A 45,734-nucleotide genomic window follows, 5' to 3' on the forward strand; every position below is an offset into this window, starting at 1 on the left:
CAGCACGCGAACCAGCCAGCGACAGACCGATATCCAACGGATCACCCGCCACCACGGACAACCGGCCCGCCTGCGCACGCAGCGCACCAGCCGACCTACCCGACAACACCCACGGAACAACCGGCAGCCCACCACCCCCGGACCGGACGGACTCCGATCCCACACCCCCCTCGACGGGCGCCTCCTCGATGACGACATGAGCATTCGTACCGCTGATCCCGAACGACGACACACCCGCCCGCCGCGGACGCACACCACGCGGCCACTCCCGCTCCTCCGTCAGCAGCCGCACCCCGCCCGCCGACCAGTCCACGTGCGACGACGGCTCGTCCACATGCAAGGTCCGCGGCAGCCGCTCCTCCCGCAGGGCCATCACCATCTTCATCACGCCCGCGGCACCGGCCGCCGCCTGCGTATGACCGATGTTCGACTTCACCGACCCCAGCCACACCGGATCGTCATCCGTACGCCCCTGCCCATAGGTGGCGAGCAGCGCCTGTGCCTCGATCGGGTCGCCCAACCGCGTGCCGGTGCCGTGTGCCTCCACCACATCGACATCGCCCGCGCTCACCCCGGCATTGGCCAACGCCTGCCGGATCACGCGCTGCTGGGAGGGGCCGTTCGGCGCGGTCAGCCCGTTCGACGCCCCGTCCTGATTCACCGCGCTGCCCCGCACCAGGGCGAGGACGCGATGCCCGCGGCGTTCGGCTTCGGAGAGACGCATGAGGACGAGGACGGCCGCGCCTTCGGCCCAGCCGGTGCCGTCGGCGGCCTCGGCGAAGGGCTTGCAGCGGCCGTCGGGGGCGAGGCCGCGCTGGCGGGAGAACTCCACGAAGACGGTGGGGTTGGCCAGCACGGTGGCCCCGCCCGCGAGGGCGGTGGTGCATTCGCCGGAGCGCAGGGCCTGGCAGGCGAGATGGAGGGCGACCAGAGACGACGAGCAGGCGGTGTCGACGGTGACGGCGGGGCCCTCGAGGCCGAGGGCGTAGGAGAGACGGCCGGAGGCCACGCTGGTGCTGGTGCCGGTGAGCAGGTAGTCGGTGGCGTCGCCGTCCGATTCGTGGCCGGTGCTTCCGTAGTTGTTGGCGGCGACGCCCGCGTAGACGCCGGTGGCGGTGCCGCGCAGGGAGTGCGGGTCGATCTCGGCGCGTTCCAGGGCCTCCCAGGCGGCTTCGAGCAGCAGGCGTTGCTGGGGGTCCATGGCGAGGGCCTCGCGGGGGCTGATGCCGAAGAGTTCGGCATCGAAGGCGGCGGCGTCCGGCACGAAGCCGCCCAGTCCGGCGAAGGGGGTGCCGAGGCCGGCGGTGGTGGACTCCAGCAGGGCGGGGATGTCCCAGCCGCGGTCGTCGGGGAACGGGGACATGCGGTCCTCGCCCGCGGTGACGACGTCCCAGAGGTGCTCGGGTGACGTGATGCCGCCGGGGAGACGGCAGCCCATGCCGACGATCGCGATGGGTTCGTCGACGGCGCCCACGACGGGTGGGGGGACGGCGGTGTCCTGTTCGGTGGTGCCGAGGAGGCGTGCGCGCAGGTGGCGGGTGAGCGCGGCGGGGCTGGGATGGTCGAAGACGAGGGTGGCGGGCAGAGGCAGCGCGGTGGCCGAGGTGAGCCGGTGGCGCAGGGCGACACCGGTCAGCGAGTCGAAGCCGAGGTCCTTGAAGGCGCGGGACGGGTCGATCGCGGCGGGGGTGCGGTGGCCGAGGACGGTGGCGACCTGTTCGAGGACGAGGTCGAGGAGAAGCTGGTCCTGTTCGGCGGCGGGCCTGTCGCGCAGCCGGGCGGCGAGTCCGGTGCCGTCCGCCGGGGCGGGTGCGGTGTCCGGGTGCGTGGGCAGGGCCGCTTCGGGGAGGGCTTCGAGCAGGGGGCGGCGCACCGGGGTGTGGGCGGCGTGGGCGGGCCAGTCGATGTCGGCGACGGTGGTGCAGGTGCTGTCCTCGTCGAGGGCGCGGCGCAGGGCGGCGAGTGCCCGGTCGGGGTCGAGGAGGCGGATGCCCTGGCGGCGGAAGTGTTCGGTGACGGTCTCGTCGTCCGCCATGCCGCCGCCGCCCCAGGGGCCCCAGGCGATGGAGGTGGCGGGCAGGCCCTGAGCGCGTCGGGACTGGGCGAGGGCGTCCAGCACGGTGTTGGCGGCGGCGTAGGCCGCCTGCCCGGCGTTGCCGAGAACGGCGGTGACGGAGGAGAACAGGACGAAGGCGTCCAGGTCGTGGTCGCGGGTGAGGTCGTGCAGATGCCGGGCGGCATCGGCCTTCACCGCGAGGACCCGGGCGAGTCGTTCGGGGGTGAGGTGGGCGGCGAGTCCGTCGTCGAGGATGCCGGCGGCGTGCACGACGGCGGTGGGCTCGTATGCCTGCACGACGGCCGCCAGGGCTTCGCGGTCGGCGATGTCGCACGCGATGAAGGTCACCTCGGTGCCGGACTCCGCGAGGTCGGCGGCGAGGTCGGACATGCCGGGGGCGTCGGCGCCGCGGCGGGACAGGAGGACCAGCCGGTCGGCTCCGTCCGCGCCGAGGTTCCGGGCGAGCCGGCCGCCGAGGGCGCCGGTGGCACCGGTGAGCAGGACGGTGCCACGCGGGTGCCAGGACCGTACGGACGGTGTGTCGCCGTCGCGTACGAGACGGGCGGCGTGGACGCCGGTCGGTCTGATCGCCAACTGGTCCTCGTCGGTGCCGCCGGTGGCGAGGACGGCGGCGAGCCGCTGCCAGTGCCGGGGTTCGGGTGCCTGCGGCAGGTCGACGAGACCGCCCCAGCGCTCGGGCTGCTCCAGTGCGACCGCCCGGCCGAGCCCCCACACGGCGGCCTGTTCGGGATGCGGAAGCGTCTCGTCGTCGGCCACGGCGACCGCCGCCCGGGTCACGCACCAGACGCGCGCCTTGGGCCATCCCTGGAGGACACGGAGGACGGCGACGGGGTCGGTGAGCAGACAGAGGACGGCGTCGGGTGCCGCGGCCGCGCCGTCCGGCGGTGTGTCCTCGCCGGCGACGGTGACCGTGACGTCCGCGCCCATGGCTCGCATCGCGTCGGCCGCGTCGGTGCCGGTGCGTTCGTCCGGGGCGGCGACGAGCCAGTGGCCGGTGAGCGAGCTGCCGGCGGGCACCCGGACCGGACGCCAGGCGATCCGGTACCGCAGGGCATCCAGCGCGGCCCGCTCATGCTGCTTGCGGCGCCAGTCGGCGAGCGCTGGAAGGACGGTGTCCAGCGAGGCCCGGCTGTCCACGCCCAGTTCTCCGGCGAGCGAGGTGGCGTCGCCCCGGTTCACGAGGCTCCAGAAGCCGCCGTCGGCGGGCGCGTCCGCCGGGGCCGGCGCCCTGCGGGCGTGGTCGGGCAGCCAGTGGCGCTGCCGCTGGAAGGCATACGTGGGCAGGCTGACCCGGCGGGCGCCGGTGCCTTGGAACAGGGCGGCCCAGTCGACGTCCGCTCCGTCCACGAAGAGGTCGGCGAGCGCGCCGAGCAGGGTGTCGGGCTCGGGCCGGTTCTTGCGCAGGGTCGCGGCGGCGGTCAGCCCGGCGTTCTGGGCCGACGCGGTGAGTACGGGATCGGGGCCGATCTCCAGGAAGCGGGTCGGCACGTGTGCGGCGGCGGTCAGCGCGTCGTGGAAGCGGACCGGACGCACGATCTGCTCCGCCCAGTACTCCGGCGTGGTCCAGTCGCCGTCGCCGAGCGGCGCTCCGGTGACGCTGCTGACAGCGGCGACGACGGGCCTGCGGTACGTCACCCGCGCGGCCGTTTCCGTGAATTCCGCGAGGACGGGTTGCATCAAGGGCGAGTGGAAGGCGTGCGAGACCCTCAGCCGCGTGGTGCGCCGGCCCTCACCACGGGCGCGTTCCCGTACCGCTTCGACGGCGTCCTCGGTGCCCGACACCACCACGGCGGCGGGCCCGTTGACGGCGGCGAGCACCGCTCCGCGCACCAGCCACCCCGCGGTCTCGTCCTCGGCGGCCTCGATCGCGGCCATCGCTCCGCCCTCGGGCAGAGCCTGCATCAGCCGGGCGCGTGCGGCCACCAGGCGTACCGCGTCAGGAAGATCGAACACGCCGGCCGCGTACGCCGCAGCGAACTCGCCCACCGAGTGGCCGAGGAGCACGTCCGGGGTCGTCCCCCAGGAGCGCAGCAGCGCGATCAGCGCCGACTGGAGGGCGAACAGGGCGCACTGGGCGTGTCCGGTGCCGTCCTGCGGGTCCTCGGCGAACAGGGCCTCCTTGAGCGGACGGGGGTGGGCGAGTTCGGCGTCGAACAGCGCGCATGCCTCGTCCAGTGCCGCCGCGAACACCGGGAACGCGGCGTACAGTTCGCGCCCCATCGCGGGGCGCTGGCTGCCCTGGCCGGTGAACATCCAGGCGGTACGGCGCTCGGTTGCGATGCCGGTGATCGTCGCGCCGGGCCGCAGGGCCACGGCACGGTGTTCCAGCAGTGCCCGTGTCGTCGCGAGCGCGTGGCCCACGTCGAGCGGGTCGGCGTCCAGGGTGGGCAGCCGGTCGAGCTGGGCGCGCAGGGCGTCGGCGGAGCGGGCGGACACCACCCACGGCACCACGGGCAGGACGGTGGTGCCGTGCCGTTCCTCGGCGGAAGGTGCGGGCGGGGCCTCTTCGAGGACGAGGTGGGCGTTGGTGCCACTGATGCCGAAGGAGGACACGGCGGCCCGGCGGGGGCGTTCGCCGCGCGGCCAGGGGCGGGCTTCGGTGAGCAGCCGCAGGGGACCGCCGGACCAGTCGATGTGCGGGGAGGGCTGGTCGGCGTGCAGGGTGCGCGGCAGGTGTTCGGCGCGCAGCGCCATGACCATCTTGACGACGCCCGCGACACCGGCGGCGGCCTGGGTGTGGCCGATGTTCGACTTCACCGAGCCCAGCCACAGCGGGGTGTGGCGGTCGGCGCCGTAGGCGGCGGCGAGCGCGTGGGCCTCGATGGGGTCGCCGAGGCGGGTGCCGGTGCCGTGCGCCTCGACGGCGTCCACGTCGGCCGGGTCGAGACCGGCGGCTGCCAGGGCCTGGCGGATGACGCGCTGCTGGGCGGGGCCGCTGGGTGCGGTCAGTCCGTTGGAGGCGCCGTCCTGGTTGATGGCGCTGCCGCGCATCACGGCGAGCACGTCGAGGCCCCGGCGGCGGGCCTCGGACAGCCGGGTCAGGACGAGCATCCCGGCGCCCTCGCTGAGCGAGAATCCGTCGGCGTCGGCGGCGAACGCCTTGCAGCGGCCGTCGGCGGCAAGGGCCCGCTGCCGGGAGAACTCGGCGAACATGCCGAGGCTCGGCAGGACGGTCGCGCCGCCGGCGAGGGCGGTGGTGGCGGCGCCGGAGCGCAGGGCCTCGCAGGCGAGGTGGAGGGCGACGAGGGAGGAGGAGCAGGCGGTGTCGACGGTGACGGCGGGGCCTTCGAGGCCGAGGGTGTAGGAGATGCGGCCGGCGGCGACGCTGACGGCGTTGCCGGTGAGGACGTGTCCGGCGACGTCGGTGGCGGAGGTCTCGGCGGAGCGGTCGTAGTCGGTGGTCATCAGGCCGAGGTAGACGCCGGTCGGGGTGGCGTGCAGGGAGTGCGGATCGATTCCGGCGCGTTCCAGGGCTTCCCAGGCGGTCTCCAGGAGCAGCCGTTGCTGGGGGTCCATGGCGAGGGCCTCGCGCGGGCTGATGCCGAAGAACTCGGCGTCGAAGGCGGCGGGGTCGCTCAGGAAGCCGCCTTCGCGCTGGTAGAAGCTGTCGGGGCGGTCGCCGTTGGGGTCGTAGCGTCCGGTGAGGTCCCAGCCCCGGTCGTCGGGGAGCGCGGTGACGGCGTCGGTGCCGTCGCGCAGAAGTCGCCAGAGGGCTTCGGGGGTGTCGGCGCCCCCCGCGAAGCGGCAGGCCATGCCGACGATGGCGATGGGTTCGCCGCTGCGGTCGGCGGTGTCGATCGGGGCGGGGGTTCCGGCGGGGGTGCCGTAGAGCTGTTCGTAGAGGTGCCGGCCGAGGGCGGCGGGTGTGGGGTGGTCGAAGGCGACGGTGGGGGCGAGGGGCAGTGCGGTGGCGGAGCGCAGCCGGTCCCGGACCGCGAGGGCGGTGGCGGATTCGACGCCCTGGTCGCGGAAGGAGATGTGGGCGGGTACAGCGCCGTGCAGGCCGAGGAGATCGGCGACCTGGGTGCGGACGAGGTCGACGAGGGCGGCGCGGCGGTCGCGTTCGGACAGCGCGTCCAGGCGGGCGCGCAGGGCGGTGGCCAGTACGCCGGTGTCGGGGCCGTCCGTCGCCGGGTCCTCGGTGGTGGCGGCGTCCGCGAGGGCGGCGGGCAGTTCGGCCGCTGGGGTGTCCGGGTCGGTGAGGGCGGCCCAGTCGGGGGTGCCGCCCGAGGTCCAGTGCTCGGCGACGGCGCGCAGGAACCGGTCCGCTCCCGCGTCGTCGCGGCGCAGGGTGCCCTGGACGGTGACGGCGGTGCCGGTGCGGGCGGCGGTGGTCTCGATGCCTGCGGTGAGCATCGGGTGGGGGCCGACCTCGATGAAGCGGTGGTGGCCGGCGTCGAGCGCGGCGCGTACGGCGTCGGTGAACGCGACGGTGTCGCGCAGGCAGGCGGCCCAGTGGCGGCCGTCGAGGGCGGTGCCGTCGACGGGGCCGCCGGTGGAGGCGGCGTAGAGGGGGACACGGGCGGGGCGGGGGGTGAGTCCGGCGAGTTCGGTGCGGATCCGGTCGGTGATCCGGTCGATGTGCCGCGAGTGAGCGGCCACGCCGTAGTCGACGGTGCGGGCGCGGATGCCGTCAGCGGTGAGGGCGGCGGCCAGTTCGGCGACGGCGTCGGCGTCGCCCGCGACCACGCCGTTGTCCGGCGCGTTGACGGCGGCCAGCTCCAGCCGGTCCGCCCAGGGGGCGAGGCGTTCTTGGAGCCGGTCGACCGGCAGGAGGACGGACACCATGTCGCCGTGGCCGTGCAGCGGGCGCTGGGCCAGGCCCCAGCAGGCGGCGGCGTGTGCGGCGTCGTCGAGGGTCAGGGCGCCCGCGACGCAGGCGGCGCCGATCTCGCCGAGGCTGTGTCCGACGACGGCCGCGGGCCGTACCCCGGCCGCCTCCCAGAGGGCGGCCAGCGACACCATGACGGCGAACAGCGCGGGCTGGGTGACGTCGGGGGTGGTGAGCGCGGTGTCGTCGCGGAGGAGGTCGAGGAGGTCGCGGCCCAGGTGTGGGGCGAGGGCGTCGGCGCACTCGGTCATGCGGCGGGCGAACACCGGTGAGTTGTCGAGGAGTTCGCGGGCCATGCCGGGCCACTGGGAGCCGTGGCCGGGGAAGACGAAGACGGGTCCGTCGCCGTCGCCGCCGGGGCGGCCTTCGGTGACGTGGTGCGCGGGTGTCCCTTCGATCAGGGCGTCCAGGCCCGCGATGAGCGTGGCCGTGCTGTCGGCGGTGATCGCGGTGCGGTGGGGGTGGGCGGGGTCCGCGGCATGCAGCAGGGCGGCGGGGAGGCCGTCCGGCACGCCGTCGCGCACCAACTCGCGCAGGATGCGCGCCTGTTCGCGTACGGCCGTCGTACTGCGCCCGGTGAGCAGCCAGGGGCGAGGGACGCCGAGGCCCGGGAACGGGTGGGCGGGCGAGGTGGAGCGAGCTTGATCGGACACGTTGTCTCCCGCGGGTGACTCAATCACCACGTCGTCGGAAACCGGCCGAGCCGGTGAGGGCAGGCGAGCGCGCGTGAGCCCGGGGATGCGGCGGCCTGATCCGTTCGCGCTGCACTCCGATTATTCGGGCGGGCGACTGGGGGAAACACAAGGAGATCAGGCGGGTGGGTGCGCGCGGCGCGGGGGCCGGGTGGGTGCCCGGCGGGGGCGGGGCGGGCGGTGCGCGTGCGCCGCTGGGGGGCGACGCGTGGGCATGGGAGCGCCGACGGGCCGGTGAGACCGCGTCGGCGCAGTGGGGAGGGGATCGGTGGGACGGGTGCGGCTCATCCGCGCGAGCGGGATGCCGCCGGGCCGCCGCGTGCCGCCCTTCGGCACGGCTGCCCGCGGCGGCGGCAGGCCGGGAGCGCGGGCCGGCCGCTACCGGGTGGCGAGTTGTTCCAGGTGGCCGATCGCGGCCTCGGTGCCCGGCAGGGCGAGCATCTCCTGCTGGGCCCGGCGGGCGGCGGCGGTGACGGTGCCGTCGGCGAGGAGCGTGCGGCAGGTCTCGGTCATCGGTTCCGGGCCGCGGGTGGCGACGTGGTCGCCGAGTCCGAGTTCGGCGACCCGCAGCGCGTTGTACTGCTGGTCGCCGAACATCGGACGGACGGCCATGGGCACCCCGGCGCGGACCGCCTCGCGGATGCTGTTGTAGCCGCCGTGGGTGACGAGCAGGTCGGCGTGTTCCAGCAGGAGTTGCTGGGGGAAGCGGTCGACGACGCGGACGTGGGGTGCGGCGCGCGTGGTGTCGACGGGCAGGCCGAGGGTGGAGACGACGGCGGTGCAGTCCAGCGCGGACAGCGCCTCGACCACGGTGTCGAGGGGTTCGGCCGGGTCGTAGGCGGGGATGGGCGCGCCGAACTCGCGGGCCTTGTCGAGGAAATCGTGGACGGCGCCGGGCAGGGCGGTGCCCAGGGAGGCCAGTACCAGGGGCCGGTCGGCGGGCAGTTCGGTGAACCAGTCGGGGAGGGTTTCGCCTCGGACGACGGTGCGGGGCTGGCGGTAGGCGACGGCGGTGGGGGCGAGGGCGCGGGCGAAGGACCAGGCGGCCGGCATGCAGTCGAGGCGGCCGTGCCGGTACACGGCGGCAGGGTCGTCGCTCTCGGGCAGGCCGAGTGCACGGCGCCGTTCGTTGAGCATGGGCAGGATCAGCTCGGGGTCGAGGAACTGGCCGGAGCCGGAGGGGGCGGGCACCTGGGGCACGTCGAGGGTCTCGGCGACCAGCAGGGCGGCGAACTCGTAGCCGTCGCGCAGGATGACGTCGGGCCGGAAGTCACGGGCGAGGGGCAGCAACTGGCCGTAGGAGGCGATGAGTTGGGGGCCGCTGGCGAGGGTGGCCCACAGGTCGTGAGCGAAGCGGCTGAACTCCTTGGGGATGGGCAGTTTGCCTTCCAGGATCAGGTGCAGGCCCTGTCGGAGGATGTCGGGGTACACACCCAGCACGCGGGCGTTCTCGCCGTCGAGGACGGTGCCCAGGGCGCGGGCGGTGACCACGAGGACGTCGTGTCCGGCCTCACCCAGCGCGCGGATCAGCGGCAGGGAGGCGCGCGCGTGGGAGGGCGAGCCGGTGATGCTGCACAGCACCCGCATGCGGGGTCCTTACGTTGTGGGCGGGCTGGATTCGGTCACTCGGAGGCCTGGAAGACCGGGGATGCCGGGTATGACGGCTGTGGCTTCTGAGCGTCCTGCGGGGCGGTCACCCCTTTTCTGGTTTGCTAGGCACTGGTGAGGGCGGGCTCCACGGGGCGGACGCCGGTGCCGTGGCAGGCGAGACCCGCCGCGACCAGTGCGGCCGGGTCCAGATGGTTGCGGGTGTCGACGACGACCGGTCGGTCGAGTCCGGCGGCCATCCGGTTCCAGTCCAGTGCGCGGTAGTGCGGCCACTCGGTGGCCAGGACCAGCGCGCGGGCGCCCGTGGCCGTGTCGTAGGGGTCGTCGACGACGGTGACACCGGCGGGCAGCGCGACGGGCCGGCCGGGGGGTACGGCGGGGTCGTGGGCGACGATGTGGGCGCCGAGCGCGGTGAGTTCGGCGGCGAGGGCGAGGGCGGGCGAGTCGCGCAGGTCGTCGGTGCCGGCCTTGAAGGTGAGGCCGAGCAGTCCGATGCGGACCCCGTGGAGGGAGGTGGTGGTGCCGGTGCCGCACAAGGCGGCGATCTTGCCGGTGATCCGGCGGCGCTGGTGGGTGTTGGTGTCGATGGCGGCCCGGACGAGAGGGAAGCCGGTGCCGAGGGCGTCGGCGGTGCCGAGCATGGCCTGGGTGTCCTTGGGCAGGCAGGAGCCGCCCCAGCCCGGTCCGGGCCGCAGGAAGGCGGAGCCGATGCGGTGGTCGGCGCCGAGGGCGGCGGTGACACGGCCGATGTCGGCGCCGGCCTGTTCGCACAGTTCGGCGAGGCTGTTGACGTAGGACAGCTTGACGGCGAGGAAGCAGTTCGCGGCGTACTTGACGAGTTCGGCGCTGACCGCGTCGGCGATCATCACCGGGGCGTCGACGGCCGCGTACAGTTCGGCGACCTGGGCGGCGGCCCAGGGGCTGTCGGAGCCGACGACGACCCGGTCAGGCTCCAGGAAGTCCCGTACGGAGGTGCCCTCGCGCAGGAACTCGGGGTTGCTGGCGACGCCGACGTCGGGGCGGCCGAGGGCGGCGGTGATGCGGGAGGCGGTGCCCACCGGCACGGTCGACTTGGTGACCAGCACGCTGTCGGGCTCCAGCAGGCCGCGCAGCTCCTCGACGACGGCGTCCACGGCGGCCAGGTCGGCGCGGCCGTCGGCGCCTGTGGGAGTGCCGACGCAGATGAACACGGTGCGGGCGCCGCGGACCGCCTCGGCGGCGCCCACGACGAACCTGAGGCGGCCCGTGTCCAGTCCGGCGGCCACGAGTTCGGGCAGGCCCTCCTCCAGGATGCGGACCTCGCCGCGGTTCAGTTCGGCGACCTTGTCCGGGTCCAGGTCGGCGCAGACCACCCGGTGGCCGAGCGAGGCCAGACAGGCCCCGGCGGTGAGCCCGACATAGCCGGTGCCGATGATGGCGATGTTGTGCCGGTGCACGGCAACACCTCGATTCCAGGTTCTCGGTGACTCGCCTGGGTCACAGGGCGATCAGTGACGCGCTGACGGAGGCGGCGGCGCGCACGGCCAGGGCCACGCTGAAGAGTGTGGGATTGACGGCGGTCGCGGTCGGGATGACCCCGTTGCCGCCGACGTACAGATTGTCGAAGCCCCAGACGCGGCAGTCGGTGTCGCACACCGAGGTGCCGTCGTCGACGGGTCCCATACGGACGGTGCCCTGGTAATGCTTGGAGCTTCCGGCGGGGAACAGTTCGGGCTCGGCGAGGAACGCGCCGCCGAGTGCCTCGGCGATGCGATGCTGGTCGTCGGCGGCCTGCCGGGCGCCCTCGAGATCGCGGTCGGTCAGTCCGTAGTGGAGGGTCATCCGGGGCATGCCGTAGGCGTCGGCCTCGCTGGTGGAGAACTCGATGCGGTCCTCGGCTCGGATCTCCTTGGCCCCGTACCAGACCAGGCCGGCGAACAGCGCCGGGTCGACGCCCTCCAGGGGGGAGGTGTCGATGGTCATGACCTGGCCGTGGTTGCGGCGGCCGGGATCGGCGAACGGCACCCAGAAGCGGCCGGTCTCCAGGTCGCGGATGTCGCCGTCGAACTCGACCGTGCCGCGTGCCCCCGTTCCGGCGGTGGGGCCGTCCTTGACGTGCACGGAACTGACGGTCTTGGGCTGGTCGTTGAGGTGGCGGCCGAGGGCCTCGGGGCGGATGCCGGAGGCCCACAGCAGTTGCGGGGTGCGCAGGGCGTCGGCGGTGACCACGACGGCGGACGCCTCGACGGCGTACTCGGTGCCGGTCGGCAGGTGTTCGAGGAGGGCGCCGGTGACCGTGCGTCCGTTGAACAGCAGGCGGCGGCACATGGTGTCGTCGGCGATGCGGAACCGGCCGGCGGGGCTCTCAGCGGCGGCCAGCGGTCCGAGGACGGTGTCGGATCCGGCCCACAGCGGGCGGCGGCCGGGGCGCGGGGTGCAGGCGAGCGGCATGGCGCCCACGCGCCGTCCGGCGGGGTAGCCGCCGTCGAAGAGCCCGGAGAGGGTCTTGAGGACGAGGTCGCCGCCCCCGGTGGCCGGGTAGGCGTCACGGGTGACGCTCAGGAGGTCCTCGGCCACGGCGAGGGAGGCGTCCAGGTCGGCGTCCGGCAGGAAGGGCACGCGTTCGCTGTCCAGCGGGCGGGGGGCGGTACACGCCCAGTGCACGCCCATCCCGCCGACATTGCTCGACATGACCGCGGCGGGCATGCCCTCCTGCTCGGGGTCGCCGTCCCGGTGCGGTCGCAGGAGGTGGGTGCCGCGGTCGGCGTACTTCTTCACCAGGGCGCCGTCCTCGCCCGGCGCGGTCCCCGGGTCGCGGCCCTGGGAACGCACCTGGGCCTCGGCCCGTTCCGTCGGGGACACATTGCCGAGATGCGTACCGGCCTGCCGGGTCAGACGCGGTCCCAGGTCGGCGATCAGGATCCGGGCCCGCGGTACGGACTGGTACACCCGGCGGGCGACGGCCGACCCCACGGGGCCGCTTCCGATGACGAACAGGTCGACCGTCACCGGAAGTTCGGAACGGCTCATGGTGGTGCGACACTCCTTCCAGTGGTGCGGGGTGCTGGAGCGGGCGTCAGAGCGCGGCGCGGCTCGCGGCGTAGTACTCGCGGACCTGCTTGGCGAACTGCGGGCTCATCTGGGCCTTGACGAGGATCTCGGCGGGCGGGGTGTACTCGTCGTCCAGGTCGTCCGCGAACTTGGTCAGCCCGGCGCGCAGTTGGGTCTCGATGGCGGCGGGCCAGGTGTTGGGGATGCGCCACTCGTCCTCGTAGCCGGTGGCCATCAGATGCGTGACGGCCGTCTCGACGACCTCGGCGCGGGTCTGCGCCTGGACGGGCGGACGCAGCGGGTGGAACACGGACAGGTCATGGCGGCCGTCCTCGCCGAGCAGGCGGCGGGCCATCTCGTCGGCGAGCAGCGGCGACAGGTGCAGGCCGTCACGGTAGGTGCCGGTCATCATCCACAGGCCGTCCAGGCCGGTGGCGCCGACCAGGGGGAAGCCGTCGAAGGCGACGGGCCGGTTGCCGACCTGGATCCGCTCGATGCCGGAGGTGTCGAGGTCGCGGCGCAGCTGGCGGAGGGCGCAGCCGAGCAGGAAGGTGGCGTCGCGGATGGAGGGCACGTCGGCGGGCTCGGGCTCGATGGTGTTGGTGGCGCCGAGGTAGACGTGGCTCTTTCCGCGGGGGACGAGGTGCAGGCCGCAGGCGAAGGCACGGTTGGGGGTGCGCAGCACGCTGGTGGGACCGGGAACTTCGGCGTCGACACGGGCGAGGACGGAGACGCCGACGCCGGCGCACAGCCGCGGGATGGCGGCGGCGATGGCGGGCACGGTGTCCAGGAGGGACTGGGAGGCGGCACCGGCGGCGAGCACGACCTGCCCGGCGAGGAGGGTGTCACCGTTGGTGAGGCGGACGCCGTCGATCCGGTCGCCGCCGGTGACCAGGCGTTCGCCGAAGCCGTCGATCAGGGTGCCGCCGGCCTTCTCGAACGCGGCTTGGAGCCGGACCAGCAGACGCCCGGCGTCGACGGCGTGCTCGCCGGGGATGAACATGCCCATCAGAGGGCGGGCGAGCGGGTCGGGGTCGAGCCAGTCGAGGCCGACCGGGTCGATGTCCTCGTACGGCTCCTGGTACTCCTCGAGGGTCTGCCGGATGGCGGCGTAGTTGGCGGAGTCGATGCCGGGGACGCCGATGGTGTTGAGCAGCATCACGGTGCCGCGGGCGCAGCGCAGGTCGCTGGTGTCGCCGGTGTCCTCGGTGAGGGAGGCGAGCCAGTCGTCCCACAGGCGGGTGGCCCGCACACCGAGATCGAGTTTGGCGCGGCCCTGCTCGCTGGCCACGAGGGTGGAGGTGACCTCGCCGAACGTGCCGAGCATGGCACCGGCGGCGGTGGTCGCGGCCCAGGGCCGGTCGGTGCGGCCGAGGACGGCGACACGGGTGCCGCGGCGGGCGAGGGTGAGGCCCAGTGACAGGCCGAGGACACCGTTCCCGACGACGAGGACCTCGAAGGTTCGGCCGGACTGGTTGTCGCTGGTCATCGCGTTAGTTCCCATCCTGTGAACCGCCACACGCGGAGCGCGGCGCGGTGTTCGGGTCGTGGTCTTCGGCCCTGGGCCGGGTCGGGCCCGTCGAGCCGGGTACTGGTCGGGGCCCGGCCGGGTGGCGGGGCCGGTGCGGGGCGGGTACTGGTCGGGGCTTGGCGGGGTGGCGGGGCCGGCGCGGGTCAGGGCCAGTCGTGCGAGCCGCGCCGGGTCGGTGGGCCGGGCACGCGGGCCGCGTCAGGCCGGGGGCCGGTTCGTGGGCCGGACGCACCGTCCCGGCAGGGCTTGGCAGGCGGCCCGGCGCGGCGGACGGGCCGGGCGGGTCAGGTCGTGGGGGCGTCGGTGCGGGGCAGTTCGGTGAGGACCTTGGTGATGGCCACGCAGATGTCGCTGATCTCCTCGCTGCCGCCGAGGAGCGCTTGATGGGGAATCATCACGGCGTCGCGGCCGACGCGTTCGGCGTTCGGGCAGCGGTCGGCGAGGGCCTCGGGGGTGATGTCGCCGGTGGTGCCGGTCCAGAAGGCATCGGTGCGGTGCACGGCGGGGTAGCCGCCGAAGGCGGGGATGCCCTCCATCAGCAGGGCGAGGGCGACGGTGTCGCGGTCGACTCCGCCCAGGACGTCCTGGTCGAGGACGAAGGTGGTCATGTAGTGCGAGTGGGCCGTACAGCGCTCGTCGCGCCCCTGGAGCCGGATGCCGGGGATGGTGCCGAGGGCGGCGGCCAGTTCGGTGTAGCGGGCGGCGCGGCGGGCGTTCTGCTCCGTGAGCCGGGCCAGTTGGGCACGGAGCACGGCCGCGGTGAACTCGGAGATCCGGAAGTTGGAGGAGGCGGTGGTCAGGCGCAGTTCGCGGCTGCGGCCGCAGTTGTGCCGCAGCCACGCCTGCTCGTAGGCGTCCTGGTCGGGCAGCAACAGCGCGCCGCCCTCCCCCGCGGTGAGCACCTTGGAGCTCTGGAAGGAGAAGGTGGCGACGGAACCGAGCGCGCCCAGTCCCTTGCCGCGCCAGGTGGCTCCGTGAGCCTGGGCGGCGTCCTGGATCACCGCGATGCCGTGGGCCCGCGCCCAGGCGGTGATGGCGTCCATGTCGGCGACATGTCCGCCGAGGTGGACGGGGATCACGGCGCGGGTCCGTTCACCGACCACGTCGTCGAGGGCCGCCGGGTCCAGACACAGGGTGTCGGGGTCGATGTCGGCGAGCACCGGGATGCCGCCGCGGCGTTGAACGGCCGTGGCGGTGGCGATGAAGGTGTACGCGGGGACGATCACCTCGTCGCCGGGTTCCAGCCCGATGAGTTCGAGGGCCAGTTCCAGGGCGTGGGAGCCGTTGGTGACGGCCAGCGCGGCGGGCGCCTGGTGGGCGTCGGCGAACTCCTGCTCGAAGGACTGGACCTCCTTGCCGCCGTGCCGGGACCAGTTGCCCTGGTCCAGGGCGCGGATGAGGGCGAGCCGTTCGGTGTCGTCGTACTCGGGCCAGTGCGGGAAGGGCCGTTCGCGCACCTTGGGGCCACCGTTCAGGGCCAGCATGATCCTGCCTCTCCTTCTCCTGGGACGTCCGGTGCGGGGGCAGCGCGGGGCACGGCGTCGGCTGTGATGGGCATCGAAGGCGGTACGGGTACGGAACGCTCCAGGAGCACAGAGCACACTGGCGCCGGGGCGAGAAGATCGTTGAGGTCGGGCGGGGCGGGGGTGGTCAGCGTCCGGCCAGGGCGACCAAGTGCTCGACGGCGGCGGTGACGGGGGGCAGCGCGAGCATGTGCCGCTGCGCGGTGCGCGCCGCGTGGGTGTGGGCGGGGTCGGTGAGAATCCGGGTGACCGTGGCGGCGACGTCGTCGGCGCCGGCGCTGGGCACGCGCAGTCCGAGGCCGTACTCCTCCACGCGGGCCGCGTTGTGGGCCTGGTCGCTGAGTTCGGGCAGGATGGCCATGGGCACCCCGGCCCGGACGGCCTCGCGGACGCTGTTGTAGCCGCCGTGGGTGAACAGCAGTTGCGCGGTCTCCAGCAGCAGCGGCTGCGGGATGGTGTCGAATACATGCACGTTCTCGCCGATCGCGGCGGGGTCGACGGGCATGCCGCGGGTGGCCACGACGGCCGTGCAGTCCACCTGGGACAGCCCCTTGACGACGGTGGTCAGCGGGTTGGCGTCGCCGGGCACCAGGGCGTCCACCACCAGAGAGGGGTCCGCCCGTACGTCGAGGCCCAGCTGGTCGGCGACTGCCCCGTCGAAGAGCAGGTCGAGGATGCGCGGGAAGGCGGCGCTGTGCATGAGGGAGGGGAACACATGGGTGCTGGACACGACGACCAGGGGTTTGTCCCCGGGCAGGTCGCGCAGCCACTCTGAGCCGGTCTCGGTCGCCACGACGGAGGACGGCTGCTGGTAGGCGAACGTGCCGCCGATCTCGTGGGCGGTGAACGCGTAGCGCGGCGGCATGCAGTCGAAGCGGCCGTGGGCGTGGATCGCGCCGGCCATGTCGCTCTCGGGCAGCCCGAGTTCGGCGCGGCGCAGGTTCAGCTCGCCCAGCGACAGCTCCGGGTCGAGGTACTGGCCGCCACCGGAGGGGGCCGTCACATGCGGGATGCCGAGCGTCTCGGCGACCAGGTACCCGGCGAACTCGACACCGCTGCGCAGGATCACATCCGGCTTGAACTCCTCAGCGACGGCGAGGAGTTGCCGGTAGGCGTCGGTGACGTGCGGGCCGCAGGAGGTGGCCAGCAGGGTCCGCATGGAGAACAGGTCGGCCGAGACGAAGTCGATGCGCTTCTGCTGGAGCAGGCTGAACACGATCTCGGCCATGTCGGTGAACAGTGGCAGGACCTGGATACCCGTGCCCTCGAAGACGCCCGCCATCTCCGGGGGCGAGACCACGGTGACCTCGTGCCCGGCCTCGGCCGCCGCCCGTGCCAGCGGCAGCAGGGCGCGGGCGTTGGACGGCGACAGGGCGAGACTGCAGAGAATGCGCACAACCATTCCTTTCCGTACGGAAGCCACGTTCCGTTGGCTGAGGTTCCGTTGCTTCGACGGAACAGGGCGGGTGCAGGTCGGTCGTCACGCGCCACCCGGAGCCGTCGGCCACGTCATCATGTGCCGTCCCGCTCGGTGTTTTCCCGAGTGTTCGGCGCGCTTTCCGGGCTGCTGCGCACTGAATCTAGGGGATGACCACGCACGGCCCCAGTTGGGTGTTTCCATTGGCGGGTAACCGGGGCTCGGAATGGATGTTCTCCGGGCAACGGGAATTTCCCCGGGAAGGGAATGCGTGAAAGTCGGGGGTGCGCCGGAATACGCGAAAGCCCGGGAGGGACCGGGCGCGGCAGTGCGCCGTGGTGTCAGACGGGGGTGTGGGCGGCGCGGCCGGTCCAGGCGGCGGCGCGGCGCCGGCGGTCCTCGCGCACGGTGCGCGTCATCATCCAGTCCACGACCTCGCGTGTGGCGGGGTGCCGGAAGGCGTAGCGAGGGGCGCCGGTGGGCGAGCCGTGCCGGGAGCGGCGCAGGAAGTCCCGGCGCTCCAGGTACGCGAGCCAGTCGGCGGCCTCGGCCCGGTCGCCGTCGCCGACGGCCGCGGCACTGTCGGCGCAGCACACGCCGCCGAGCGCGGAGGCGCTGAGGAGGACGGACTTGGCGCCGGGCGGCAGGGTGTCGAGCCGGGCGGCGACGAGCTGCCGCAGATGCCGGGGCAGGTCCGGGGGCGCGGTGGCGGGCCGCCGGGCGGCGGTGATCTCGCGGGCGTACTCGACGGCGTACAGCGGGTTACCGCCGATGCGAGCGAGCAGCTCGCGGCGCTGTCCGGCGGGCAGATCCCGGCCGTGCGCGGCGAGCAGCGCGTCGAGCAGTGCGCCGGTGGCGGGCTCGTCCAGCGGGTCGAGGCCGAGGGTGAGGGCGTCCCGGCTGCCACCGCCCCAGGCGGGCCTGCGGTCCAGCAGTTCGGTCCGGGCGGTGACCGCGACGAGCAGCGGGACCGGGCCCACGGTGGCGATCAGCTCGTCCACCAGGTCGAGGACCGCATCGGGGGCGGAGTGCAGGTCTTCCAGGACGAGCAGGACGGGGCGTTCGGTGGCGAGGCCGGTGAGCAGGTCCCGCCACGCCGCGGCCACGCCGGGCCAGTCGGCGGGCGAGATCGGGTCTGGGCGCAGCAGCGAGTGGAGCCGGTCCAGCAGCCAGTTGCCGTGGTCGCCGGTGCCGAAGTGGGCGTGCACGACACGGGCCAGGCCGTCCGCCGGGTCCGCCGGGCCGGTCACGGGGTCGCCGTCGGGGCGTGCGGAGGCGGCAACGGTGCGGGCCAGCAGGGCGAGCGGCCGGTCGTGGTCGTTCCAGGAGGCGCGGCCGGTCAGGACGGTGAAGGCGGCGGAGCGGCGGGCCAGCCGGACCAGTTCGCGGGCGAGGCGGCTCTTGCCGGAACCCGGCTCGCCCAGCACGGTCAGCAGATACGGCCGCTGCTTGCGGACCACGTCGCCGAGCGCGCCCGCCATCTGTTCGCTCTCCCGGTCCCGGCCCACGAGCGCGAGGTCCGGCCCGGACACGGAGTGCTCGGGACGCGGCATGAGCGGCGAGCAGGCTCCGCCGGGACCGGTGGCGGGACCGTACTCGATGACGCGCTCGCTGTCCGCGCGGGTGGTTTCGCACACCCGGATCCCGCCGGGTGGCACGGTCTCCAGCAGCTCCACGCACTTCTTGGGCACGGTGCCGCGCACGACGGGGATGGCGCTGGTGCCGTCGGCGGCGCAGGTGACGACGACGTCGCCGGTGACGACGGCCACGCGCGGCGCCGAGCTGCCCCGGACCGGGACGGGGCCGCCGGCACCGTACTGCCGGAGCCGGTCAAGGATGGCCAGCCCGGCGCGCACCGCGCGGGCCGCGTCGTCCTCACCGGTGCGGACGGCGCCGAACAGGGCGTAGGTGACGGGACCGAGGACGCCCGACACGGTGCCGCCGTGTCGTTCGACCTCCTCCCGGATGGCGACGGCCAGTTCCCCGGACAGCCGCGCCGCGTCCTCCGGGTCGCCGCCGAGCCCTTTACCGAGGGTGGTGCGCACCAGCAGCACCGAGAGCTGTTTGCGCTGCTCGGTGAGGGCACCGGCGGGGGCGCACGGGATGCCGGCCGACTGCCACTCCGGCGGGTGCGGCGGTCGCGGTCGTACGAAGGGGCCGGCGGCCGGCGGCAGAGGGGTGACCGGCGGAACGAAGGCGCGCGGGGGCGCCGACGGGGCGAGGGAGTCGGTGCCCCCGCGGTGCGGAGAGCCGGGGTCGGGGGCAGGGGGCCACGGAGGGGACGGCGGCGCCGGGAGGAACGACGCGCGGGACTGCGAGGGTACGCTCGCCGCTGCCGCCAGGGCGGACGGGGCGGCGCGGCGGGCGTCCGACTCGCCGGCCAGGATGGCGAGCGCGTCGCGCTGGTCGAGTACCGGGTCGTGATCGAGGATGGCGCGCTCCACCGAGCGCAGGGTGCGGCCGGGTTCGAGGCCCAGGTCCGTCCGCAGCGCGGCGCCGGTGCGCCGGCAGGCCGCCAGCGCGTCAGCCTGCCGACCGCACCGGTACAGGGCGAGCATCAACGCGCCGCACAGCCGTTCACGGGCGGGCTCGCGGGCGACGAGAGTCTCCAGGTCCTGGCGGACATCGTGGTGACGCCCGCAGGCCAGCTCGGCCTCGAACAGGTCCTCCGTGGTGGCGGACCGGGCACGGGCGAGCGCGCCGAGTTCCGGCCAGTGCGCCCCGGCCTCGGCGAGGTCCGCGAGGGCCATGCCGCGCCACAGGTCGAGCGCCGCACGCAGGTTCCGGGCGGCGGACGTCCAGCCCCCGGCGGCCAGTTCGGAGCGGCCCCGGTCGGCGAGGGCGCGGTAGGCGGTGAGGTCGAGGTCGTCGCCGTCGACCCGCAGGAGATAGCCGGGGGCGTGGGTCAGCAGCATCGTCCCGGCCCCGGCACCCTCGGTCATCAGCAGGCCGCGCAGGGCGGAGACGGCGTTCTGGAGCATCTTGCGGGCGGTCGGCGGGGGCGCGCCGGCCCACAGCGCCCGCAGCAGGTCGCTGGTGGCGACGACCTCGTCGGTGTGCAGCAGCAGATGGCCGAGGACGGCCCGCTGTTTCACCCCGCCGAGCGTCACGGGTCCGTTGTAGCCGAGGACCGTCAGCGGGCCCAGTACCCGGAATTTCATACCGGCATATCGCCCCCGATCTTATGCGACTGCGTTTCCGCGTGAGGAGCGGAATTCGGCGCGAGGAGTGGAATTCGACGACCTCCCCCGCCAGAATCCGCCGGCCGTTCAACGGGCTTCGCACCACGCCCGCCGAACGGCCGACGGCCATTCACCGTCTGGATACAGGACCGCTCTTTTCCCTGATTCCAGGAAGGAGATTACCGTCCGCTCAAGACGGGGTCACTGGGGAAATCACGGGACTTGCGGGTCAGGAGACGCGCCAGCGCATGGCCCGGTCGGCGGTCCACAGCGCCGCGACGGAGGCCACCACGAGGACGGCCACGTCGAAGGCGAAGGTGCCGTCGATGTTCCCGGTGATGCTGTGCCGGATCGCGTCGGCGCCGTAACTGGTGGGCATGGCGTAGCTGATGACGCGCAGCGCCAACGGCAGCGAGTTGAGCGGGATGAGCAGCGGGGCGCCCAGCAGCAGCAGGAAGTTGATCATGTAGGTGACGATGGCGATCAGCTCGATCTTGTCGATCAGACTGCCGATCACCAGCCCGAGCGCGGCGAGCGGCAGCGCGGTCAGCGGGTAGACGAACAGCAGCGTCGGGGAGAACGTGAGCCGGATGTCGTAGAGCAGTTCGACCGCGAGCAGCGAGGTGACCAGTCCGGGCGCGAGCAGCAGCATCCGGGCGGCGACGAACGCCGTCACGAACGACACCTTGCTGATGGGCAACGAGGCGTAGTACATCATCGAGCCCTCGGCCTTGATGGCGCCGATGCGTTGCGCGATGGCCGACGTGCCGAGCGCCGCGATGGCGAACACCCCGGAGCCGCTGGCGATGTAGAGCAGGCTGGTGTGGTCGGTGAGTCCGCTGCCGATCCGGGAGAAGCCGAACACCATGGTCAGCGGCATGAAGATACCGAAGACGACATGCACGTACCACGTTGTGCGGAGGATCAGCATGTGCTCGAGCCACAGGTATTTGAAGGACGTCCCGAAGGTGGTGAGCCGCTCGCGCAGACCTCGCCGGGGCCGTGCGGCCCGGCTCGGGCGCGCGGGAGCGGCCGTGGGGGCAGGAGTCACGGCCCGGGGCGCGGGCACGGGCGCGGGCGCGACGGCTGTACGGGCGCCCGATGGGGCCGGGGCGGTCGAGGCGGAGACCGCTGAGATGGTCGCGGCTGCCGGGGCTGCCGCCGGGTCGAGTGCGCGCTCGGGCACCGGCCGGTCGCCGTCCGGCCCGTGCGGCGGGGCCGGTTCGGCCGGCGGGGAACTGTCGGTCGTCGGGGCGCTGCCGGTCGTCGGCTTGAGGCTGAGGTAGACGTCCTCCAGGGTGGGACGGGCGAACCGGAAGTCGTCGACGCGGGTCACGCCGACATCGGTGACCAGTGCTTCCAGCAGGGGCTGGATCCTCTCGGGCGGTGCGGACACGAGGTAGCTGCCTTTGCGGTCGCCGGAGACGACCTGGCCGATCCGCCCGAGTCGTGCGCTCTCCTCGTCGGTGAGCAACCCGCCGTCCCGGACGAACAGTTCGAGTCGCGCCTGCGCTCCGGTCTGCTCCTTCAGCTCACCCGGGGTGCCCATGGCGGTGATCCGGCCGCCGTGCATGACCGCGACCCGGTGCACCGCCTTCTCAGCCTCAAGGACGTTGTGGGTGACCAGGACGACGGTCGTGCCGTCGTCGGCAGCCAGGCGCTGCACCTTGTCCCAGATCAACCGCCGGTTGTGCGGGTCGAGTTCGTTGGTCGGCTCGTCGAGGACGATCAGTTCGGGCCGGCCCATCAGGGTCATGCCGAAGTTCACCAGCCGCATCAGCCCGCCGCTCAGTCGCTCGATCTGGCGGTTCGCATAGGGGCCGAGGCCCAGCTCGTCGATCAGCTCATCGGTCTGGCGGCGCGCGTCCGCCTCGCTCTGGCCGCGCAGCCGCCCCGTGTAGTGCAACGCGTGGCGCGCGTCGATGAGTCGCATCGACAGCCCGCGCTGCGGCAGGAAACCGACCGTGGACTTCACCAGCTCCGGATTGCGCACCACGTCGATGCCGTTGACGGTGATGGAGCCCGAGCTGGGCCGGACCAGCCCCAGCAGTTGCAGGACCAGTGTCGTCTTGCCGGCGCCGTTCGCGCCGAACAGTCCGAAGACCTGCCCCTGCGGCACGCTGAAGGTCAGTCCGTCATTGGCCCTGACCAGCTCCCCGCCGCGCCCGCGATAGGCGCGTACGAGTTCTCGCACCTCGACGGCCGGACCGTAGTCCGTCTTGACCATGCCCACGTGTCATCGCCTCTTCGGGTCGAGGATCCGGCAACCGCCGCTGATCCGCCGTTCATGTACCGGCCGGCCCGTCCGTGCGGTGGCACTCCCTGTGCCGCGCGTCGCAGGCTCACCACAGCCGCGCTCCCACGCTAGGCAGGGCACGGCCGGGACATCAGTGGAAGCTCTCCACCCCGCAGTCACCCGCCACCGAGTTCTCTTCGACGAAGGCGGACATCTCGCCTGAGGTTCCCCTCCTGCTGCGAGCGGCCGTGCGCCGTACCGCCGGCTCGTCGCCGGGTTTCGGGGCCGGGTTTCGGGGCCACATGGCCGGGAACCTCGCCGGGGAGGAGAATCGGCAAAAAGGCCGTTTCATGTCGGAAGCATCCGATGCCGCGTCCGCGTCACGTGCGCACCGCGCCCGTGTCGCGTCCGCGCCGGTCCGTGAGCGGCCGTCCCCGGGCCAGGGGTCGGCGGGTGCGGCCGGTCCGGCATGAGCGGGTCCCGAATGCGGAGCGTATCGGGGCCACCGCCGCACGTCGCGGACGGCGGGGATTCCGTACGGGCCTGCCCTTTCGGCGGCGGGCCACCGCGGGCGCCGTCGCGCGGTGCCGCGCCGAGAGCTCCTTGATCGTGGCCGGGGACGGTATGCGGGTTCCCCCAGAGGGCTCGGCCCCTCCACGAGCGGGACGTGGCGCAAGGAGGTCGAGATGCGAACCCGGGTGCGCGGCTGGCGCTGGCGGCGCAATCCGCTGCGCCGGCGATCGGATGTCGTCGAGGCGTGGACGTCGCTCCTCCTCGCCGTGCTGCTGTGCGTCGGGGCGCCGCTCGTCGGCTCGACCGTGGGCTGGTGGGCGTACGGCACCGCGCGCGCGACGCAGGCCGCCCAGCGCGCCGACCGCCATCAGGTGCCCGCGGTGCTCGTCGAGGACGCCCCGGCCGCCGCGCCCTCCGCCCAGGGCGTCCGGCAGCCCCTGTACCGGGTGCAGGTGCGCTGGACCGAGCCCGGCAAGGGCACCGGGACGACGCTCGCGCAGGTCCCGGCGGGCTCGCTGCGCGGCGACCGGGTACGGGTGTGGCTGGACGCGAGGAATCACGGTGCGGCCCCGCCGCCCAGCGACGCCGCGGTGTGGCAGCACGGCGTGTCGGCCGGCGTGTGGGCCGCGGGCGGTATGGCCGGGGCGGTCTTCCTGGGCCGCGCGGTGATCGGCCGGATCGCCGAGCGGCACCGCATGGCGGAATGGGAGGCCGAGTGGGCCCGCACGGGTCCGGACTGGCGGCGGCGCACCGCGTGACGGGCCTCGTGTGCGGACGTCACGGGCGGTCTGGCAGCTCCCCCGACGTCACCGTACGGTGTGATCATCCACATCGGTGATGTCAAAGGCGGACCGTCATGGCCCTGTTCGACCTGCCCATCGACCGGCTCCGGGAGTACCGCAGCGCCTCGGTCGAGCCCTCCGACTTCGACGCCTTCTGGACGAAGACACTGCAGGAGACCCGCGAACACGATCTGGACGCCCGCTTCGAACCCGTCGAGACGGGCCTGCGGACGGTCCAGGTGTACGACGTGACGTTCGCCGGCTTCGGCGGCCACCCGGTCAAGGGCTGGCTGACGGTGCCGGCCTCCGCGGACGGACCGCTCCCCACGATCGTGGAGTTCATCGGCTACGGCGGCGGGCGCGCGCTTGCGCACATGCATCTGCTGTGGGCGTCGGCGGGCTTCGCGCACTTCGTGATGGACACGCGCGGGCAGGGCAGCGTCTGGGGCGGCGGCGACACCCCTGACCCGGTGGGCAGTGCGCCGGCCGTCCCCGGGTTCATGACGCGCGGCGTCGAGGACCCGGAGACGTACTACTACCGGCGGCTGTTCACGGACGGGGTGCGGGCCGTCGAGACGGCCCGTGCGCACCCGCTGACCGACGCCTCCCGCACCGCGGCCCTCGGCACCAGTCAGGGCGGCGGGATCACGATCGCGGTCGGCGGTCTCGTACCGGACCTGGTGGCGATCGCGCCGGACGTGCCGTTCCTGTGCGACTTCCCGCGCGCGGTCACCCTCACGGACCGCCAGCCGTACCGGGAGATCGGCAGCTACCTCAAGACCCACCGCGGCCGCACCGAGCGGGTGATGCGGACTTTGTCGTACTTCGACGGTGTGCACTTCGCCGCGCGCGGCCGGGCGCCCGCGCTCTTCTCGGCGGCGCTGGAGGACCAGACGTGCCCGCCCTCCACGGTCTTCGCCGCGTTCAACGCGTGGGCGCACGAGGACAAGACGATCGAGGTCTACGACTTCAACGACCACGAGGGCGGCGGGCCGCACCAGCAGGCGGTCCAGCTGCGCTGGCTGCCCGCCCGCTTCTGAGGACGCCGGGGGAACACGGCCGAGGGGCCCGGGCCGCACATCGCCGACGATCCGGGGAAGACGCACGCGCCGACGCCGTGGAGAGCGCGCTCCGGGCGACGCGGGCACGGGCCGGATTCGGCCCGCTCCCCGAGTTCACCCTGCCGACGGCCGGCCGACCCCCGTGGGCGCCCCGCCGCCCGTCCGCGTGGCCACGAGCAGCCGGCAGCGCGGGCTGCCGTCCGGGCGGCGGCCGAAGTCCGGCAGCGCCTGATGCTCCACCGTGAACCCGGCGCGGTTCAGCTCGCGCCGGACGTCGCCGAAGCGGAACGCCCGGTAGTACATCACGAACGGCGGCCGCCAGAGGGCGTTGCGGACGTGCATCACGGCGTCGAAGCCGAGCAGCGCCCAGTACCAGGGTGAGGCCGGACGCGGCGGGGCCCCGATCGGGAACACGAACCGTCCGCCCGGCCGGAGCACCGAGCGGACCTGCGTGAACAGGCCGGGCAGTTCACCCGGCAGGAAGTGCCCGAAGGCGCCGAAGCTCACGACCAGGTCGAAGACGGGACCGAAGGGCAGGGCGCGGGCGTCGCCCCGTACCCAGGCGACCCGAGGCCGCCTGTCGGATCGCACCCGCCGCCGCCCGACGGCCAGCATGCCCGCACTGAAGTCGACCCCGGTGACGCTCTCCCGGCACACCGCGCGCAGGACGTCCGCCCCCGCCCCCGTACCGCAGCACAGATCGAGGCCGTGGTCGAAGGGCCCCATCGCCTCCAGCGCGCGCTCGACGGCGTCCAGTACCGCGTCCGGCGTCCGGAAGGGGGTGTGATCGAACGTGGGCGCCAGCAGGTCGTACCCGCGCTCGACCGAGGACAGCGCCTGAACGGCCAGCTCGCGGGCGCTGGGACCGTGCGGGGAGAACATCACGTCAGTTTAGAACGGCCGCACACCACCCGGACCGGTTGCCGGGAAGAGGGCGGACCCGAGGGGGCGGCCCCCCTGATCCGGTGGGGCACCCAGACGCTTCGGCTTCTGAGCGCTTGGCCCCGGCGACCACGTCGCTCCGCTTCACCTCTTGACGCACATGGTTCAGACCTTTAGCTTTCGGGCCGTCATGTTCCCTGTTCGGAACCGGAGTTCACGCCCACGGCCGGCCAACCCCCACGAGGTGTCGACGACGATGACCATGGCCCCGCTCCCCTTCAGACGATTCCCGCTCATCCGCGCGGTCCTCGGCCGGTTCACGGCCGGCGCCGCCGTTGCGGTCCTGATGGCCGCCCTGTTCTCCGCCACGCCCGCACACGCCGCCGACGGCCGGATCACCGGACTGGCCGGGAAGTGCGTCGACGTGGCGGGAGCCAACAGCGCCAACGGCACCGCCGTACAGCTCTACGACTGCAACGGGACCGGTGCCCAGCTCTGGTCCAACCCCGGCGACGGCACCCTGCGGGCGCTCGGCAAGTGCCTGGACGTCGTCGACCGAAGCACGGCCGACGGGGCGGCGGTCCAGCTGTGGGACTGCTCGGGCGGCGCCAACCAGCAGTGGGTGGTCACCGCGGCCCACGACATCGTCAACCCGGCCGCGAACAAGTGCCTGGACGTCCGCGACAACAACTCGGCCAACGGCACCCGTCTGCAGATCTGGAGCTGCTCGGGCGGCGCCAACCAGAAGTGGGACGCTCCCGTCGGCGGCGGCGCCCCGGCTCCGTCCGGATTCGTCGTCAGCGAAGCCCAGTTCAACCAGATGTTCCCGAACCGGAATGCGTTCTACACCTACGGTGGTCTCGTCCAGGCCCTCAGCTCCTACCCCGCGTTCGCCACCGCCGGCAGCGACACCGTGAAGAAGCAGGAGGCCGCGGCCTTCCTGGCCAACGTCAACCACGAGACCGGCGGTCTGGTCTACGTGGTGGAACAGAACACCGCGAACTACCCCACCTACTGCGACTGGAGCCAGCCCTACGGCTGCCCGGCCGGCCAGGCCGCGTACTACGGACGCGGTCCCCTCCAGCTCAGCTGGAACTTCAACTACAAGGCCGCGGGCGACGCGCTCGGCATCGACCTTCTCAACAACCCGTGGCTGGTGCAGAACGATTCCGCCGTGGCCTGGCGCACGGGCCTGTGGTACTGGAACACGCAGTCCGGCCCCGGCACCATGACCCCGCACAACGCCATGGTGAACCAGGCCGGGTTCGGACAGACCATCCGCAGCATCAACGGCTCGCTGGAGTGCGACGGCAGGAACCCCGCCCAGGTGCAGAGCCGCGTGGACGCCTACCAGCGGTTCACCGCGCTCCTCGGGGTCAGCCCCGGAGCCAACCTGTACTGCTGACCACGCCGAGGGGCCGGGCTCCCGGCCCCTTCACCTCGCCCCGGGCACGGCGGGCCCACGGCTCAGGGCCGCGGACGCACGGGCAGCGTCCGTACGCTGTTGCCGCCGAAGCCCGCACGCGCACGGCCGGTTCCGCCGATTCCGCCCGGGACCGGCCACGGGAATAGACGGCTCCCGCCGCACGCTGAAAGGGGCGCACGGCGGCCTGTCGGCGGCGGAGGGCACCCCGGTAGTGGTGCGCACCCGCCTGTCGGGTGCTACAGTCCGGTCAGCACCTGTGTACGCTCCGCTTGGAGCGCCGGTGCTTTTCCCCCTTGAGTTCGCCGTTCTGTCGCCGCCGTCACCGACCGGCGCACCGGCTTCCCGGCATCACCTCGTCACCGCGCTTTCCGCCGTGTCCGGGGTGAGGTTTCCCGCCGCAGTGAGGCGTGAGCATGCCGCCTCCGGGCCTTCCCCCCTGTTCGTTCCTGCTCTCCGTCCGTGAAAGGACCTCATATGACCACCACACTCGAACGCCCTCCCGTAGCGCGGCAGCAGGCGCTCCGGTCCGTCACCGGAGTCCTCGACGTCGACCGCGGCGGGAAGGGCCATCTGCGCGCCGTCGACTGCCAGGCCTCGCCCGCCGATCTCCCGGTCTCCCCGGCCCTGATCCGGCGCCACGGCCTGCGCAAGGGCGACACCCTCGTGGGCACCCGCGACGGGCGAGCCCTCACCGAGGTGACACTGATCAACGGCCGTACGCCCGACGAACTGCGCGCACGTCCGCACTTCCACGACCTCACCCCGCTGCACCCGCGCGAGCGGCTGCGGCTCGAACACCCCGCGGCGGGCCTGTCCGGGCGTGTCGTCGATCTCCTCGCGCCCGTGGGCAAGGGACAGCGCGGCCTGATCGTCGCCCCGCCGAGGACCGGCAAGACCGTGCTGCTCCAGCAGATCGCCGCGGCCGTCACCGGGAACCACCCCGAGTGCCATCTGATGGTGGTGCTGCTCGACGAGCGGCCCGAGGAGGTGACCGACATGCGGCGCTCGGTGCGCGGGGAGGTGTACGCCTCCACGTTCGACCGGACACCGAAGGAGCACATCGCGCTCGCGGAACTGGTCGTCGAGCGGGCCAAGCGGCTCGTCGAGCAAGGGCAGGACGTCGTCATCCTGCTCGACTCGCTGACCCGGCTGTGCCGGGCGCACAACAACGCGGCCGCCGCCGGTGGCCGCACGCTGAGTGGTGGTGTCGATGCCACCGCCCTGCAGGGCCCGAAGCGGCTCTTCGGCGCCGCCCGGCTGGCCGAGGAGGGCGGCTCGCTCACGATCCTCGCCACCGCCCTGGTCGAGACCGGATCCCGCGCCGACGACTTCTTCTTCGAGGAACTGAAGAGCACCGGCAACATGGAGCTGCGGCTGGACCGGGACCTCGCCTCCCACCGGATCCACCCGGCCGTCGACATCGCCGGTTCCGGTACCCGCCGCGAGGAACTCCTGCTGTCCGCCCCCGAGTTGACGGCCGTACGAGGACTGCGGCGCGCCCTGACGTCGCGTGACGGCCAGGCGAACCTTCAGACCCTGCTGGAGCGGATGCGGGCCACGCCCGACAACGCGACGTTCCTGCGCCGGGTCCAGCCCACCCTGCCGGTCACCTGACCGCGCCGCCGGGCGGGCCCCGGCGTCCGGCAACCGGGTGCCCGATGCCTCCACTCGGCCCAAGCTGCCCAGGCGCGGGTGCCACGACCGTTCCTACCGTGGCCGGTATGACCATAGGATTCTCGTCCCGCATCGTCGTCTCCTGCTGCGTTCTGGGCGCGGCCTGGACGACGGCCCTCCCGCCCCTGCCCGCCGTCGCCGTCGCGGGCTCCGATTCCGGCACTCCAGGGCCCACCGCCCCCGGGTCCGCCCCCCTGTACGCGTCGGGAACGCAGGTACGACAGGGCGCGGGCGTGCCTCAGATCCCCGAGGTGTCGGCGCTGTCGTGGCTGGTCGCCGACGCCGGCTCCGGCCAGGTGCTGGCCGCGCACGACGCGCACCGCCCACTGCCGCCCGCCAGCACCCTCAAGACACTGTTCGCCCTCACCGTGCTGCCGGGGCTGCCCGCCGACACCCGGCACACCGTCAGCGCGCGGGAGCTGAAGGACGTCGGACCCGGCAGCAGCCTCGTGGGGGTGAGGGAGGGCGACACCTACCAGGTCAGCGACCTGTGGCGGGGGGTGTTCCTGAACTCCGGCAACGACGCCGTCCATGTGCTGGCCGCGCTCCACGGCGGAGTGCAGACCACGGTCCGTCAGATGCAGGCCAAGGCCCGCTCTCTGGGCGCACTGGACACCCATGTGGTCTCACCCGACGGGTACGACGCCGACGGCCAGGTGTCCTCGGCGTACGACCTCGCGGTGTTCGGGCGGGCCGGACTGCAGAACCCGGAGTTCGCGCGCTACTGCGCCACCGCCGAGTCGAGCTTCCCCGGCGACGGCGGCGGGTCGTACGAGATCGCCAACACCAACCGGCTGCTGACCGGCCGCAACGGCGTCGCGCCCTACCCCGGCCTGATCGGCATCAAGAACGGCTACACGACCCATGCGGGCAACACGCTCGTGGCCGCCGCGCGCCGCGCGGGGCGCACCGTCCTCGTGACCGTGATGAACCCTCAGGCGGGCGGCGGGTTCACGGTCTACGAGGAGGCGCGTTCGCTGCTCGACTGGGGTTTCGCCGCCGCCGGCCGGGTGACTCCGGTCGGCTCGCTGGTGCCCGAACGGCCGACCGTGTCACGGGCCGGGCCGACCGCGTCGCCGAAGACGGCGCTGACGGCGGACCGCGACGCGGCCGGCTGGCCCGACAGAGGGGTGCTCGCGGGTGCGGTGGGCGCGACCGTGGGCACGGTGGTCGCGCTGGCGCTGCGGCTGAGAAGCAGGCGCTCGCCTCGCGGTTGACCGATCGGCAGACCGAACAGCAGCCCGAGGGTGATCCAGGCGTAGGTGTTGCTGCCCAGGAAGCCGTCGATGCCGGACGCGTCGTCGAACCACAGCCACACCACGCTGCTGCACAGCACCACGTACAGCGCTGCCGCGATCCGCAGTCGGCGGGCGCGCAGCAGCACGGCGAAGGACGGCAGCAGCCAGACCAGATGGTGCACCCAGGTGATGGGGCTGACCAGACAGGCGGTCAGCCCGGTCAGCGCGAAGGCGGCCCGCCAGTCGCCGGCCCGCAGCGCGTGGTGTGTGCGCCACCCCCACACCGCGAGGACCAGCAGGACGGCCGCCGCCCAGGCCGCGCGGCTCGGTGCGTCGGGCGCCGCGAGGCGGGCGAGGATGCCCTGGAGCGACTGGTTGGAGACATAGTCGAGGCGGCCGATGCGGGTGGTGTCCCAGACGGCGTGCGTCCAGTAGAAGCGGGAGGCGCCCGGTGCGGCCCAGGCCGCGAGCAGGGTCGCGGCAACGGCGACCGCCGTCGCCACGGCGGCGGCCCGCCAGCGCCGGGCGAGCAGCAGCAGGCCGATGAAGAGCGCGGGCGTCAGCTTCACGGCCGCCGCGAGTCCGATACCCACGCCGGCCCAGCGCCCGCGTCCGGTGGACAGCAGCCAGGCGTCGATGAGCACGAGTGCCAGCAGCAGCAGATTGACCTGCCCGAAGCTGACGGTGTCCCGGACCGGTTCGAGCAGCGCCAGCGCGCAGGCGGCCAGTGCCCAGCCGAACCAGCCGTAGCGGCGCAGCTCCCTGCCGACGAGGATCCACAGCACGACGGCGGCGGCCGCGAGGTTCAGCAGCAGCGCGAGGGCGATGGCGGTGCCCAGGTGGATGTACGCCATGGGCAGCATGCTCAGGGCGGCGAACGGCGGATAGGTGAAGCCGTACGTCGTCCCCGGCACCCGGTAGTCGTAGACGTGACCGCCGTCGTGGACCCAGGTGTGCACGGTCCCGTAGTAGACGCGCAGGTCGAACCAGTCGCGCAGGAGCGGGACCGTGGCGGTGAAGACGGCCACGGCGGCGGCGAGACCCAGGACGAGGGCCAGCCGGCCCTTCTCGGTGCGCGGCGCTCTCACGCGGTCCGCCCCAGCACCGGTGCCTGGGCGGCCTGGTGAGCCTGCCAGAGCACCACGACCGCGAGGACGCCGCCGGAGACGGCCAGCAGCACCTGGGCGAGGTCCGGGGCGCCGCCGCTCGGCAGGACGGTGAGCGCGAGGACCGCGGTGGCGGCGGCCACCCGGTGGCGCACGGAGGCGCTGGGCGCCGCGGCGGCGATGAGGAACACCCCCCACAGGGCGTACCAGGGACGGATCGCGGGACCGAGGACGGCCACGACGGCGAGGCTGAGGCCGAGCGCGTAGACCGGGGCGGGCCGCAGCCGCAGCCAGATGAACAGCACGGCAACCATTGTCGCCAGCAGTCCGGCCGCGTGCCACACCGGCATCGCGAGGGGCGCGAGCCCGCTGCCGAGGTCGTCGAGCAGCCGCCCGGTGACCCGGCCGAGGACGCTGGTGGGTGACCAGTTGTGCGGGGAGATGGGCGTCTTCAGGGCCGCCACCCAGCCGTAGCCCGTACCGGCGACCGCCGTGACCGCCACGGTCGTGGCGAGCGCGACCGCCGTCGTCGTCGCCACCGCCCGGACGATGCCGACGTGCCGCCGCAGCGCGACGACGGCCAGCAGGCCGAGCGCGGCCGGGGCCTTGACCAGGGCGGCGAGCGTGATCAGGACGACGCCGAGGAGGTGCAGCCGGCCGCGGGCGGCCAGCAGGCCGACACCGAGCAGGCCCAGCATGATGGCATCGTTGTGGGCACCGGCCACCAGATGCAGCAGCACCAGCGGGTTGAGGGCGCCGAGCCAGAGCGCGGCCGCCGGGTCGGCGCCGCACTGCCGGGCCAGCCGGGGCAGCGCCACCGCCATCAGGGCCACGCCGAGGAGCGCGACCAGCCGCATGCCGAGCAGCCCGGCCGGCAGTTCACCGCGGGTCAGGCCGGAGAGCGCGGAGGCGACGGCGAGGAAGACCGGCCCGTACGGGGCCGCGGTGTCCCGCCACACCGGCGCGACCTCGTCCGCCAGCGGCCCGCCGAGCTGTGCGGGCCCGTATGCGTACACATCGATATGGGCGTCGACCATGGCGCCCTGTGCGAGGTAGCTGTAGACGTCCCGGCTGAACAGCGGCGGTGCGAGCAGCAGCGGTGCGGCCCAGACCGCGAGAACGAGCAGCAGGGCGCGTGGCGTCGGCGGCTCGGGGCCGCGGATCACCCGGCCCAGCAGCGCCCAGGCCGCGATCAGCAGCACCACACCGAAGTAGACCCCCACCAGTCCGAGCGCGGCGCGCCCGGACTCGGGGGAGACCAGATCCGCGACCGGCAAGGCCCCGGCGGTCTCACCGCCCAACGCGAGAAAGGCGGTACCGGCCAGACCGAGCGCCTGGCACCGGCGGAGATCGACGGGAAAAGCCATGGCCAACACTCGGGAAGCGTGGCAACGGCGGATGACCGGAAGGCGACGTTCCCCCCTCGCGGGGGCGGCCTGCGTGTGACCGCCGTGTGACCGGTGGCACCGTGGGCCCGGTGGCGCCCCGGAGACGAGGGATCCGGGTGGTGCCGGCACCGTCCCGGAGCCGGACGGCTCACTCAGAAGACGGACAGTCCGGTGAGCGTGGTGAACAGGTCCAGTGCCGCGACCCCCGCCACCGAGTTGCCGTGCTCGTCCAGGCCCGGGCTCCAGACGCACAGCGTGCAGCGGCCGGGCACGACCGCGATGATCCCGCCGCCGACACCGCTCTTGCCGGGCAGGCCGACCCGGTAGGCGAAGTCGCCCGCCGCGTCGTAGGTGCCGCAGGTCAGCATGACCGCGTTGACCTGCTTGGCCTGGCTGCGGGTCAGCAGCCGCGTGCCGTCGGCGCGGATGCCGTGGCGGGCCAGGAAGCCGGTGGCGAGGGCGAGGTCCGCGCAGGACGCCTCGATGGAGCACTGCCGGAAGTACTGGTCGAGCAGGACCGGCACCGGGTTGTCGACATTGCCGTAGGACGCCATGAAATGGCCGAGGGCGGCGTTGCGGTCACCGTGTTCGGTCTCGGAGGCGGCGACCTCCTCGTCGAAGGCCAGCTCCGGGTTGCCGCTCTCCGCCCGCAGGAAGTCGAGCAGGGCGCCGGCCGCGTCGCCGGTACGGGTGTGCAGCCGGTCGGTGACGACGAGGGCGCCCGCGTTGATGAAGGGATTGCGCGGGATGCCGTTCTCGTACTCCAGTTGGACCAGGGAGTTGAACGGGTTGCCGGAGGGCTCCCGGCCCACGTGCTCCCACAGTTCGTCGCCCTCGCGGGTCAGCTGCAGGGCGAGGGTGAAGACTTTGGTGACGGACTGCGTGGAGAACGGCTGCCGCCACTCCCCCACCCCGTAGACCGTGCCGTCCAGCTCGGCGACCGCCATACCGAAGCGGTGCGCATCGAGGGCGGCGAGCGCGGGGATGTAGTCGGCGGCCCGTCCGCGCCCGGGCCGCCGCTCTATCTCTTCGGCGATGCGCTCCAGTACGGGCTGGAAGGTCAGCGAGGGGGACATGGTCACTATCGTGCCGCCCCGTGAAACGAGCCGCTCATCTGCGGTACCTCACGATCATGTTCTGGATCCTCAACGCACCGGCCGCTTCCCGGGGCCGCGAGCCGTTCGGCGGGCAACAGGCCCTTTTCGAGGGCGAGTTCGGCGACGCTGCGGCCGCTCGCCAGGGCCTCCTCGGCGATGTCGGTGGCCGCCTCGTACCCGATGTGCGGATTGAGGGCGGTGACCAGGCCGATGGAGTTCTCCACCGCGGCCCGCAGCCGCGCCTCGTTGGCCGTGATCCCGGCGACGCACCGCTCGGCCAGGGTCGGGCAGGCGCGCTCCAGGTGCGTGATGCTCTCGGAGCGGGAGTGCGGGATCAGGTGATCCTGCGGGGCGCGCGACGGGGCTGTCAAGGGATGCGGAAAGGGGAATCACCAGGGGCGGGAAGCCTGAACACCGGCTTCCCGCCCCTGGGTGAAACGGCGGTGATCAGCGACGACGGGCGGCGATCAGCTCAGTACGCCGGTCGCGAGCAGCCCGAAGAGCAGCACACCGACGACGAGCCGGTAGATCACGAACGCGTTGAAGGAGTGCTTGGCGACGAACTTCAGCAGCCAGGCGATGGAGGCGTAGGCGACCACGAACGAGACGATGGTGCCGACGGCGAGCGGTGAGGCGCCCACCCCCGCGCCCAGGGCGTCCTTCAGCTCGTAGATACCGGCGCCGGTGAGGGCCGGGATGCCGAGGAAGAAGGACAGGCGGGTGGCGGCGACCCGGTCCAGGTCGAGGATGAGCGCGGTGGACATGGTGGCGCCGGAGCGGGAGAAGCCGGGGAGGAGCAGGGCGAGGATCTGCGAGCTGCCGACGAGCATCGCGTCCTTGAACGAGGTGTCGTCCTCGCCGCGCTTGTGCCGGCCCATCTGGTCGGCCGCCCACATCACACCGGAACCGAGGATCAGCGAGGCGGCGACCACCCACAGGGAGGCGAGCGGACCGTCGATCAGCGGCTTGGCCGCGAGACCCACCACGACGATCGGGACGGTCGCGGCGATCACCCACCACGCGAACTTGTAGTCGTGGTGGTACCGCTCGCGCGGGTTGAACAGGCCCCGGAACCAGGCGGAGACGATCCGCACGATGTCCTTGAAGAAGTACACGAGCACGGCCGCGATGGCGCCGACCTGGATGACGGCCGAGAAACCGACGACGGCCTTGTCGTCGACGGGGATCCCCATCAGCCCCTCAGTGATCTTGAGATGGCCGGTCGAGGACACGGGGAGGAATTCGGTCACCCCCTCGACGACTCCGAGGACGACGGCCTGACCGACGTTGATGACGCTCATGGGATCCAGTTCTGAGGAGTTGGTCGACAGTGCTGTAGACGGTGGTGCTCTGGGAAGTTGTACTACGCGCGGATGACGTCCGCCTACCGGGGCCACACCGCCCCGGCGACCGAGGCCCCCGCGAAGGCCGCGCCGAGCCCCGCCGTCACGCTCGCGACGACATTGGCGGCAGCGTAGAACCCCGCACCGGTCTCGGTGAGCCGCAGTGTCTCGTACGAAAAGGTCGAGTAGGTGGTCAGCGCCCCGCACAGGCCCGTGCCGAGCAGGAGCTGCAGGTGCGGCGAGGCGTGACCGGACGCTGCGGCTCCGGTCAGCAGGCCGAGGATCACACATCCCGCGACGTTCACGGCGAGGGTGCCCCAGGGGAAGACGGTGTCATGTCTGAGCTGCACCGCGCGGTCGGTGAGGTAGCGCAGGGGTGCCCCGACCATGGCGCCGATGATCACCAGCAGCCAATTCACAACGACTTCTCACCTTTCTCGTCTGGTGTGCCACCGTTCCCGGCCGCCGTGTCACCCTCTCCCGCAGCCTCGTCACCGTCCCCGGCCGCCGTGCGCGGGGTCTCTCCACGTCCCGTGCGGGTGATGACCTCGCAGTCGTCCAGGGTCACCAGCCCCTCGACGGCGAGTTCGTCGAGCTGTGGCAGAAAGGCGCGGACGCGCTCCTCGGTGTCGACGACGACCACGGCCACCGGCAGGTCCTCGCTCAGCGACAGCAGCCGCGACGTGTGGACGAGCGAGGAGGCGCCGAAGCCCTCGATGCCGCGGAACACACTGGCGCCCGCCAGGCCCGCGGCGTGCGCGCGGTGCACGATCTCGGCGTACAGCGGCTTGTGGTGCCATCGGTCGTGCTCGCCGATGAAGACGGTCAACCGCAGGGCCTTGCCGGACAGTCGGGTCATCGCGGCCTCCGAGGGGCGCCGTTCGACGGTCTCGTTCATCGCTGCCGCCAGGCCAGGAGCCGGCGGGCGGCCGTCATCGCGAGCCACACCGCCGCGAGAGCCCCGGCCAGGGTCGCGACCAGGTAGGCGAGCGCGGTGCGCGGCTCGCCCGCGTCGACCAGTTTCTGGATCTCGACGGCGTATGTCGAGAAGGTGGTGAAGCCGCCCAGCACTCCGGTGCCGAAGAAGGGCCGCACCAGCCGGTGAGCGGCCCACACCTCGGTGATCACGACCATGAACACGCCGATCACGGCACAGCCGACGAGGTTGACCCCGAAGGTGGTCCAGGGGAACCCGCCGGTCCGTGCGGGCCAGAGCAGCGACGCGGCGTAGCGGGCCGTGGCGCCGAGGGCGCCGCCGAGGGCGACGACCGCCACGACGGGTCCCTGCTCGTGCCAGGGCGAGGGCCGCCGAGCGGAACCGGACGCGGGGGTACCGGCCCGGTCGGCGCTCTTGGGATGCGGGACTGTCATGGATGTGCTTCTCCTACTCGCCGGGGCCCTGCCGGACGGGCACGCTCGATCGCAAGTAGGGACCGTTGGCGGCGGCACGGCCGCGGTTCGGGTACGGCGGGCCCCACCGCCGCGCCGCGGAAGGTGATCGCGGCCGGGGAACAGAGTAACGCGGTGCGCGAGCGGCCCGCACACAGGCGAACCGGGGCCGCGTGCGACCGTGAGCGCGCCGATCGGGGCGGTGGGGCGCGGTACGGGGCCGGGCGACGGCGGGGGCGTCTACGGTGCGGGGCGCCTGCGGGGCGGCCGGTGCGGCAGGTCCGTCCCGTGGCCGGGACACGGCCCGCCGTCGCGTCGCTTCGGCCCGTTCCCACCTCGGCCGGCCCCCGCCCGGCACGCCACAGTGGCCGGGAGCATGGGCGCGGAGGGACGAGATGCCGAAGGAACCCGTGAGCGAGCGACGGATGCGGATCCTCGCATGGCTGAAGGACCCGGTCGCGCACTTCCCGGCGCAGCGCCACGGCGACCTCGTCGAGGACGGCGTCACGGCGGCGGCCGTCGCCGAGAAGCTCGCCGTACCCCGGTCCGTCGCCGCCGCCGATCTGCGGATCCTCGCCGCCGTGGGCCTGCCGCGTACCAAGAGGACCTGCCGGCACACCTGCTACCGCCGGGACGAGGCCCGTGTCGCCGAGATTGCGCGCTTGTTCGAGGAAGGGTGGTGAACGGGGTGGCGAAGGGTGTGGCCGACGACGGCGGCCGGCCCCGGCCGGTTGGGGAGGTGCCGGGGACGACCGGTCAGTTTTGGAGAAGCCTTCCCGCACTCCCCCGCCCTAACGTGAGACCACCGACGCACGACGTCGGCCCACACGACCCGGATCCCGGACCTGGGATCTCGCATCTCGGAGGAGTACGCCATGACCACGGGAGTCCACACGATCATCTACCCCGCCAAGGACCTCGCCCGGGCGAAGTCCGTGTTCAGCGCCCTGCTGGAGGTGGAGCCCTACGCGGACGAGCCGTACTACGTCGGGTTCAGGACCGCCGGGCAGGACATCGGCCTCGACCCGAACGGCCACGCCAAGGGGATGACCGGCCCGGTGCCCTACTGGAACGTGGCGGACATCCGGGCGCGTCTCGCCGCTCTGCTGGAGGCCGGGGCCGAACTGCTCCAGGATGTCCAGGACGTCGGCGGCGGCAAGCTGATCGCCTCGGTGAAGGACCCGGACGGCAACCTCGTGGGACTGATGCAGGACCCGGTGGCGTAGGCACAAAGGCCGCGCATCAACGCGGCAGCGGCCCCCGGACGGCCGTGCCCGGGCCGGGCCGGCGCTCCGCGGGCGACAGTGCTTGCGGGCACACTAATTGCACTGTAAACAACAGAGCCGTTCTCTGTTACCGTGCGGGTATGGCAGCGAAAACGGGTGGTGTCCGGCTCGAGCAACAGTGGCGGGACATCCTGTCGGTGCACGCCCGCACCCTGTGCGAGATCGACCGGGCACTGCACCCGTACGGGCTCGGCGCCAGCGACTTCGAGGTGCTCGACATCCTGGCCGCCGAAGCGCCCGCACACGGCGACCTGTGCCGGGTGCACAACATCGCCGGACGCGTCCATCTGAGCCAGAGCGCCCTGTCCCGGCTGATCGGGCGGCTGGAGAAGGAAGGCCTGGTGGCGCGCTCCGTGTGCGCGGAGGACCGGCGCGGGGTCTGGGTCGCGCTGACCGAGAAGGGCCGCGCCCTGCACGCCCAGGTGGTGCCGCTGCAACGCGAGGCGCTGGCCCGCACGCTGAACGCCCCGTCGTCCTCGGACTGACCGACCGCTCAGACGACGAACTCGGCCCCGTCCGCGAGGACTTCGACCCCCGCCTCGGTCACCTGGCGCCGGGCGGCCGACGCCGGGTCGAGCAGCGGGTTGGTGTTGTTGAGGTGGGTGTATATCCGGCGCGTGCCGGGGTGCCGGGCCAGCCGGCGCAGACTGCCGTGCGCGCCCGCGACCGGCAGATGCCCCAGGGCCGCCTGTCCGGCCGCACCGGGCACCACCGCGCCCATCTCGTCGGCGGCGTGGAACGTGCCGTCGAGCAGTGCGCAGTCCGCCGTCGCCAGCAGTTCGTCCAGCACCGGCGACCAGGCGCCCACGTATGGCGCGTACACGAGGACTCCGCCGGTGGCCAGGTCCTCGATGCGGTACGCGATCACCCAGGGGGCGTCCGCGGCGGTATCCGGGACGTACCGGGGCGCCTTGGCGCCCACCGGGTGCGCGGTGACGACCAGTCCGCCCGCGAGGACGAAGCCGCCGTCGGTCAGGGCGTCCGCCCACTCCCACCCGCTGTAGCGACCGAGCGCCGCACGCAGCGGCACCAGTGCGGCCAGCACCGGAGCCCCTGCGTACACCTTCAGGTCCGGGCCGCCGCGCAGCACCCCCAGGCCCATGGCGTGATCGGCCTCCGCGTCGGTCAGCAGTACGCCGCGGACGGGGGTGTCCCGGGGCCCCGGCCCCGGCCACAGCGGGGCGTTGGCCGCCAGTTGCGTACGGATGTCGGGTGAGGCGTTCAGCAGCCACCAGTCGCGCGTGTTACCGGTGACGGCGACACACTCCTGGCTGCGGGAGGGCAGTTTGCCGTCACGGGCGGCCGTGCACAGCGCGCACGCGCAGTTCCACTGCGGGAAGCCGCCGCCGGCGGCCGTGCCCAGCAGGATGACCCTCACGACCAATCCCCTCCCTGTCGGGCCGCTCCCCTGGGATCTTCCCGCCGCGGGGGCCCGGGCTACCCCGCCGTGGGGGGCAGTTCCGGCCGACCTTCGTCGTCGGGCCGGCGGTCCACCGGGCGCCACGGCGGCAGGGGGTCGGCGGGGAAGTCGCGCGGGCCGCTCCACAGGGCGGGTACGGCGTCGGAGCGACGGCACAACTCATAGGCGATCGCCTCGTAGTTGACCCGCCAGCCGTGGAAGTGCGGCCATGCCTCCTTGGCCGACCGCTCGGCCGGGAAGCCCGCCGCCTCCACCATCGCCACGGCCGCCTCGAACTCCGGGAAGGTGAGGTGGATGGGCGTGTCCGGTGCCGGGTCGACGTTGAAGGGGAACCGCACGGAGCGGGCGATGTCGCGCAGGGCGGTGAAACCGGCCCGGAGCACCAGACGGGCCGCCGGCGGCGCGGAGTGCGGGGCGAGCGAGAGCTGCATGGCCGCCGCGTCCATGACGGCGAGCAGTCCGACCAGCCAGTGCCGGTAGGGGCGGGGCGAACGGAAGGAGACCAGCACCGGGTAGGTGGAGTGGCTCTCGCCGATGTCCGAGGCCAGCCGCTCCCAGTCGCGGTAGAGCTCGGAGAGCGCGGCCTCCGTCTGCACCAGCCACTGCCGGGCGAGGATCTCCGGGCCCCAGGAGGGTTCGCCGGCCCGGGACTGCAGCAGGGTGACCTCCAGCTCACGGCGGTTGTAGGCGGCGTACAGGGTGGGCAGGTACGCGATCTGCAGGGCGATGACCACGGGCCCGGTGGCCGCCGCCAGGAAGTCCACGGCGGACAGGTGCAGCCGCTGACCGCTGGCGTAGCCGAGCGTGAAGAGGCTGGATCCCGCCTCGCGGAAGGAGTTGGCCCAGTTCAGCGTGGACAGGGCGTGCAGCAGCAGCCCGTAGCCGACGAAGGACCCGCCGAGCCAGGTCGCGAGCATGCCCATCAGGATCAGCGGGCCGAGCCAGGTCTGCGTACGGTCGATGGCCTGGTAGCCACCGCGCAGGGCGCCCAGCCGCAGCAGACCGCGCAGCACCCGCCACAGCCGGTACACGAGCGCCGAGTAGAGGCCGCGGGGCACCACCAGGGTGCGCAGGATGCTGGCCAGGACGTTCCCGAGGAGCAGTACACCGGCCACACCAGAGATCCATCTCATGGCGTCATTGTGTGTCGGGCCGGTGCCCTCCGCGGGATGGAGCCCGTACGGCATCGAGGACGGCCCGGGCCACCGCCGGCTCAGTATCGTGGGCGGGGGCGCTCTGTCGCGGGGCCCGGCCGGCCGGGCCCCCTACGGCCGGGCCAGGAGCGTGCGGACCCCGTCGGAGTTGAGCGTCAGGCCGTGCGGCGAGGCGGCGTCGATGGTGAGCGTGAGGTCGCCGGTGGGCCACTGGGAGGCGAGCGCGCCGAGCGGCACGAGCCGGTAGCGCGAGACGAAGGGCAGCAGATCGGCCATCTCCGTCTCGGAGGTGAACACGGGCACCGTCTGCTGGCCGTCCGGCTGCTCCAGGACGGGCAGCGCCACGGCGTTGGGGTTGGTGGCGTCCTCCTCCGTGGCGTCGTCCGGCACCGGGATGAGCACTTCACTCCCGGCCAGCGTGTCCAGCGCCTCGGTGTCGGCCGCATCCACCACGAGGGTGTCCAGCGCCGCCTGTGCCGCAGTCGGACGGGGGGTGTTCTCGGGTGTGTCCATGGCAGATTCCCAGGTAGTGGCGAGCGGGCGCCCGAAACCACCGGCTCCGGACGACACGTTCCGGTCAGGTACCCGCCCGGGGGCGGGCCATGCATACCGGGGTGGCTGGAATCGGATGGCCTGAAGCGGGTTCGGGGCCGGGGTTGGGGTTGGATCGGGGCCGCTCCGAGAGCGGCCTGAGGACGGTCTGGGGCTGGTCTGCGGGGCTGTGGCCGGTGCGCGGCCGGTATGGGGCTGGTCTGCGGCCGGTGTGCGGCTGGAAACCGGCCGATCCCCGGCTGGTCTCGGCCGTCTCGGCCGGGGTCCTGGCCGGTCTCCCCCCGTCTGTGGCCGATCTGGGCCAAGGCGACCAGTCCCGGAGACCCCGGCCCTCGCCCCGTTCACCGCCGTCTCGGCCGGTCTCCGGCCTGTCTCAGCCCGTCTTGACCGGTCTTGGCCGGTCTTGACCAGTCTGCTCCTGGCCCATTTCCTCCAATCGGAGCCCGGACTCAGCCCTCTCAGCCGCCCCAACGGCCCCAATGGCCCCAAGGCCCCAGCCGACAGCCGACAGCCGACAGCCGTCCGGCCCCCTCCCCGCCGAAGCTCACACGGCCCAGCCGGCCGGTGCCTTCCCCGAGCGTTTGAGAGGGCGGTATGAGACTTGATGCCCGATTCTTCGTTTCGTGCGGGACAACGTCGGCCGGCTACGGCCGGGGCTGGGTGAACAAGCCTGGCTCGGTCTCGGCCAGGATCCCGCGGTCGGCCAGCCGCTTGAGCTTGAGGCGGACGTTGTTGATGTTGTTGGGCGCGACCGGCAGGTCCATCGCGTCGCACACCTGCCGGGCCCGCAGCGGGTGGTCGGCGGCGGTGAACACCGCCATGATCTGCTGATAGGCCGGATGATCCGGCAGCTTCAGTGCCGATGGCGCGGGCGGCTGCGGGTCGGGCAGCCCCAGCAGTGTCTTTCGGGTGATCCGGACTTCTTCGGCGGCCCGGCCGAGTTTGTCGAGCCGTGCGGTCAGTTGCGTGATCTGTTCCCGCATCGTCTCGGCCTGCCCGGTGATCTCCCGTTCCCGCTCCTCCAGCCGTGCCAGCACCGCGCCGAGGGTCAGCTCCTCGCCGGTCATGCCGTGCGCCAGGCCGGTGTGGTCGCCCCGGTCAGCCGGCGCAGTATCACCGCGGTCATCGCCCAGTACACCCGCGACTCCGAACTGCGGGGCAGATGCTCGTAGTCGCGCACCAGCCTGCGGTGCAGCATCAAGATCCCATAGGCGCGCTCCACGACCCACCGCTTGGCCTGGGGCACGAACCCGGTCTGCGCGGGATCGCGCTCCACGACCTCCACCCCGATGCCCACCTTTTCCCCGTGCGCGACGACGGCGTTCTTGAAGCCCTGGTCGACCAGGGCTTTCTCCACGGTGTCGGTGTCGGCGGCGACCTTGTCCAGCAGCGCGATGCCGACGGCGTTCTCGTGCGCCGACGCGGCCGCCACGACCACCGCGATCACCAGCCCCAGAACGTCAACGGCCAGGCCGCGCTTGCGGCCCGGTACTTTTTTTGCCGCGTCACGCCCCGTCGACTCAGCGGGCACTCCGGCCGCCGCGTGCACGCTCTGGGTATCGAGCACCACCAGGCTCGGGTCCGCCTTCCGACGCGCCATTTCCCGCACCTGCCAGCGCAGCAGGTCGTGAATGGTCTGATCGATGCCGTCGTCACGCCAGGTGTAGAAGTAGTACTTCACCACGCCGGGCGGCGGAAAGTCGTGTGGGAGCAGCCCCCATTGGCAGTCCGGCCCTGGTAGAGCAGCGCGTTGACGATCTCCCGCATCGCGTACCGGCCCTGATGGCCACTGACCGAGGGATGCGCGGCCTTCCACGCGACGATCACCGGCTCGACCAGCGCCCACTGCTCGTCGCTCACGTCGGTCTTGTACGGCTTGCGCTCGCTCACGGCGACCAGCCCAACATGCCCATGGCCGCCGGCCGGCCGTGATGCCGCACCACCACACGTTCAGGTGACGACAAATCTCCCATGCACTCTCATTCCGCCCTCTCAAAGACCTCTTCTATGCCCTCATCCGCACGCAGGACCACCAGCCACAAGCCCTGCACACCCTCCAGAAACGGCACGATGTCCTGGGGGACCAGGCAGCCAGACTCCGCCGCGAGCGGGACAGCCTCCTCGCCCAGGTACAGCAGCTCGTCCGGATCACCCAGGTCCTGGAACCGGAGAACGAGCAGTTGCGGCAAGCAGACCGCAGACCCGCGGTACGGGTCCTGCCACGCGACCGATAACACGCGCCGTCACGGATGGGCAGTGCCGCCTGGTCGCGGCGGAGGACGTCGAGCACGACGAGGATGTGGCCGGTGCCGCGTACGAGGCGGAACATCTGGAAGGTGTGCAAAGTGTCGCCCGGCCGCGCGTAGGTATGCAGTTCGCGCAACTTGGCGCGCTGAAGGGGGAGACGGTGGCGAGGGCGTTCGGATCCTCGTCGAAGACGACCGAGCCCTCGATCCCGGCCTCCTCCAAGACGAAGTTCTGCTGGGTTCGGCCGCCGGTCGGTCGAGACCCGCTTGTAGACCAGTTTCGCCGCGCACGCAGGGGCTGCTGAGCTGACCAGTTCGCCACGCAAAACGCTCGGCTGGGAAGCCCCAGCCGAGCGCCTCGCTAAACTCCTGGCCGCAGCCGGTTCAACAACCCCTGAAACTCGCCGGACGGGCGACGGGGCTTGAGTGGCTGACCGGCCTTCGACACGCAGGCTAGGTCTGAGGCTCCTCCCCACACACCAGGTCATGCGCTTCCCGGAAACCCGGATAGGTTCCCGTGTAACGGCCGCACTTGATCATGCCCTGGGTCTTCCCGTACCACGTGGTGACGGTGCCGTAGACCGGGGCCTTCTCGTTGCTGGCGCACCCTTGGACGAAGCTCGCCTCGACCACCTGCACGCCGACCACGGAGAGGTAGTCGCCGGTCTTTCCTGTCATATCGGCGGTCCCGAATCCCGCGGCGCCCGGCAACGGCACTGACTCGCCGTTCTGAGCGAGCGACTTTCCACCGAGATTCATGTGCCGTTCCAGGGAGGAGAACACCGACGCCGCGGGCACTTTCCCACTGGCCGTGACGCCTGCTTTCACCTTGCGTACGGGAATCGCATGGAAGGTGACGTTCGCAGCGTTCTCACCCTTTTTGACGCGAACCAGCTGCGAAACAGCGACCAGTTTCCCTTCAGTCTTGATCTTTCCCCAGTGGATTCGGTCGTTCTTGCACGCCCACTCCGCCACCGAGATGGCCGTCGACTTGGGGGACGGCGTCGCTTTGGCTTCCTTGCCCTGCGAGGACGCGGTGCACGCCGTCGCCACCAGGGCTGTTGCGGCCAGCACGGCTGCCCGCCGCAATCCGGCCGCCCTCCTGCCGGCTGCCTCCTGACCGGGCCGTGTCATCAGCAGTACCTCTTCTTCGCCAGTGCCGACAGTCCGTCCTGGGCCGCCTTCTTGCAGCTGATACTCCCGATGGAGTTGCTGTTCCAGCTGTGTCCCGTCTTGTAACCCATCCGCGCACAGCTGTGGGACCCGCACGCCCAGCGCTCGTACCGTCCGCTGCCCTTCCGTGTCCCGCGGTAGTAGATGTACTTGCCGTCCGTCTTGGGGATGGTGATCTCGGTGGTGACGCTCGTGCTCGTCGTGTGCGTTCCCTCGCCGTGCATGGACAGCCCTACCTCGATCCCCAGTTCGCCGAAGAACTTGGTGGCCAGCTTGCCGGTCGCCCCGGCGCTGGCGTCGAACGCTCCTTTCACCTCGGTGATCTTCTCCTCCGTGATGGTCATCTTGATGGGCTCGCCACTGGTGTTGACGTAGTCCCACTCGTGTGTGACCACATTTGTCTTCTTCGTCCACGCCCAGAGGTACTGGATGTCCGTATCAGCATGCGCCGACTGTGTGGAGATCAGCAGCATGGCTGCCGTCACCGACAGGATGACAGAGAGCCGTCGTCTCAGTCGTCTGAGCCGGTTCATGAGTGCTCCGTTCCGAACTGCGGGGTGAAGAAGTCCGAGGAACTGTCCGAGCCCTCGGAATCGGTGACGGGGGTGGATCGTCGGCCGAGGTAGCGGCCCAGGGAGGGCAGGTAGCCGCGGCCGTCCAGGAGGAGCAGTCCGGCCAGTCGCCGGTCCGTGGTCTGGGTGGCGCCGAGCCAGCCGTAGCGGTCGGTGCTGTCGGTGTTGCCGTACTCGTCGTAGAGGTGGGTTTCGGCGGCACCGCTGCTGGGATCGAGTTCCACGGCGACGTTGCCCTGGATGTTGGTCAGCTGGAGACGGGTGGTGCCGTCGCTCGTGGTGAGGGCGAGGAGGTTGCCGTCCGGGTCGGTGACGTACCGGGTGGTGCTGGTTCCGTCGGTGCCCCAGCTGGGCGTGTTCCGCAGTCCGTTGTAGTGGCTGGTCTCGGTGGAGGCGGTGGTCCAGGTGCCGCTGGAACTGGTGGCGGTCGTGGCCGTGCCGAGGCGGCCTTCCGCGTCCAGGGTCCAGGTCTCGCGGCTGGTTCCGCTGGTGATCTGCTGCGGCGTGCCGTCGGCGTAGTAGCCGTATGCGGTGCCGTCCGCCGTGGCGGTGGTGCTGCTGAAGGCGTCGTAGGTGTAGCCGCTGTCGCTGATGCGGCCCAGGGCGTCGACGGCGTAGTTGATCGTGGTGGAGCTGGAGCAGTCCTCGCTGGTGGTGAGGGCGGTGCGGTTGCCTGCGCCGTCGAGTGTGTAGGCGCGCGACGTGCACTGGGTGTCGCCGTTGGTGCTCTGGGCCTTGGTCAGGCGGTCGGCGGCGTCGTAGGTGTAGGTGGTGTTGGTGGTGGTGCCGGCGGTCTGGCTGTCCGCCGCGTAGGCACCGGTGACGGTGTAGGCGGCGTTGTCGGAGAGTTCGGCGGTGCCGCTCGCGGCGCTGTAGAGGCGCTGGGTCGGGGCTCCGGTCTCGTCGTACTCGGCGGCCAGGGTGCTGCCGCCGGGCAGTGTCTCGGCCTGGAGGTGGTCGTCGGCGCCGTAGGTGAGAGTGAAGGTTCCGGCGGCGGAGTCGATCACGGTGACCACGCGGTCGCCGCCGCTGTCAGTGCTGTAGGCGTACGAGGTCGTTGCGCCCGTCGAGTCAGCGCTCTGTGTGACGCGGTCCTGGCTGTCGTAGGAGATGGACGTGGTGTTGCCGTTGCCGTCCTTGTAGCTCGTCAGGCGACCCCGGCCGTCGTAGCCGTATTCGGCGGTCTTGCCGTTCGAGGTCACGGTCTCCTTAAGAACTCCTAACAGAATGCTGCAACTCGCCTCGGAATGAAGGGGTCTGATGACTTGTTAGCCTGCACATGAGAAGGGGTGAGCGGCCGCCGTG

The 45,734-nt window shown here is 72.5% G+C and carries 32 protein-coding genes and 3 pseudogenes; 8 read left to right on the forward strand and 27 right to left on the reverse strand.

Annotation, left to right across the window (positions count from 1 at the left end; all coding sequences use genetic code 11):
• The 9 genes from ACWD5Q_RS28690 to ACWD5Q_RS28730 all read right to left on the reverse strand — a co-directional run.
• Nucleotides 1-7,561: type I polyketide synthase (locus tag ACWD5Q_RS28690; RefSeq protein ID WP_451429963.1), on the reverse strand; the 7,561-nt coding region annotated here is incomplete at its 3' end.
• Nucleotides 7,562-7,978: 417 nt separating this feature from the next.
• Nucleotides 7,979-9,187, reverse strand: a complete 1,209-nt coding sequence (locus ACWD5Q_RS28695; protein ID WP_451429964.1) for a glycosyltransferase — start codon at nucleotides 9,185-9,187, stop codon at nucleotides 7,979-7,981.
• A 125-nt stretch (nucleotides 9,188-9,312) separates the two neighbouring features.
• On the reverse strand, nucleotides 9,313-10,644 hold the full coding sequence (locus tag ACWD5Q_RS28700; protein ID WP_451429965.1) for a UDP-glucose dehydrogenase family protein: 1,332 nt from the start codon (nucleotides 10,642-10,644) through the stop codon (nucleotides 9,313-9,315).
• 40 nt (nucleotides 10,645-10,684) lie between these two features.
• The gene (locus tag ACWD5Q_RS28705; RefSeq protein ID WP_451429966.1) at nucleotides 10,685-12,217 is read right to left on the reverse strand and encodes a GMC oxidoreductase; all 1,533 of its coding nucleotides are present in this window, start codon (nucleotides 12,215-12,217) and stop codon (nucleotides 10,685-10,687) included.
• Nucleotides 12,218-12,263: 46 nt separating this feature from the next.
• Complete coding sequence (locus ACWD5Q_RS28710) at nucleotides 12,264-13,727, reverse strand: NAD(P)/FAD-dependent oxidoreductase (RefSeq protein ID WP_451429967.1); 1,464 nt, start codon at nucleotides 13,725-13,727, stop codon at nucleotides 12,264-12,266.
• Between the two features lie 326 nt (nucleotides 13,728-14,053).
• Complete coding sequence (locus tag ACWD5Q_RS28715; RefSeq protein ID WP_451429968.1) at nucleotides 14,054-15,253, reverse strand: DegT/DnrJ/EryC1/StrS family aminotransferase; 1,200 nt, start codon at nucleotides 15,251-15,253, stop codon at nucleotides 14,054-14,056.
• Between the two features lie 166 nt (nucleotides 15,254-15,419).
• Nucleotides 15,420-16,688 (reverse strand): glycosyltransferase, encoded by a 1,269-nt coding sequence (locus ACWD5Q_RS28720; RefSeq protein ID WP_451429969.1) that lies wholly within the window; start codon nucleotides 16,686-16,688, stop codon nucleotides 15,420-15,422.
• Nucleotides 16,689-17,050: 362 nt separating this feature from the next.
• Nucleotides 17,051-19,870, reverse strand: coding sequence for a BTAD domain-containing putative transcriptional regulator (locus ACWD5Q_RS28725; protein WP_451429970.1), 2,820 nt, complete (start codon nucleotides 19,868-19,870; stop codon nucleotides 17,051-17,053).
• Between the two features lie 250 nt (nucleotides 19,871-20,120).
• Nucleotides 20,121-22,118 (reverse strand): ABC transporter ATP-binding protein/permease, encoded by a 1,998-nt coding sequence (locus ACWD5Q_RS28730; protein ID WP_451429971.1) that lies wholly within the window; start codon nucleotides 22,116-22,118, stop codon nucleotides 20,121-20,123.
• Between the two features lie 695 nt (nucleotides 22,119-22,813).
• On the opposite strand from ACWD5Q_RS28730, the gene ACWD5Q_RS28735 reads away from it, so the two are divergent.
• Complete coding sequence (locus ACWD5Q_RS28735) at nucleotides 22,814-23,398, forward strand: Rv1733c family protein (protein ID WP_451429972.1); 585 nt, start codon at nucleotides 22,814-22,816, stop codon at nucleotides 23,396-23,398.
• Between the two features lie 98 nt (nucleotides 23,399-23,496).
• Nucleotides 23,497-24,462 carry an acetylxylan esterase gene (locus ACWD5Q_RS28740; RefSeq protein WP_451429973.1) on the forward strand — a complete coding sequence of 322 codons (966 nt, stop codon included), beginning with the start codon at nucleotides 23,497-23,499 and terminating at the stop codon, nucleotides 24,460-24,462.
• 135 nt (nucleotides 24,463-24,597) lie between these two features.
• Here ACWD5Q_RS28740 and ACWD5Q_RS28745 read toward each other — a convergent pair whose 3' ends face one another.
• Nucleotides 24,598-25,365 carry a class I SAM-dependent DNA methyltransferase gene (locus ACWD5Q_RS28745; protein ID WP_451429974.1) on the reverse strand — a complete coding sequence of 256 codons (768 nt, stop codon included), beginning with the start codon at nucleotides 25,363-25,365 and terminating at the stop codon, nucleotides 24,598-24,600.
• Between the two features lie 346 nt (nucleotides 25,366-25,711).
• Between ACWD5Q_RS28745 and ACWD5Q_RS28750 the strand changes: the two genes are divergently transcribed.
• The 3 genes and pseudogenes from ACWD5Q_RS28750 to ACWD5Q_RS28760 all read left to right on the forward strand — a co-directional run.
• Nucleotides 25,712-26,770 carry a glycoside hydrolase family 19 protein gene (locus tag ACWD5Q_RS28750; RefSeq protein ID WP_451429993.1) on the forward strand — a complete coding sequence of 353 codons (1,059 nt, stop codon included), beginning with the start codon at nucleotides 25,712-25,714 and terminating at the stop codon, nucleotides 26,768-26,770.
• A gap of 495 nt (nucleotides 26,771-27,265) precedes the next feature.
• Nucleotides 27,266-28,405: a transcription termination factor Rho gene (rho, locus tag ACWD5Q_RS28755; RefSeq protein WP_451429975.1), complete on the forward strand. Its 1,140-nt coding sequence runs from the start codon at nucleotides 27,266-27,268 to the stop codon at nucleotides 28,403-28,405.
• Between the two features lie 107 nt (nucleotides 28,406-28,512).
• Nucleotides 28,513-29,388: pseudogene (locus ACWD5Q_RS28760) on the forward strand (D-alanyl-D-alanine carboxypeptidase family protein); the annotation flags it as partial.
• Between the two features lie 35 nt (nucleotides 29,389-29,423).
• Here ACWD5Q_RS28760 and ACWD5Q_RS28765 read toward each other — a convergent pair.
• From ACWD5Q_RS28765 to crcB (ACWD5Q_RS28800), 8 genes and pseudogenes are all read right to left on the reverse strand, one after another.
• Nucleotides 29,424-30,791, reverse strand: coding sequence for a glycosyltransferase family 87 protein (locus ACWD5Q_RS28765; RefSeq protein ID WP_451429976.1), 1,368 nt, complete (start codon nucleotides 30,789-30,791; stop codon nucleotides 29,424-29,426).
• Nucleotides 30,788-32,176 (reverse strand): polyprenol phosphomannose-dependent alpha 1,6 mannosyltransferase MptB, encoded by a 1,389-nt coding sequence (mptB, locus tag ACWD5Q_RS28770; RefSeq protein WP_451429977.1) that lies wholly within the window; start codon nucleotides 32,174-32,176, stop codon nucleotides 30,788-30,790. Before mptB ends, ACWD5Q_RS28765 begins: the two co-directional genes overlap by 4 nt.
• A gap of 173 nt (nucleotides 32,177-32,349) precedes the next feature.
• On the reverse strand, nucleotides 32,350-33,273 hold the full coding sequence (locus ACWD5Q_RS28775; protein ID WP_451429978.1) for a glutaminase: 924 nt from the start codon (nucleotides 33,271-33,273) through the stop codon (nucleotides 32,350-32,352).
• A gap of 5 nt (nucleotides 33,274-33,278) precedes the next feature.
• Nucleotides 33,279-33,632, reverse strand: a pseudogene (locus ACWD5Q_RS28780) (hypothetical protein); the annotation flags it as partial.
• A 129-nt stretch (nucleotides 33,633-33,761) separates the two neighbouring features.
• Nucleotides 33,762-34,595, reverse strand: coding sequence for an undecaprenyl-diphosphate phosphatase (locus tag ACWD5Q_RS28785; RefSeq protein ID WP_451429979.1), 834 nt, complete (start codon nucleotides 34,593-34,595; stop codon nucleotides 33,762-33,764).
• Nucleotides 34,596-34,678: 83 nt separating this feature from the next.
• Complete coding sequence (crcB, locus tag ACWD5Q_RS28790) at nucleotides 34,679-35,056, reverse strand: fluoride efflux transporter CrcB (protein ID WP_451429980.1); 378 nt, start codon at nucleotides 35,054-35,056, stop codon at nucleotides 34,679-34,681.
• Entirely contained in the window at nucleotides 35,053-35,496 is a 444-nt protein-coding gene (locus ACWD5Q_RS28795) for a DUF190 domain-containing protein (RefSeq protein ID WP_451429994.1), read from the reverse strand. The genes crcB (ACWD5Q_RS28790) and ACWD5Q_RS28795 overlap by 4 nt, the downstream gene beginning before the upstream one ends.
• Nucleotides 35,497-35,531: 35 nt before the next feature.
• Complete coding sequence (crcB, locus tag ACWD5Q_RS28800; RefSeq protein WP_451429981.1) at nucleotides 35,532-36,008, reverse strand: fluoride efflux transporter CrcB; 477 nt, start codon at nucleotides 36,006-36,008, stop codon at nucleotides 35,532-35,534.
• 413 nt (nucleotides 36,009-36,421) lie between these two features.
• Between crcB (ACWD5Q_RS28800) and ACWD5Q_RS28805 the strand changes: the two genes are divergently transcribed.
• The 3 genes from ACWD5Q_RS28805 (at nucleotide 36,422) to ACWD5Q_RS28815 (ending at nucleotide 37,797) form a co-directional block, all read left to right on the forward strand.
• Nucleotides 36,422-36,709: an ArsR family transcriptional regulator gene (locus ACWD5Q_RS28805; protein WP_451429982.1), complete on the forward strand. Its 288-nt coding sequence runs from the start codon at nucleotides 36,422-36,424 to the stop codon at nucleotides 36,707-36,709.
• 192 nt (nucleotides 36,710-36,901) lie between these two features.
• The gene (locus tag ACWD5Q_RS28810; protein ID WP_451429983.1) at nucleotides 36,902-37,252 is read left to right on the forward strand and encodes a VOC family protein; all 351 of its coding nucleotides are present in this window, start codon (nucleotides 36,902-36,904) and stop codon (nucleotides 37,250-37,252) included.
• A 140-nt stretch (nucleotides 37,253-37,392) separates the two neighbouring features.
• On the forward strand, nucleotides 37,393-37,797 hold the full coding sequence (locus ACWD5Q_RS28815; RefSeq protein ID WP_451429984.1) for a MarR family winged helix-turn-helix transcriptional regulator: 405 nt from the start codon (nucleotides 37,393-37,395) through the stop codon (nucleotides 37,795-37,797).
• 8 nt (nucleotides 37,798-37,805) lie between these two features.
• On the opposite strand, the gene pqqB is transcribed toward ACWD5Q_RS28815, so the two are convergent.
• The 9 genes and pseudogenes from pqqB to ACWD5Q_RS28860 form a co-directional block, all read right to left on the reverse strand.
• Nucleotides 37,806-38,690: a pyrroloquinoline quinone biosynthesis protein PqqB gene (pqqB, locus tag ACWD5Q_RS28820; RefSeq protein WP_451429985.1), complete on the reverse strand. Its 885-nt coding sequence runs from the start codon at nucleotides 38,688-38,690 to the stop codon at nucleotides 37,806-37,808.
• A 59-nt stretch (nucleotides 38,691-38,749) separates the two neighbouring features.
• Entirely contained in the window at nucleotides 38,750-39,865 is a 1,116-nt protein-coding gene (locus tag ACWD5Q_RS28825) for a hypothetical protein (protein WP_451429986.1), read from the reverse strand.
• Between the two features lie 132 nt (nucleotides 39,866-39,997).
• Nucleotides 39,998-40,399 (reverse strand): SseB family protein, encoded by a 402-nt coding sequence (locus ACWD5Q_RS28830; protein ID WP_451429987.1) that lies wholly within the window; start codon nucleotides 40,397-40,399, stop codon nucleotides 39,998-40,000.
• 683 nt (nucleotides 40,400-41,082) lie between these two features.
• Nucleotides 41,083-41,505: a hypothetical protein gene (locus ACWD5Q_RS28835; RefSeq protein WP_451429988.1), complete on the reverse strand. Its 423-nt coding sequence runs from the start codon at nucleotides 41,503-41,505 to the stop codon at nucleotides 41,083-41,085.
• Nucleotides 41,502-42,328: pseudogene (locus ACWD5Q_RS28840) on the reverse strand (IS5 family transposase). The gene ACWD5Q_RS28835 and the pseudogene ACWD5Q_RS28840 overlap by 4 nt, the downstream one beginning before the upstream one ends.
• An 89-nt stretch (nucleotides 42,329-42,417) precedes the next feature.
• Nucleotides 42,418-42,627 (reverse strand): hypothetical protein, encoded by a 210-nt coding sequence (locus ACWD5Q_RS28845; RefSeq protein ID WP_451429989.1) that lies wholly within the window; start codon nucleotides 42,625-42,627, stop codon nucleotides 42,418-42,420.
• A 510-nt stretch (nucleotides 42,628-43,137) separates the two neighbouring features.
• Nucleotides 43,138-43,818, reverse strand: a complete 681-nt coding sequence (locus tag ACWD5Q_RS28850; RefSeq protein WP_451429990.1) for a hypothetical protein — start codon at nucleotides 43,816-43,818, stop codon at nucleotides 43,138-43,140.
• Complete coding sequence (locus ACWD5Q_RS28855; protein ID WP_451429991.1) at nucleotides 43,818-44,390, reverse strand: hypothetical protein; 573 nt, start codon at nucleotides 44,388-44,390, stop codon at nucleotides 43,818-43,820. Before ACWD5Q_RS28855 ends, ACWD5Q_RS28850 begins: the two co-directional genes overlap by 1 nt.
• The gene (locus tag ACWD5Q_RS28860) at nucleotides 44,387-45,631 is read right to left on the reverse strand and encodes a hypothetical protein (protein WP_451429992.1); all 1,245 of its coding nucleotides are present in this window, start codon (nucleotides 45,629-45,631) and stop codon (nucleotides 44,387-44,389) included. Before ACWD5Q_RS28860 ends, ACWD5Q_RS28855 begins: the two co-directional genes overlap by 4 nt.
• Nucleotides 45,632-45,734: the final 103 nt, after the last annotated feature.

The organism is Streptomyces sp. NPDC002513 (genome assembly GCF_053595355.1).

Excerpts from the sequence above, each read along its gene's own strand:
- ACWD5Q_RS28695 (WP_451429964.1), bottom strand. The coding sequence starts at position 9,187 with ATGCGGGTGCTGTGCAGCATCACCGGCTCGCCCTCCCACGCGCGCGCC.
- ACWD5Q_RS28705 (WP_451429966.1), bottom strand. The coding sequence starts at position 12,217 with ATGAGCCGTTCCGAACTTCCGGTGACGGTCGACCTGTTCGTCATCGGA.
- ACWD5Q_RS28710 (WP_451429967.1), bottom strand. The coding sequence starts at position 13,727 with ATGACCAGCGACAACCAGTCCGGCCGAACCTTCGAGGTCCTCGTCGTC.
- ACWD5Q_RS28715 (WP_451429968.1), bottom strand. The coding sequence starts at position 15,253 with ATGCTGGCCCTGAACGGTGGCCCCAAGGTGCGCGAACGGCCCTTCCCG.
- ACWD5Q_RS28725 (WP_451429970.1), bottom strand. The coding sequence starts at position 19,870 with ATGAAATTCCGGGTACTGGGCCCGCTGACGGTCCTCGGCTACAACGGA.
- ACWD5Q_RS28730 (WP_451429971.1), bottom strand. The coding sequence starts at position 22,118 with ATGGTCAAGACGGACTACGGTCCGGCCGTCGAGGTGCGAGAACTCGTA.
- ACWD5Q_RS28735 (WP_451429972.1), top strand. The coding sequence starts at position 22,814 with ATGCGAACCCGGGTGCGCGGCTGGCGCTGGCGGCGCAATCCGCTGCGC.
- ACWD5Q_RS28740 (WP_451429973.1), top strand. The coding sequence starts at position 23,497 with ATGGCCCTGTTCGACCTGCCCATCGACCGGCTCCGGGAGTACCGCAGC.
- ACWD5Q_RS28745 (WP_451429974.1), bottom strand. The coding sequence starts at position 25,365 with ATGTTCTCCCCGCACGGTCCCAGCGCCCGCGAGCTGGCCGTTCAGGCG.
- ACWD5Q_RS28750 (WP_451429993.1), top strand. The coding sequence starts at position 25,712 with ATGGCCGCCCTGTTCTCCGCCACGCCCGCACACGCCGCCGACGGCCGG.
- rho (WP_451429975.1), top strand. The coding sequence starts at position 27,266 with ATGACCACCACACTCGAACGCCCTCCCGTAGCGCGGCAGCAGGCGCTC.
- mptB (WP_451429977.1), bottom strand. The coding sequence starts at position 32,176 with ATGGCTTTTCCCGTCGATCTCCGCCGGTGCCAGGCGCTCGGTCTGGCC.
- ACWD5Q_RS28775 (WP_451429978.1), bottom strand. The coding sequence starts at position 33,273 with ATGTCCCCCTCGCTGACCTTCCAGCCCGTACTGGAGCGCATCGCCGAA.
- ACWD5Q_RS28785 (WP_451429979.1), bottom strand. The coding sequence starts at position 34,595 with ATGAGCGTCATCAACGTCGGTCAGGCCGTCGTCCTCGGAGTCGTCGAG.
- ACWD5Q_RS28795 (WP_451429994.1), bottom strand. The coding sequence starts at position 35,496 with ATGACCCGACTGTCCGGCAAGGCCCTGCGGTTGACCGTCTTCATCGGC.
- crcB (WP_451429981.1), bottom strand. The coding sequence starts at position 36,008 with ATGACAGTCCCGCATCCCAAGAGCGCCGACCGGGCCGGTACCCCCGCG.
- ACWD5Q_RS28805 (WP_451429982.1), top strand. The coding sequence starts at position 36,422 with ATGCCGAAGGAACCCGTGAGCGAGCGACGGATGCGGATCCTCGCATGG.
- ACWD5Q_RS28810 (WP_451429983.1), top strand. The coding sequence starts at position 36,902 with ATGACCACGGGAGTCCACACGATCATCTACCCCGCCAAGGACCTCGCC.
- ACWD5Q_RS28815 (WP_451429984.1), top strand. The coding sequence starts at position 37,393 with ATGGCAGCGAAAACGGGTGGTGTCCGGCTCGAGCAACAGTGGCGGGAC.
- ACWD5Q_RS28825 (WP_451429986.1), bottom strand. The coding sequence starts at position 39,865 with ATGAGATGGATCTCTGGTGTGGCCGGTGTACTGCTCCTCGGGAACGTC.
- ACWD5Q_RS28830 (WP_451429987.1), bottom strand. The coding sequence starts at position 40,399 with ATGGACACACCCGAGAACACCCCCCGTCCGACTGCGGCACAGGCGGCG.
- ACWD5Q_RS28835 (WP_451429988.1), bottom strand. The coding sequence starts at position 41,505 with ATGACCGGCGAGGAGCTGACCCTCGGCGCGGTGCTGGCACGGCTGGAG.
- ACWD5Q_RS28850 (WP_451429990.1), bottom strand. The coding sequence starts at position 43,818 with ATGACACGGCCCGGTCAGGAGGCAGCCGGCAGGAGGGCGGCCGGATTG.
- ACWD5Q_RS28855 (WP_451429991.1), bottom strand. The coding sequence starts at position 44,390 with ATGAACCGGCTCAGACGACTGAGACGACGGCTCTCTGTCATCCTGTCG.